The sequence below is a fragment of the Phycicoccus endophyticus genome (genome assembly GCF_011326735.1).
GTDB classification, from domain to species: Bacteria; Actinomycetota; Actinomycetes; order Actinomycetales; family Dermatophilaceae; genus Phycicoccus; species Phycicoccus endophyticus.
The window spans coordinates 55,632-111,658 of the sequence record NZ_JAANCN010000004.1; the positions used below are offsets into that span (position 1 = coordinate 55,632).

Sequence of the window (56,027 nt, forward strand, 5' to 3'; positions counted from 1 at the left end):
CGCGCGGGCGTTCGAAGGTGATGCGTCCGTCGACGACCCACGCCTCGGGCCGCTCCTCCTCGCGGCCGACGAGGACGGGTCCCGTGAGGTGCAGCACCGGTGCCATGCCCCGACCCTAGCGACCCTCGCCCGGCGACCCGGCGCGACGGCTCAGCCAGGGACATCTCGTCCCCGGACCGACGCGGCCTTCATGCGCCCGCCACGAGGCCTCACGGTGGAGGCATGACCGAGAACACCACCCCCAGCACCCCGAAGATCGCGCTCGTCACGGGCGCCAACCGCGGCCTCGGCCGCGAGGAGGCCCTCGCGCTCGCGGCCGACGGCGTCGACCTCGTCATCACCTACCGCAGCCACGAGGACGAGGCCCACGCCGTGGTCGGGAAGATCGAGCAGCTCGGCCGGCGCGCCGTGGCCCTGCGTCTCGACACCTCCGCGCACGGCTCCTTCCCCGCCTTCGTCGACACCCTCCTCGCGACGCTGCGCGCCACGTGGGGACGGGACACCCTCGACGTCCTCGTCAACAACGCCGGCCACAGCGACGACACGGTCCTCGGGTCGATCACGAGGGAGCACGTCCACTCGCTCGTCGACGTCCACTTCACCGGCGTCCTCCTCCTCACCGACGCGCTCGTCCCCCACCTCGCCGACGGCGGCCGCATCGTCAACACCTCGAGCGGGCTCGCCCGGTTCAGCCGGATGTTCCAGTACGCGGTCTACGGGGCGATGAAGGGCGCGGTCGAGGTGTGGACCCGCTACCTCGCGAACGAGCTCGGCCCGCGCGGCATCACCGTCAACGCCGTCGCCCCCGGCGCGACGGCCACCGACTTCGGCGGGGGCTCGCTGCGCGACGACGAGGCGACCCGGGCCGGGCTCGCGCAGGTCATCGCCATGGGCCACGTCGGCCGTCCCGAGGACATCGGTGCCGCCGTCGCCGCGATCGCCTCCGAGCGCATGCGCTGGGTCACCGGCCAGCGGATCGAGGCCTCCGGCGGGATGTTCCTCTGAGCGCCGGCCCTCGGGTGGGGACAATGGCGTCATGACGGGGCACCACGGCGACCGCGCGCAGCTGGCCGACTTCCTGCGCACCCGCCGCGAGGCGCTCCAGCCCGAGGACGTCGGGCTGCCGCGGGGCCCCCGCCGGCGCACCGGTGGGCTACGGCGCGAGGAGGTCGCGGCGCTCGCGGGCATGTCGGCGGACTACCTCGGGCGCATCGAGCAGCAGCGCGGGCCCCACCCCAGCGCGCCGATGCTCGCCGCCCTCGCCCGCGGCCTGCGGCTCAGCCTCGACGAGCGCGACCACCTCTTCCGGCTCGGCGGTCTCCCACCGCCGAGCCGGGCGGGCCGGCACCCGCACGTCGACGCCGGCATCATGCGCATCCTCGACCGGCTCCAGGACACCCCGGCGATGGTCCTCGGCCCGGCCGCGGAGTGCCTGGCCATCACCCCACCGGCAGCCGCCGTCTTCGGCGACCGCAGCGCCCTCGAGGGTCTGGCCCGCAGCAGCGTCTACCGCTGGTTCACCGACCCGGTCTCGCGCGAGGTCTACCCCGCCGAGGACCACGACCGGCGCGAGGCCGAGATGGTGGCCGACCTGCGCTCGTCCTACGCCCGCCACGGCGACGGCTCGTCGGTCGGCGAGGTCGTCGCCGCGCTGACCCGGGAGAGTCCGCGCTTCCGCCGGGTGTGGGCACGGCACGACGTCCGGCACAAGCACTCCCAGCGCAAGCGCCTCGTCCACGAGGTCGGCGAGCTCGACGTGTACTGCACCACGCTCTTCGATGCCGAGCAGAGCCAGTCCCTGCTCGTCTTCACCGCCGCGACGGCGCAGACGGCGCAGCGGCTGCGGCTGCTCGGGGTCGTCGGCGGTACGACGCTGCCCGCGGCTCCCTAGCCCTGGCCTGCGGGCAGACCGCGCACGACCCGGCGGAGGGTCTCGACGACCACCTCGGGGGCGTCGGTGTGCACCCAGTGCGCCGCCCCGTTGACCCGGACCAGGCGGGTCCGCGGGAAGAGCGCGCGCATGTCCGTGACGTCGTCGTCGCCGACGTACCCCGACTCCGACCCGGCGAGCCACACGACCGGGCCGTCCCACGCGCGGCCACCGAGGTCGGGGAAGGCGGCGATCCGCGAGTCGCTCCCCCGTGCGGCGTCGGCGTGGATGAGCTCGAGGTTGGCCTGCCAGGACCACTGTGTGCCGTGCCGCCGCAGGTTCTGCAGGAGGAACGCCTTGACCCCCGGGTCGGGCTCGGCGAAGCGGGCCTCGGCGTCGGCGCGGCTGGTCAGCTCCTCGAGCGGCAGCGAGCGCATCTGCTCGATGTAGCCGGTGAACCGGTCGAGGTCGCCGTAGTCCTTCGGCGCGATGTCGACGACGACGAGGCTCCCGACGAGGTCGGGGTGGGTCAGCGTGAGCACCATGGCCACCTTGCCGCCCAGGCTGTGCCCGACGACGACCCACCGCTCCCCCGGCGCCTCGTCCGCGAGCGTCGCGGCGACGGCGTCGGCGTAACCCTCGTAGGAGAACTCCTCGCTCCACGGCGACCGGCCGTGGTCGGGCAGGTCGACGAGGAGGCAGCGGGCGCCCTCACCCTCGGGGCCGGCGAGCGCCTTGGCCACCTGGGTCCAGTTGCGTCCCTGCCCGAACAGGCCGTGGAGGAACGCGACCCGCGGGCCGGCGCTCCCGACGGCGAGCGTGTGCAGCCGCCCGGTGCTCACTTCCCCAGGAACTTCTCGAAGCCGGCGGGCAGCTGCGAGGGGTCGAAGTCGGCCGGTTCGGTGCCGCCGGAGGAGCCGAAGCTCGACCCGGTCGGCTTCTCGGTCGCGCGCTGGGCCGCCGCCCGCTCCTCGGCGGCGCGCTTGGCCGGGTTGCCCGACTTGGACTTCTTGCGCTTCTGCTGCTGCTTGCCGCCGCGCTTGCCCGGGCCGGCGCCCATCCCGGGCATGCCGGGCATGCCCGGGATCCCGCCGCCCTTGGCCAGCTGCTTCATCATCTTCTGGGCCTCGCCGAAGCGTTCGAGCAGCTGGTTGACCTCGGAGGTCGAGACGCCCGAGCCCTTGGCGATGCGGGCCCGGCGCGAGCCGTTGATCTGCTTGGGGTGGTTGCGCTCGAACGGGGTCATCGAGCGGACCATCGCCTCGACCCGGTCGAACTCGCGCTCGTCGAAGGCGTCGAGCTGGGCCTTCATCTGGCCCATGCCCGGCATCATCCCGAGCACCGACTTCAGCGACCCCATCTTCTTGATGGCGGCCATCTGCTGGAGGAAGTCGTCGAAGGTGAAGTCCTCGGCCGCGAGGAACTTGCGCTCCATCTCGGCGGCCTGCGTGCGGTCGAAGGCGCGCTCGGCCTGCTCGATGAGGGTGAGCACGTCACCCATGTCGAGGATGCGCGAGGCCATCCGGTCGGGGTGGAAGACCTCGAAGTCCTTGGTGTTCTCCCCCGTGGACGCGAACATGATCGGCCGGCCGGTGACCGACGCGACCGAAAGCGCGGCACCACCACGCGCGTCGCCGTCGAGCTTGGAGAGGACCACCCCGCTGAAGTCGACGCCCTCGAGGAAGGCCTCGGCGGTCTCGACGGCGGCCTGGCCGATCATCGCGTCGATGACAAAGAGGACCTCGTCGGGCCGGATCGCCTCCCGGATGTCGGCGGCCTGGCGCATGAGGTTCTCGTCGACCGCCAGACGGCCCGCGGTGTCGACGATGACGACGTCGTGCTGCTTGGCCGCGGCTTCGGCGATGCCGCTGCGCGACACCGCGACCGGGTCGCCGTGCGAGCGCGTGCCCTCGATGTCGCCACCGACGGCGTCGTGACCCGAGACGTTGCCCCGCTCGGGGGCGAAGACGGGCACGCCGGCGCGCTGGCCGACGACCTCGAGCTGGGTGACCGCGTTCGGCCGCTGCAGGTCGGCCGCGACGAGCATCGGGGTGTGCCCCTGCTCCTTGAGCCAGTACGCGAGCTTGCCGGCGAGCGTGGTCTTGCCGGACCCCTGGAGGCCGGCGAGCATGATGACCGTCGGCGGCTGCTTGGCGAAGCGGATGCCGCGGGTCTGCCCGCCGAGGATGCCGACGAGCTCCTCGTTGACGATCTTGACGACCTGCTGGGCGGGGTTGAGCGCCTCGCTGACCTCCGCGCCGAGCGCCCGCTCACGGACGTTGTGGGTGAAGGACCTGACGACCGGCAGGGCGACGTCGGCGTCGAGCAGCGCGAGCCGGATGTCGCGGACCGTCTTGTTGACGTCGGACTCCGACAGGCGTCCCTTGGAGCGCAGGTTCGCGAAGGTCGCGGTCAGGCGGTCGGACAGGCTGGTGAACACCGCACAAGGCTAACGGCTGGCGGTCACCGACCCGTCCCGACCGCCCGGGCGGGGGTCTCAGGCAGCGGTGACGCCGTCGCAGGTGTCGATGACGAGGCTGACCGCCTGGGCCACCCGGGCCGGCGGCAGGGGCTGTCCGTCGGCGCCGGTGAGGTAGAAGGTGTCCAGGGTCTGCCCGGCGTACGTCGCGATGTGCGCCGAGCGCACCGAGATGCCGGCGCGGGCGAGCGCCGCCCCGAGCTCGTGCAGCAGGCCGGGCCGGTCCTGCGCGCGGACCTCGATGACGGTCGCCTCGGTGCTCGCACCGGGGACGACGAGGGCCCGGGCCTGTCCGGGCGAGCCGATCCCGGACTCCCCCGAGGGCCGGGCGAGGTGGGCCCGGCGCCGGTCGAGGGTCTGCAACGGGCCACGGTCCCCGCGGGCGAGGCGCGCCAGCCCCCGGGCGATCCGCTCCGGGTCGGGGACGGCGCCGCTCGGGCTCTCCACGTGCCACTCGTTGATGGCGACGTCGTCGACCGTGCGCAGGATGGCCGTGCGCACGGTGTGGCCCTCGGCCGCGAGCAGGCCCGCGGTGTCGGCGAAGAGGCCGACCCGGTCGACGTCGAGGATGTCCAGCCGGTGCGAGCCGCCGCCGGAGACCACCCGCACCTGGGGCTCGCCCGCGCGCACCGCGGCCGCGGCCTCCGGCGCCAGGACGCCCACCGTCTGGTCCGCCCGAGACACCGCGCTGCCCGGGGCGGGCCGCGGCGCGTCGAGGCGGTCGCGGACGGCGACGGCGAGCTGCTCGAGCAGCGTGGCCCGCCAGTCGGTCCACGCCAGCGGCCCGGCGGCCGAGGCGTCGGCCTCGGTGAGCGCGAGGAGGATCTCGAAGACCTCCCGATCTCCCCCGGCGGCCTCGACCGCCGCGTCGACGGTCGCCGGGTCCTGGTGGTCCCGCCGGGTCGCCAGCTCGATGACCGTGAGGTGCTCGCGCACGAGCCGGACGAGGATCTCGACGTCGGCGGCGCCGAACCCCCACCGGGCGGCGATGCCCCGGGCGAGCTCCGCCCCGGTCACCGAGTGGTCGTGGGCTCCGCGCACCTTGCCGATGTCGTGCAGGAGGGCTGCGGCCAGCAGCAGGTCCGGGCGCGAGGTCCGGCGCACGAGGCCGGCGGCCCGCACGACGGTCTCGACGAGGTGGCGGTCGACGGTGTGCCGGTGCACGGCGCTGCGCTGCGGGCGCGAGCGGACCGCCGCCCACTCGGGCAGCCAGTGCTCGACGATCCCGACCTGGTCCAGCCCCTCCCACACGGTGACCAGCCCGGGGCCGGCGGCGAGCAGGTCACCGAGCAGGTCCCGGGCCGAGGCCGGCCACGGGTCGGGCAGTGACGGCACCGAGGCCGCGAGGTTCTCCAGGGTCGCGGGGGCGAGCGGCAGGCCGGCGCGCGCGGCCACGACACCGGCACGCAGGGCCATCCCCGGGTCGGACTCGGCGAGCCGCGGGGTCCCGAGGACCACCTCGCCGTCGCTGACGAAGAAGCCGTGCCCGAGGGGGGTCATCTGCGGTCGGCGGGGGCCCACCCGCAGCGTCCGGGCCCGCTGGGACTGCCCGGCGCGGCGCATCGTGCCGTCGAGCGAGTAGGCGATGAGCCGCCCGGCGTCGGAGACGGCGGTGAGCAGCTCGTCGGCGTCGGGGTAGCCGAGCAGCGCCGCGACGGCGTCGTGCTCCTCCCGCCCGAGCCGGTCCCGGCCCCGGCCGGTGACGACGTGGACGGCGTCCCGGACGTCGAGGAGCAGCTCGTGGGCGGTGTCGACCGCGCCGTGCGGGCGGTCGGTGAGCCAGGCCTCGGCGAGGGCGGTGAGGACGGTCATGTCCCGCAGCCCTCCGTGGGCCTCCTTCAGCTCCGGTTCGATCGACTGCGCCAGGTCGCCCTGCCGGGCGTGCCGACCCTCGAGTGCCTCGACGAGCTGGGGCAGCCGCTTGCGGGCGTTGCCGCGCCAGTCGTGCGCGACGGTGGAGCGGGCCGCGACGACGAGCTCCTCGTCGCCGGCGATCGCGGTGAGGTCGAGCAGCCCGACGGCGGCGATGAGGTCGGCCGCGGCCACCTGACGGCTCTGGGTGACCGTCCGCACGCTGTGGTCGAGCCGCACCCCGGCGTCCCAGATCGGGTACCAGAGCCGCTCGGCGAAGGCCCCGAGCTCCTTGGCGCCGAGCGAGCGCTCGGAGTGCAGGAGCACGAGGTCGTAGTCCGAGAGCGGCCCGGCGTCACCGCGGCCCAGGCTCCCGACGGCCGCGAGGGCCACCCCCTCGTAGCGCGCTCCCCCGGTCGCGGTCCGCCACACCTGGGCGAGCCAGTCCCGGTTGAAGCTCGACAGGGCCGCCCGGCGCGCCCGGCCGGCACCGGCGACGTGGAAGTCGCGGGTGCCGGCCAGGTCGAGCCTCCGGGAGCCGATGTCGCTCGAGGAGGGGGGCATCGCTCAGATCGCCTCGACCCCGCGCTCCCCGGTGCGGACCCGGGCCACCTCGTCGACGGGGACGACCCAGACCTTGCCGTCGCCGATCCGCCCGGTCTGGGCGGCCTTGAGGATGACGTCGACGACCGAGCTGGAGTCCATGTCGTCGACGAGGACCTCCAGGCGGGTCTTGGGCACGAAGTCCACGGTGTACTCGGCACCCCGGTAGACCTCGCTGTGACCACGCTGGCGGCCGTAGCCCTGGGCCTCGCTCACCGTCATGCCCTGGATGCCGAAGGCCTCCAGGGCCTCCTTCACCTCGTCGAGCTGGTGCGGCTTGATGATGGCGGTGACGAGCTTCATCGCTGGGCTCCTTCGAGGTCGTGGTTCTCCTCGCGTGCCGAGGAGCTGGTCGGTCCGCCGAGACGGCCCGCGCGGGTCCCGAGCTCGTAGGCGGACTCGGCGTGCTCGGCCTGGTCGATGCCCGCGACCTCGACATCCTCGGGGATCCGCCAGCCCATCGTCGCCTTGAGGATGAGGGCGATGACGAGGGTGACGACACCGGAGACGACCACCGACGAGAGCGCGATGAGGATCTGGACGACCGTCTGGTCGATGCCGTCGCCGTAGAACAGGCCGCCCTCGGTGGCCAGCAGCCCGGCACCGATGGTGCCCCACAGGCCGGCGACGAGGTGCACGCCGACGACGTCGAGGGAGTCGTCGTAGCCGAAGCGGTACTTCAGCCCGACCGCGTAGGCCGAGAGGGCACCGGCGACGAGGCCGAGGATGATCGACCCGATGGGCGAGAGGTTCCCACAGGCCGGGGTGATCGCGACGAGACCGGCGACGACACCGGAGGCGGCGCCGACGGAGGTCGGGTGCCCGTCGCGCAGCTTCTCCAGGATGAGCCAGCCGACCATCGCGGCGCACGTCGCGACCGTCGTGTTGACCCACACGAGCGCGGCGGTGCCGTCGGGGGCGAGCTCGGAGCCGGCGTTGAAGCCGAACCAGCCGAACCACAGCAGCCCGGCGCCGATCATGACGACCGGGACGTTGTGCGGGCGCATCGGCACCTTGCCGAAGCCGACCCGCATGCCGACGACGAGGGCGAGGACGAGGCCCGCCATGCCGGCGTTGATGTGGACGACGGTGCCGCCCGCGAAGTCGATCGGGGCGACGTTGGCCCCGTCCTCGGTGGAGCCGAACACGAGAGAGGACAGGCTGGTCTCGGCACCGGACAGGAGCCCGTTGCCCCACACCATGTGGGCGATCGGGAAGTAGGAGAAGGTGACCCACAGCGCGCTGAAGACCATCCACGTCGAGAACTTGACGCGGTCGGCGACAGCACCGCTGATCAGGGCGACGGTGATCACCGCGAAGGTCAGCTGGAAGCCGACGAACGCGAGCTCGGGGACGTTGCCGTAGCCGTCGTAGCCGAAGCCGTTGAAGATGTCCTCCATGTTGTGGAGGCCGAACTTGGCGAACGGGTCACCGATGATGCCGAGGATGTCGTCCGGCGGCGCCGAGCCGAAGCTCATCGAGTAGCCCCACAGGACGTACACGATGCCGACGACGCCCATGGAGCCGAAGGACATCATCATCATGTTGAGAACCGACTTGGACCGGGTCAGGCCACCGTAGAAGAGGGCCAGACCGGGCGTGGTCATCAGGAGGACGAGAGACGCGCAGAGGATGAGGAAGCCGGTCGACGCGTAGTCGAGGGTCTCCGCAGCGTCTGCGAAGGGGAAGAGTGTCGTGCTCATGGCGCAGTACTGTCACGGTCGCGGGTTTCACCGTCTGCCGTGTCGTGTTACGCCCGTGTTGCGAGGTGCGAGCGGGTGTAAGCATCCCGTTTCGCCCCGCAGGGGTCCCGGATCGTGAGACGCCCATTCGCAGATCTGGAGAGAGCCGCCGACCAGGCCCTGCGAGGCATTCCTACGGGTGGGGGGCACCGCTCCGTCTCGTTCTCGACCTCGTCAGGACTCTGTCCCCTCCCCGCTCCTGCCGCCGCGGTTGCCGCCGCCTCGGGTGCCGGGGTCTCGGCGAGCACCCGCCGGTCAGCCATGCCCCGTAGCACCGAGCCCTGCTCCGTGGGCCTCGCAGCTGAGCCCTCCTCAGGAGCAGGGACGCCCGCGAGTTCCCGCAGTCAGCCAGGCGGCGGGCCGGCATCGCCCCGAGAATGTTCGCGGATCCGCCGACCGCGCGGACAGAGGAGGCCCATCATGTCCGGAGCGCGCCGCGCGTCGATCGCCCCCATCCTCGCAGCGCTGCTGGTGGTCGCGACCACCACGGTCGCGTCCGCGACGACGGTCAAGACGACGAAGTACTACCCCTACAGCCAGAACCGCTACTTCAAGTCCACCCACCTCAAGACCTGCTTCACGGCGAATCTCAGCGGGCGGATACAGGTGGTCTTCTCCAAGAACACCGCGTCGCCCGCGACGACTGCCTTCACCAACTACACCCTGGTCAATCCGACGCTCAACGTTCAAGCGCGGAACTGCTCGACAGGGAAACTCAAGACGATGTCGAAGTGGCGTGTGAAGCAGAGCTGGTGGGACTACAAGTGCTCGCTGCATGCGTCCGTATCCGCCGGTTTTCCTTGGGGCATCAGCGTCAGCGCAACACCGAACTGTGGTCGCACGAGAACCGCGAACCGACAGACTGGCTACGGCAGAGTCGCTCAGGTGACCCAGTTCAACTCGGGCGCACCCGTTCATCTGGGGTCGATTGTGCGAGCTCAGTCCGGCCGCTGCTTCTCGGCGGGTACGACAGTCACCGCGTGGTCCGGCGGTAGGTCCGACACGTTCAACTTGAGGAACTACAAGATCTGCTACAGCAAGTAGCGGTGACTTCCTGCGCACCACGGGCATTTGACGTCGTCAGTCGACGATGGCGTCGACGAAGGCCTCCGGGTCGAAGGGCGCGAGGTCGTCGGGCCCCTCGCCGAGCCCGACGAGCTTGACCGGCACACCGAGCGCTCGCTGCACGGCGACGACGATGCCGCCCTTGGCGGTGCCGTCGAGCTTGGTGAGGACGATGCCGGTGATCCCGACGACCTCGGCGAACACCTCGGCCTGACGCAGGCCGTTCTGGCCCGTCGTCGCGTCGAGGACGAGGAGCACCTCGTCGACCGGGGAGCGCTTCTCGATGACCCGCTTGACCTTGCCGAGCTCGTCCATGAGCCCGACCTTGTTCTGCAGCCGGCCGGCGGTGTCGACGACGACGACGTCGGCCTCCATCTCGGCCGCCGCGGCGACGGCGTCGAACGCGACCGAGGCGGGGTCGGCGCCCTCGCGGTCCGAGCGCACGGTCGGCACGCCGACCCGTCCGCCCCACGTCTCGAGCTGGTCGGCCGCCGCGGCACGGAAGGTGTCGGCGGCACCGAGCACGACGTCCTTGTCCTCGGCGACGAGCACCCGGGCCAGCTTGCCGACCGTCGTCGTCTTCCCGGTCCCGTTGACGCCGACGACGAGGATGCACGAGGGCCGCCCGTCGACCCGCTCGTCGGCGAGGGAGCGGTCCATCGAGGGGTCCACGAGCCGCAGCAGCTCCTCGCGCAGCATCCCGCGCACGGCCGCCTCGTCGGTGCTCCCCTCGACGGCGACCCGCGTGCGCAGGGCCTCGACGAGCTCGGTGCTCGCCTGCACCCCGAGGTCGGCGGCGAGCAGGGTGTCCTCGACCTCCTCCCAGGCGGCCTCGTCGAGCCGGCCGCCGGCGAGCAGGGCCAGCAGCCCCCGCCCGAGGGAGGAGTTGGAGCGGGCGAGCCTCGCGCGCAGCCGGCGCAGCCGCCCGGCGGGCGCCTCGGGCGCCTCGACCCCCGGGGCCGCCTCGGGCGCGCTCGGCGGCGCGGTGGTGTCGGGCTCGGTGTCGACGACCTCGCCCGGATGCTCGATGGTGCCGATCGCGCCGTCCGGCGCCAGGTCGGCGTCGGCGGGTCCCGGGGTGCCGGGCACCTGCGGTGCCTCCGGTCCCGGCTCGGGGCCCTGGGCCCGGCCCCGGAGCAGGCCGAGGACGACGCCCCCGACGACGAGGAGGACGGCGACCGCGATGCCGACGTAGGCCCAGAAGGAGTCAGTCACCGGGTCATCCTGTCAAGGCGCGGGTCCCGGCCCAAACCGGAGGGCGGGTGCAGGTCAGAAGACCCGCACGCGCTCCTCCTCCGACAGCCACATGCCGTCGCCGGGGCGGGTGCCGAAGGCCTCGTGGAACTCGGTGAGGTTGCGCGGGGCGTTGGCGCGCAGGTCGGTCGGGCTGTGCGGGTCGATCGCGAGCAGCCGCTCGGCCTCCGCGGTGCGGGCCTTGCCGCGCCAGATCTGCGCCCATCCGAGGAAGAACCGCTGCGGCCCGGTCAGGCCGTCGAGCTGCGGCGCCGGGTCCTGCCCGAGCGAGATCCGGTAGGCCGAGTAGCCGATCGTCAGCCCGCCGAGGTCGCCGATGTTCTCCCCGACGGTCAGCGCACCGTTGACCTTCCGGCCGGGGGCGTCGCGGGTCTCCAGCCGGTCGAACTGGGCCACGAGCGCGTCGGCGAGGGCCTGGAAGCGTGCCCGGTCCTGCGCGGTCCACCAGTCGCGCAGCTCACCGCGGCCGTCGAACTGCGAGCCCTGGTCGTCGAAGCCGTGGCCGATCTCGTGGCCGATGACCGCGCCGATGCCCCCGTAGTTGGCCGCGTCGTCGGCCTCGGCGTCGAAGAACGGCGGCTGGAGGATCGCCGCGGGGAAGACGATCTCGTTCATCCCCGGGTTGTAGTAGGCGTTGACGGTCTGCGGCGTCATGAACCACTCGCCCCGGTCGACCGGTCCGCCGAGCTTGCCCAGGTTGCGGTCGAGCTCGACCGCGGCGGCCCTGCGGACGGTGCCGAGCAGGTCGTCCCGGTCGACGACGAGCGCGGAGTAGTCCCGCCACCGGTCCGGGTAGCCGATCTTCGGTGTGAAGGCCTCGAGCTTGGCCAGTGCCTCGGCCCGGGTGGTCTCCCCCATCCACGGCACCGAGGACAGGCTCCGGCGGAAGGCCTCGACGATGTTGCCGACGAGCTCGAGCATCGCCTCCTTCGCCGCCGGCGGGAAGTGCCGCTCGACGTAGAGCTGCCCCACGGCCTCGCCGAGGGCCTCCTCGACGAGCGAGACCCCGCGCTTCCACCGGGCGCGGATGCGCGGCACCCCCGAGAGCGTGCGCCCGTAGAAGTCGAAGTTCTCCTCGACGAACGCCGAGGAGAGGTAGGGGGCGTGGGCGTGCACGACGTGCCAGGCGAGCCAGTCCCGCCACACCTCGACCGGCTCCTCCTCGAGGGCGGCGCCGAGGGCACGCAGGTAGTCCGGCTGGCGGACGACGACGTGTGCGAAGGCCGCCTCGGGGGCGTGCATCCCGGCGAGGAAGGCCGACCAGTCCACCTGCGGGGCGAGGGCGTCGAGCTCGGCGCGCTCGAGGAGGGTGTAGGTGCGCACCGGGTCGCGGTTGGTCACCTTGTCCCAGTGGCCGGCGGCGAGCCGGGTCTCCAGGGCGAGGACCCGCTCGGCCGCGGCCTGCGCGCCGGGGTGGCCGACGAGCTCGAGCATGCGGGCCACGTGGGGTGCGTAGGCCGCGAGGGTCGCGGCGTGCTCCGGGGCCCGGTAGTAGGACTCGTCGGGCAGCCCGAGGCCGGCCTGCTCGAGGTAGACGACGTAGCGGTCGGGGTCGCGGTCGTCGGTGTTGACGAAGGGCAGGACCGGGCCCGGGACGCCGTCGCGGGCGAGCTCGCCGAGCAGGCCCAGGAGGCCGGAGGCGTCCTGGACGTGCGCGACCCGCTCGAGGTCGGCCAGGACCGGGCCCGCCCCGAGCGCCTCGACGGTCTGCTCGTCGAGGAAGGCGGCGTAGAGGTCGCCCACCTTGGCCGCCACGCTGCCCGGCGCCGGTGACCCGGCGGCGACCTCCTCGACGATCGTGCGGACGTGCTCCTCGGCCGCCTCGCGCAGCAGGTCGAACGTGCCGTAACGGCCGCGGTCGTCGGGGATCTCGGTGCGAGCGACCCAGGCGCCGTTGGCGTGGGCGAACAGGTCGTCCTGGGGGCGGACCGTCGCGTCGACGGCGTCCTGGTCGATGCCGGACCTCATCCGGGTGGCTCCTTCGCGCTGGGGAGGACTCATTCGACCACACGCGCAGCGGCCCACGGCCCGCGACGTGCGTCGACACGTGCGACGTCGCCGGTCTAGGGTGACGCGGGTGACCGATGCCGGTGCCGCGTCGGACCAGCCGGCCCCCCCGCGTCGGCGCCGCGTGCCGTGGTTCACCGAGGTCGTCGTGGCCCTCGTGGCGGTCGCCCTCGTCCAGGCCTTCCTCGTCAAGCCCTTCGGTGTGCCCTCCCAGTCGATGGAGCAGACCCTGCACGTCGGGGACCGCATCCTCGTCAACCGGCTCGACCACAGCGTCGAGCGGGGCGACGTCGTCGTCTTCGGACACGGGGACACCTGGCAGGAGAGCCGCCTCCCGACGGCGGGCAACCCCCTCGTCCGGCTCGCGCGCTGGGTCGGCGACCTCACCGGCTTCGGGCCGAGCAACACCTCCTACACGGTCAAGCGGGTCATCGGGCTGCCCGGTGAGCGGGTGTCGTGCTGCACCGCGGCGGGCGCGGTCATCGTGGACGGCCGCGCGCTCGAGGAGCCCTACCTCTTCGAGGACCTGCCCTTCACCCCCGGCGAGCTGGACTGCTCGAGCACCCCGCGATCCACGCGCTGCTTCCCGCAGGTCACGGTGCCGCAGGAGAACCTGCTCGTGCTCGGTGACCACCGGTCCGAGTCCGCCGACAGCGTCCTCGGCTGCCGGGGTGCCGCCGAGGGGGACGGGTGTGCGCGCTTCGTGCCCGAGAACCGGGTCGTCGGCCCGGTGGTCCTGCGCTTCTGGCCGCTGGGCGACCTCGGCGGCCTCTCCCGCTGACGCATCGCGCCTCCTGGCCGCATCCGCCCTCGGCGAACGGCCTTGGCCCCGAACGGGTCGCCGTGATGGGCTGCCGCCATGAGGCTCCTCCTGCTCGGCGGCACCGCCTTCCTCGGCCGTGCGGTCGCCCGGGTCGCTCTCGAGGACGGCCACGACGTCACCTGCGTGGCCCGCGGAGTGTCCGGCGGCGTGGCCCCGGGCGCGCGGCTCGTCCGCCACGACCGCGACCACGAGGGGCTCGGGGGTGTCGAGGACGAGCACTGGGACGCCGTCGTCGACCTCGCCCGGGACCCCGGCCAGGTGCGCCGCGCGGTCACGGCGCTCGCCGGCCGCGCCGCGCACTGGGTGTTCGTCTCGACGGTCAACGTCTACGCCGACCACTCCCGGGCCGGAGCCGACGAGTCCACACCGCTGCTCGCGGCCCGCGAGGACGACGACGGGCCGGACGCCTACGGGGCGGGCAAGGTCGCCTGTGAGGGGTACGTCCTCGAGGCCGCGGGCCCGCAGCACGCGCTCGTGGCCCGGCCGGGGCTCATCGGCGGGCCCGGCGACGGGTCGGGGCGTACCGGCTACTGGCCGTGGCGGTTCGCCCACCCCGCGGGCGACGGTGAGGTGCTCGTGCCGGACGCGCTCCAGGGCGCCACCCAGGTGCTCGACGTCCGCGACCTCGCGGCCTGGCTCGTCACCGCCGCCGAGCAGCGCATCGCGGGGGTCGCCGACGCCGTCGGCCCACGGACGACCCTGGGGGCGGCCCTGGCCGCCGCGGCGGCCGCTGCCCGCTCGCACGCGGTGTGGACCGCGGCCGACCCCGGCTGGCTGACCGAGCACGGGGTCGACGCCTGGATGGGGCCGCGCTCGCTGCCGCTGTGGCTGCCCTTCCCCGACCATGCGGGCTTCGCCGACCGCGGCGGCGCCGCCGCCCGCGCGCTCGGACTGACCACCCGTGCCCTCGAGGACACCCTGGTCGACACCCTCGCGTGGGAGGAGCGGCGCCCCGCCGACCGTCCACGGCGGGCGGGCCTCACCGACGACGAGGAGCGCGAGCTGCTCGCCGCGTGGCACGCGCGCGGCTGAGTGCGGACCGCCTCAGGCGGTGGCGGCGACGTCCCGGAGACGCTGGCTGACGACGGTCGTCACGCCGTCGCCGCGCATGGAGACGCCGTAGAGCGCGTCCGCGACCTCCATCGTGCGCTTCTGGTGGGTGATGACGATGAGCTGGCTGGAGTCGCGCAGCTCCTCGAAGAGGGTGATGAGCCGCCCGAGGTTGGTGTCGTCGAGCGCCGCCTCGACCTCGTCCATGATGTAGAAGGGGCTCGGTCGGGCCTTGAAGATCGCCACGAGCAGGGCAACCGCGACGAGCGAGCGCTCCCCGCCGGAGAGCAGCGAGAGCCGCTTGACCTTCTTCCCCGGAGGCCGGGCCTCGACCTCGATGCCCGTCGTGAGCATCTCGTCGGGGTCGGTGAGCACCAGGCGCCCCTCGCCGCCGGGGAAGAGCCGTTCGAAGACCCGCTCGAACTGCTCCTTGGTGTCGTGGAAGGCCTCCCGGAAGACCTGCTCGACCCGCTCGTCGACCTCCTTGACGATGTCGAGCAGGTCGCGCTTGGAGCGCTTGAGGTCCTCGAGCTGGGTGGTGAGGAAGGTGTGCCGCTCCTCGAGGGCGGCGTACTCCTCGAGGGCGAGCGGGTTGACCTTGCCGAGGGCGCCGAGGGCCCGCTCGGCACGGCGCAGCCGCTTCTCCTGCTCGGCACGCACGAAGGGCACCGGGTCCGGGAGCGCGTCCGGGTCGTCGTCCGGGCCCGGGACGTGCGGGACGGGCTGGTGCGGGCCGAACTCCTCGGCGAGCACGTCCGGGTCGATGCCGAGCTCCTCGACCGCCTTGGCCTGCAGCTGCTCGATCCGGGCCAGCTGCCGGGCCCGGGCCATCTCGTCGCGGTGGGCGGCGTCGGTGAGGTCACGCAGCTCGTCCTGGACCCGCCCGAGCTCCTCGCGCAGGGTGGCAGCGGCCCGGTCGCGCTCGGCACGCTCGGTCTCGGCCGCCTCCCGCAGCGCTCCGGCCCGGGCCAGCGCGGTGGCCACCCGCCGGCCGGCCCAGTCCGCCGCCTCGTGGACGGCCGCGGCCACGGCAGCCTCGCGCCGGCGGGTCTCCCGGCGCTCGCGCAGCCGCTCGCGGGCGGCGATCTCGTTGCGTGCGGCACCCTCGAGGGAGTCGGCCCGTCCGGCGAGGGCGCGGGCACGCTCCTCGGTGGTGCGCAGGGCCAGCCGCACCTCGGTCTCGCCCGTGCGGGCGCGGCTCGCCTCGAGCTCGAGCCGGTCACGCTCGTCGGTCGAGGGGTCGGAGTCCTCGGGCGCCGGCTCGGCCTCGGCCTGCTCGAGACGCTCGGCGAGGGCTGCGAGCTCGGTCCGGTCGGCCTCGAGGGTCTCCTCGGCGGCGGCGATGGCACGCTCGGCGCGCTCGGCCTCGGCGCCGGAGGTGCGCACCGACGCCCCGAGGGTGCCGAGCCGCTCGGCGACCGCGGCCATCCGGGCGTCGGACTCGTGGAGGGCCTCGAGCGCGGTGTCCACCTCGGTCCGCACGGCCGCCGCCTGCTCCCGGGCGGCGGCGAGGGCGAAGCGGCTGCGCTCGAGGCGGGCCGAGGCGTCCTGCAGGTCCGCGCGGGTCTCCTCGAGCGCGGCCTGGACCTCCAGGAGGCTCTCCCCCGCCGCGCTGCCGCCACGGGCCCACCCCGGGCCGAAGACGTCGCCCTCCCGGGTCACCGCGGTGACCCCGGCGTACCGGGCGACGAGCGCGACGGCGTGCGCGCTCGTCGGGACGAGGGCGACCCGCTCGAGCACCTGGTGGACCGCGGGCAGCACGGTGTCCGGTGCCGAGACGACGTCGCGGGCCCAGACCGCGTCGCCCTCGAGCGCCGGCCACGAGGCGGGGTCGCTCGGGGTGGCGGTGGCTCCGACGAGCAGCGCCGCGCGGCCACCGTCGGCGGAGCGCAGCGCGGCGAGCGCGGCGGCGGCCTCGTCGGCCGAGCCCACCGCCAGCGCCTCCGAGGCCCAGCCGAGGGCGGCGGCCACCGCGGCCTCGTGCCCCCCGGAGACGTGCACGAGCGCGGACACCGCGCCGAGGATGCCGTGGGCCTCCTCACCGGCCTCGAGCAGGGTCGCCGCACCGTCCTTGCGGCGCAGGCTGAGCTCGAGCGCCTCGAGCCGGGCCTGGGCCGAGGCGCGGTCGCGTTCGGCCGCGCGCTCGTCGGCCTCGTGCCGCTCGATCTCGGCCTCGGCGGCCGCCAGCCGCTGCGCGGACGCCTCGTAGGAGGTGTCGAGCCCCTCCTCGCCCTCCTCGTCGTGCGCGATCGAGCCCTCGAGGCTGGCGAACTCGGCCTCGGCCTCGCTCGCCCGCTCGCGCGCCTGGACCGCGAGCTCGCGCAGCCGCCCGATCTCGGCCTCCCCGGCCTCGATCCGGCTGCGCCGGGCGCCGACCTGGCCGGCGAGCTTGGCCAGGCCCTCGCGCCGGTCGGCGGCGGCGCGCGCCAGCCGCGCCAGCCGCTGCTGCTCGGCGGCGAACGCCTGCTCGGCCTCCTCCCGGGCGGTGACGGCCGCCTGGAGGGCCTCGGTGGTCTCGGCGATCTCGGCCTGGAGCAGGGCCTCGGCCTCGCGGGCCTGCGCGGCCTGGGCGCGCAGCTCCTCCGGGTCGCGCCCGCTCGTCGTCTCGTGCTCCTCGTCCTGGGAGAGCAGGCGGACCCGCTCGGCGGCGACGGAGGCGGTCGACTCGAGCCGGTCGCGCAGGCTCTGCAGCCGCACGACCCGCTCCTGGGCACGCCCGAGCTCGGGCGCGGCCTCGGCCGCCTGTCGTTCGACCTCACCGAGCCGGGAGCGCACCGCGGCCACCGCCTCCTCCACGGCGGTCCGGCGCTCGAGCAGGGCTGTCTCGTCGGCCACCTCCTGCTGGAGGATGCTCGTCACCTGGACGAGGTCGTCGGCGAGCAGGCGCAGGCGGGCGTCGCGCACCTCGGCCTGGACGACGGCGGCCCGGCGGGCGGCCTCGGCCTGGCGCCCGAGCGGGCCGAGCTGGCGGCGGATCTCGCCGGTGAGGTCCTGGACGCGGGTGAGGTTGCCCTCCATCTGCTCGAGCTTGCGCAGCGTGCGCTCCTTGCGCCGGCGGTGCTTGAGCACCCCGGCGGCCTCCTCGATGAAGCCGCGGCGCTCCTCGGGCGTCGCCCGCAGGACGGTGTCGAGCTGGCCCTGCCCGACGATGACGTGCATCTCGCGGCCGAGCCCGGAGTCCGAGAGCAGCTCCTGGACGTCGAGCAGCCGGCACGCGGTGCCGTTGATGGCGTACTCCGAGCCGCCGCCGCGGAACATCGTGCGGGTGATCGTCACCTCGGTGTAGTCGATCGGCAGCGCCCCGTCGGCGTTGTCGATGGTCAGGCTCACCTCGGCCCGCCCGAGCGGAGGCCGCCCGGCGGTACCGGCGAAGATGACGTCCTCCATCTTGCCGCCGCGCAGCGACTTGGCCCCCTGCTCGCCCATGACCCAGGCGAGCGCGTCGACGACGTTGGACTTGCCCGAGCCGTTGGGACCGACGACACAGGTGATGCCGGGCTCCAGGCGCATCGTCGTCGCCGAGGCGAAGGACTTGAAACCCCGCAGGGTCAGCGTCTTGAGGTACATGCGGCGGGTCGTCGTCTCTCGGTGGTCGTCGGGTCCGGCCGGGCCGGGTCGCGGGCGATGCTACCGGGGCGGGCGGGCGGCGCCGGGACGTGCGGCGGCGCCGGTGGCGCGTGGGACCGATGGGGCCGGTGATGCGGGTGGTGCGGCGGTGTCAGCCCTCGCGGCCCGCGATCCGCTCGTGGTGGTGGATCACCTCGGCGATGACGAAGCCGAGGAAGGCCTCGGCGAACTGCGGGTCCAGGCCCGCCTCGTCGGCGAGCGCCCGGAGCCGGGTGACCTGGGCCTCCTCGCGGGCGGGGTCGGCCGGGGGCAGCCCGGCGTCGGCCTTGAGCCGGCCGACGGCCTGGGTGCACTTGAACCGCTCGGCGAGCAGGTGGACCAGGGCGGCGTCGATGTTGTCGATGCTCGCCCGCAGCCGCCCCAGCTCCGGCGGGATGCCGCTCTCGTCCTCGCTCACCCGGACATCGTAGGAACTGCGCGGCGCCGGCTCGCTCACCCGTCCATCCGCCGGTCCCGTGCGGCACCGGCCCGCCGGCCCGGCCCGGCCTCCCGGGCCGGTCAGGGGGCGGGCGGCGCCACGGCGCGACGCCGCGGGCGGGGCTGGCAGCGCGGGCAGGAGAACGAGCTGCGGTTCATGAACTGCTCGCGCCGGATGGGCGTGCCACACCGGCGGCAGGGCCGCCCCTGCTGCCCGTAGACCGCGAGCGAGCGGTCGAAGTAGCCGGAGGCGCCGTTGACGTTGACGTAGAGCGCGTCGAAGCTCGTGCCGCCCTGGCCCAGCGCCTCGCGCATCACCTCGGCCGCGTGCGCGAGCAGGGCGGTGGCCCGTGGCCGGGTGAGCGCCGACGCCGGCCGCTCGCCGTGCACCCGGGCCCGCCACAGGGCCTCGTCGGCGTAGATGTTGCCGATGCCGCTGACGACCCGCTGGTCGAGCAGCACCCGCTTGACGGCGCTGTCCTTGCCGCGCAGCCGGCGCACGACGGCCGCCTCGTCGAACGCCGGCTCGAGCGGGTCGGGCGCGATGTGCGCGATGGTCCGCGGGACGCCGTCGCCGTCGAGCTCGGCCAGGGCGAGGCCGCCGAAGGTGCGCTGGTCGACGAAGCGCAGCTCGGGACCGGGGTCGGTGAAGCCGAACCGGGCGTGCAGGTGGCGCTCGTCGGGTGCGCCGGGGTCCTCGACGAGCAGCTGGCCGCTCATCCCGAGGTGCAGCACGAGCCCGACGGAGTCCTCCAGGTCCCACCACAGGTACTTCCCCCGGCGCCGGACGGCGGCCACCCGGCGCCCGGTGAGCCGCGCGGCGAGGTCCTGCGGCCCCGGGAGGTGCCGGCGCGCGACCCGGTGGCCGCGCAGCTCGACGGCGGCGATCCGCCGACCCTCGACGTGGGTGGCCAGGCCGCGGCGGACGACCTCGACCTCGGGCAGCTCAGGCACCGGCGGACGCGGCCTCGGGGCGCTCGTGGGCGTCGCGGACCGCGGCCCAGGCGAGCGCGGCGGCCTCCTGCTCGGCGACCTTCTTGGTCCGGCCGCTCCCGCGCCCGAGGACGGCACCGCCGACGGCGACCTGCGCCTCGAAGGTCTTGGCGTGCTCGGGCCCGTCCTCGGTGACGACGTAGTCGGGCGAGCCGAGGCCGTGTCGGGAGCAGATCTCCTGCAGGCTCGTCTTCCAGTCCAGGCCGGCGCCCAGCGTCGCCGACTGCGCGAGCAGCGGGTCGACGAGGGCGTGGACGAGCTCGGTGGCCGCCGCCATGCCCGCGCTCGAGTAGACGGCCCCGATGACGGCCTCGACGGTGTCGGCGAGGATGGAGTCCTTGTCGCGTCCCCCGGTGCTCTCCTCACCGCGGCCGAGGTAGACGAAGTCGCCGAGGCCGAGGGTGCGCCCGACGTCGGCGAGCGCCCGCATGTTGACGACGGCCGCCCGCAGCTTGGCGAGCTGGCCCTCGGTGTCCTCGGGGTTGGTCTCGTAGAGGGTCGTCGTGACGACGAGCCCGAGGACGGAGTCCCCGAGGAACTCCAGCCGCTCGTTGTGCGGCAGGCCGCCCATCTCGTAGGCGTACGAGCGGTGCGTCAGGGCACGCCGCAGCAGCGCCTCGTCCACCCGGTCGCCGGTGACCTGCGCGAGGTGCTCGGCGAGCTCGGTGACGGGGCGCAGGGGTCGAAGATCGTCGGCTGCGGCCGACCCCTTGCCCATCCGGCTGCTGGTGTCAGCCCTGGTGCTCGGTGCGCTCGGCGGCGCCGTAGTGCCGGCCCTTGTAGGCGCCGCACGAGGGGCACGCCGTGTGCGGCTGGGTCGGCGCCTTGCACTGCGGGCAGGTCGTCGTCGCGACCGCGGCGGCCTTCCAGTTGGCGCGGCGCGAGCGGGTGTTGGAGCGCGACATCTTCCGCTTCGGAACGGCCACGTCAGGTCCTCTTCTCTGTCGTCGTCGGGGGCTCCTCGGCCAGGGCCGAGAGCGCCGCCCATCGGGGGTCGATCTCGTCGTGCTGGTGCTCCGGGTCCTCCGCGAGCGGCTGGCCGCACACGGAGCACAGCCCGGGGCAGTCCGGCCGGCACACCGGCTGGAACGGCAGTGCAGGCACCACCGTGTCCCGGACCACCGGGTCGAGGTCGACCAAACCGTCCTCGACCAGGTGCTCCTCGTCGGCGTCCTCGTCCCCCACCTCGTGGTGGTGGTCGTGACGATCGGCGTGAACGAACAGCTCCTGGAACCTCCCGTCGACCGCAACGGTCACCGGGTCCAGGCACCGCACGCAGGCGCCGGTCGCCGTGCCGCGCACCGACCCGGTGACCAGGACGCCCTCGAGCACCGACTCCATCCGGACCGTGAGGCGCAGCGGGCTGCCCTCCTCGACGCGGACGACGTCGGTCCCGAGGTCGCTCGGGGCCCCGACCTCACGCTCCAGCTCGTGCATCGCCCCCGGCCGACGGCCCACGAGCTTGGCGTCGAGCACCAACGGGGACCGGGGGTCGAGACGGGACATGGCCTTCGGTGAGGGTCGGGACGGGTCGGGTCACGCCGCACGGACGCAGACCGAGGGTCAAGGCTACCGGCAGGTCGCCCACCGGCCCAAACCGGCGTGCTCCGCTCAGCGCCCGCGGGCCTGTCGCAGGGCCGCGGTCACCGCCCGTCCGACCCGGGGCGCGAGCGTGCGGGCGTAGGTGGCCGTGACCCGGTCGCCGGGCCGGTGGACGGCGACGTGACCGACGACCACCGGGCAGCGGCCCCCCGGGCACACCCACGGGGTGAGGTCGAGCAGGCGCACCCGCGGGCCGGTTCGCTCCGCTGCCGCCCGCTGCACCGGCAGCCCGCTCGCCGCGACGGCGGGAGCGGCCGGGAAGGTGCACTCCTCCAGGGCGCCGGCGTGCCACGCGGCGCAGACGTCGAGGTCGTCGGGGGCGGCCGGGGTGTCGCCGATGACGACGACGGGGACGCCGGAGCGGCCGAGGGCCGTCCAGCGCTGCGCGTAGCCACGCACGAGACGGGCGTCGAGGTCGGTGGCGGCACCGGCGCCGGGCGTGGCCCCGGAGGTGACGACGACGTCCGGTGGGTCGCTCTCGAGGGCGCGGCTCACGGCCGCGTTCCACGCGTCACACCCCGGGTCCGGGCCACCGGCGAGGGCGGCGGGCGCCCGGGTGAACCGGCACTGCGCGGTGGCGTAGGTGACGATGCGCCAGTGCCGGTCGGTGGCGCGGGCCCGCAGCGCGGGGAGCCACTGCATCGCGGTCGCGTCCCCGACGAGGGCGAGCGTCGTGCGGGCGTCGTCGTCGCCGAAGGTGCACGTGGTCGCCTCGCCCGTGGCGGGGTCGGCCAGGCAGCCGTCGCGGTCGGCCGCCGCCCGGTCCTCCGCGGCGGCGAGCGGGTCCGGGACCACCCAGTCGGGCTGCACGCCGTCGGCCACGGCCCGTCCCGGCACGACGGTCGCCGCGCCGAGCCGGCTCTCGGGTGGCAGCTGCCCGCCCGGCGGCTCGGTGACGAACGGCGTCCGCAGGGGCAGCAGCGGCAGCGCGACGGCGACCCCGACCACCGTGAGGGCCAGGCCGGCCGCGACGGAGGCACGTGGGCGTCCCCGCAGCCCGGGCCCGTAGCGCACCGGCTGCTCGAGGAAGCGCCAGGACACCCAGGCCGGCCACAGCGCGGCCGCGGCGAGTGCGAGGCGGGCCCACTGCGGGAGCGGGTCACCGGTGAGGTACTCGGCGGTCCAGCCCGAGAGCACGATGACCGGCCAGTGCCACAGGTACGCGGAGTAGGAGAGCCCCCCGAGCCACACGAGAGGCCGCAGCCCGAGAAGGCGCACCGGGCCCGAGCCCGACCCTGCCCACCCCGACCAGAGGACCAGGGCGGTCGGCACGGTCGGGAGCAGCGCCCACGCGCTCGGCCACTCGACATCGGTGGGCATCCGCAGCACCACGACGACGAGGAGGGCCAGGCCGGCCCAGCCGAGCGCCACGGAGGCCGCCGACGGGGTACGCGGGCGCTCGCGGCCGGCGAGCCGGACCGCGAGCAGGGCGCCGATGCCGAGCTCCCAGCCGCGGGAGGTCGTCGTGTAGAAGGCCGCCTCGGGTGCGGTGTGCGGGGCCCACAGCGACCAGGCGAGCGAGGCCGCCGTCAGGGTGCCGAGGACGCCGGTGAGCGCCGCACGCGTCCCGAGCCCGCCGCGCCGGCGGGCCACGACGGCGACGACGACGAACAGCACGAGGACCCCGAGGGCCAGCTGCGCCCCGGCCGCCAGCGGCCAGTAGTGCTCGAGCGGCGAGGGCCCGGCGAGCTCCGGCGGGTCGGCCGCGCGCCCGGCGAGCAGCCAGTTGAGGGTGTACGTCGCGGCCGCGACGACGTCGGTCCCCACAGAGCGCAGCCGCAGGCCGGGCACGACGAGGTAGGACCACGCGGCGACGACCGCCAGCACGAGGACCGCGCCGGGCACCAGCCGGCGGACCCGCCGGCCGAGGAAACCCACCCAGGAGACCCGCCCCGTCCCCTCGAGCTCGGTGAGCAGCGTGCCGGCGAGGAGGAACCCGGAGACGACGAACAGGACGTCGACCCCGACGAACCCGGCCTCCAGCGGCAGGCCGGCGTGGTGGACGACGACGGCCAGGACCGCGAGCGCGCGCAGCCCCTCGACGTCCCGCCGGAAGCCGGGCGCCCGGACCGCGCCCCGCCAGGCGCGGACCGCGGCCTCAGTGCTCGCCACGCAGCCGGGCGACGAGCGCGTCGCGGACCTCGTCGGGCACGAGACCCCGCACCTCGCCGCCGTGGCGGGCGACCTCCTTGACCAGCGAGCTCGACACGTGCTCGAGCGCGGGGTCCCCGGGCAGGAACACCGTCTCGATGCCCGTGAGGTGCCGGTTCATCAGCGCCATCGGCAGCTCGTAGGCGAAGTCGGTGCCACCGCGCAGGCCCTTGACGACGACCTCGGCCCCCAGCTCGCCACAGACGTCCACGAGCAGCCGGTCCGCGAAGGCCTCGACCCGCACCCGCGAGCGCAGCCCGGCCGCGGCGACCGCGTGCTCGAGGAAGGCGACGCGCTCCGGGACGGAGAAGGCCCCGGCCTTGGCCGGGTTGTGCAGGACCGCCACGACGACCTCGTCGTAGAGGTCGGCGGCGCGCCCGACGACGTCGAGGTGCCCGGCCGTCACCGGGTCGTAGGAGCCGGGGCAGACGGCCCGGCGGACGCGATCGCTCATCCGCGCCAACCTAGCAAGCGCACGGTCCTCAGCCGTCGCGCTTGGCCGCCTCCTCGATCTCCTCGGCCCGCTCCTTGGCCTCGGCCTTGACCTGCTCGGCCTCCTCGCGGGCCTCCGCGGGGGCCAGCGTGCCCTCGGCCACGGCCTCGTCGATGAGCGCAGCCACCTGCTCCTCGGAGGCGCACCCCTGCTCGAGCAGCGCGTTGCGCCGGGTCAGCCAGTCCACCCCGAGCCGCTCGCGGGTCTCGAGGGCGACCTCCTCGCGGGCCGGGTTGAGGATGGTCTGCTCCTCCTCGTTCGTGTGGTGGTTGACCACCGTCGCGAGATCCTCCAGGGCGTCGTCGTACTTCTGGGTGTCGGTGCCGCGGGCGCGCAGGAAGGCCAGGAGCGCCTCGTTGATCTCGGCGTGCTCCTCCTCGCCGTGCTCGGCCTCGTGCTCGGTGATGTCCTCCGCGCGGCGCTTGAGCGTCGGGTAGACCTTCTCCTCCTCGGCGACCTCGTGGGCGATGAGGACCTCGGCCAGCGCGGTGCGCGCGTCGGCCCGGTCGGCGTCGGTGCGCCGGCACTCGCGCAGCAGGTGCTCGAAGAGCTGGTGGTCCTGCAGGATGAGCTCGACGACGTCGCCGCTCACCGGTCGGGGGATCTCGTAGTCGCTCATGCCGCCATCCTCGCAGACCACGGCCCTGACCTGCACCGACGACGCGCGTCGTCACTCACGCACGGCGAGCCAGAGCGTCGTCTCCCCGTAGCGACGCGGCCGGCCCAGGGGCTCCAGGCCCGCCGGCCAGCGCGGCTGCGGCGAACGCGAGGAGCGCTCGAGCACGAGCGTGCCGCCCGGCGCGAGCCACCCGGCGGCGAGCCGGCCGAGGACCTCCTCGAGCGCCGGCTCGCCGACGTCGTAGGGCGGGTCGGCGAGGACGAGGTCGGCGGCCTCGCCCTCGGTCGGGTCGGGGGACAGCGCCGCGGCGACGGTGGAGGTCAGCACGCGCACCGTGCCCATGCCGAGGGCCCGCGCATTGGCGACCGCCGTGGCGGCGGCGCGCCGGTCGGACTCGACGAGGACGCACTCCCGGGCCCCCCGGCTGACCGCCTCGAGCCCCAGGGCGCCCGAGCCGGCGTAGAGGTCGAGGACCCGCGCCCCCCGGACGAGGCCGCGGGCGTCCAGGGCGGAGAAGAGCGCCTCGCGCACCCGCTCGCTCGTCGGCCGGGTACCCGACCCGGCCGGGGTGCGCAGCCTGCGCCCCCCGTGGGTCCCCGCGACGATCCGGGTCATCAGCCACGCTCCAGGTAGGCCGCCTGCTCGGCGTCGACGCGGGCCTGGACGGCCTGGGCGAGCAGGGGGTGGGCGGACAGGTCCGGGTCGGCCTCGACGAGGGCGAAGGCGTCCTCACGGGCCTCCTCGATGACGTCCTCGTGCTCGAGGATGTGGAGGAACTCCAGCTGGGTGTGCCGCCCGTGCTGCGCGGCGCCGAGGATGTCGCCCTCGCGCCGCTGGGTGAGGTCGAGGCGGGCCAGCTCGAAGCCGTCGCCCGTGCTCGCGACCGCGTCGAGCCGGGCGCGGGCCGGCTCGGCGTCCGAGCCGGTGACGAGCAGGCACAGGCCGGGGTGGCCGCCGCGGCCGATCCGCCCACGCAGCTGGTGCAGCTGGGAGACGCCGAAGCGGTCGGCGTCCATGACGACCATGACGCTGGCGTTCGGCACGTCGACCCCGACCTCGATGACGGTGGTCGCGACGAGGACGTCGGTCTCACCCCGCTGGACGCGGCCCATGACGGCGTCCTTCTCCTCCGGCGGCATCCGGCCGTGGAGCGTCTCCACCGTGAGGCCGGCGAGCGCCGGCTCCTGCTCGAGGGCCGCGTACACCGCGGTGACGCTGCGCAGGGGCCGCGCGGTGGCGCCGTCCTCGTCCTCCGGGTCGGCGAGCACCGCACCGTCGCCCGCCTCGTCCTCGTCGCCGATCCGTGGGCAGACGACGTACGCCTGCCGGCCGGCGCGCACCTCCTCCCCGACGCGCTCCCATGCCCGCGCCAGCCAGCCGGGCCGGCCCTCCGGGACGACGTGCGTCGTGACCCCCGCCCGCCCGGCGGGCAGCTCGCGCAGGGTGGAGGTCTCGAGGTCGCCGAAGACCGTCATCGCGACGGTCCGCGGGATCGGCGTCGCGGTCATGACGAGCACGTGCGGCGGGGTCTCGCCCTTGCCGCGCAGCGCGTCGCGCTGCTCGACACCGAAGCGGTGCTGCTCGTCGACGACGACGAGCGCGAGGTCGTAGAACTCGACGTTCTTCTCGAGGAGCGCATGGGTGCCGATGACGATCCCCGCGTCACCCGACACCGCGTCGGCCATGGCCTTGGCCCGCTCGGCGGTCGACTGGCTGCCGGTGAGGAGCGCGACGCGCGTGCCGTGCTCGGCCCCGCCCAGCATGCCGCCCTCGGCGAGGTCGCCGAGCATCCGGGTGATCGTCCGGTGGTGCTGGGCCGCGAGGACCTCGGTCGGGGCGAGCAGGGCCGCCTGGCCGCCGGAGTCGACGGCCTGGAGCATCGCCCGCAGCGCGACGACGGTCTTGCCGGAGCCGACCTCGCCCTGAAGCAGCCGGTGCATCGGGGTCGCCCGGCCGAGCTCGTCCGCGACCGTCCGGCCGACCTCGCGCTGGCCGTCGGTGAGCGCGAACGGCAGCCGCTCGTCGAAGGCCGCGAGCAGCCCGTCCTCGCGGCCGGGCCGGGGCCGGGTGGCCTGCCCGGACACGGCTCGGCGCCGCAGGGCGAGGGTCGTCTGCAGGACGAACGCCTCCTCGTAGCGCAGCCGCCGGCGGGCCCGCTCGACCTCGTCCATCGTGTCGGGGGTGTGGATGCCGCGCAGGGCCTCGATCCGCGAGACGAGCCGGCGGCGCTCGCGGACCTCGTCGGGCAGGGCGTCGGGGACGTCGTCGAGGACGTCGAGCACCCGGCGGACGCTCTCGGTGACCGTCCAGGTGTGCAGGTTGCCCACGGGGCGGTAGAAGGGGATGAGGTCCTTGCGGTCCCCGGCGTCGAAGTCGGAGAGCATCGTGTAGCCGGGATGCGCCAGCTGGTTGCGTCCGCCGTACCGGCTCACCGTCCCCGCGAAGATGCCGCGGGCGCCGGGGACGAGGACGTGCGCGTGCGGGTAGGGGCGGAAGAACGTCACGTCGAGGTCGTGGCGCCCGTCGGTGATGACGACCTCGAGCATCGTGCCGCGACGCTTCTGCATCCGGCGGGTGTGCGCGGACTTGACCTCCGCGACGCCGACGAGCAGCTCGCCCGGGGTGACCGACCCGAGGTCGGCCTCGCGGGAGCGGTAGCGCCGCGGCCAGAACGCCAGCAGGTCGCCGACGGTCCGGATGCCGCGGTGGGTGGCGAACTTCTCGGCGGCCTGGGCGATGATCGGCCGCAGCGGGCTGGACTCGGTCGCCACTCACTCCACCCCGAGCGCGAGCAGGGGGTCGGGCTGTCCGCCGTCGACGACGACGACCTCGACCTCGGGACGCTCGTGGCCGAGCCAGGCCGCCGTCCGCTCGGCGAGCAGCGGGTCGGCCCCGGCGCCGGTGAGCAGGGTCACGAGCTCGCCGCCGGCGGACAGCAGCCGGTCGAGCACACCGCGGGCGGCCTGCTCGAGGTCGTCCCCGACGAGGGCGACGTCGTCCTCGACGAGGCCGAGGACGTCCCCCGGCCGGCAGACGCCGGCCCAGGTGAGCGCCTGCGCGCTGGCGACCGTCACCGCCCCGTGCCGGGTGGCGGCCGCCGCCTGGGTCATCGCGACGACGTTGGCGTGGACCGGGCGTGCGGGGTCGAGCACGGCGAGCGCCGCGAGCGTCTGGACGGCCGCCCGGGCCGGGACGACGTGGACCTCGAGCCCCTCCTCGGGTGCCGCCTGGGCGGCCACCTCGGCGGCATGGAGGGCCTCGGGGTCCCCCGGCACGAGGACGACGGACCGGGCGCCGGTGCGCCGCGCCGCGTCGAGCAGCCCGCTGGCCGAGGGCCCGCCCCCGGCCCCGACCTCGACGGCCAGGGCCCCGGCGTCCGCCACGAGGCCGGCCACCCCGGGCCCGGCGACCCCGGCGACGACACCGAGGGGTGCCGGCTCCTCCCGCGGTCCGTGCCGGCGGGCGAGATGGGTGATCCGCAGCCGCTGCGGGGCGCCGGCCGCCAGGCCGGCCTCCACCGCGGCACCCGCGTCGTCGACGTGGACGTGGACGTTCCACAGGTCCGGGCCGCCGACGACGAGCAGGGAGTCACCGAGCCGGTCGAGGTCCTCGGTGAGCGCCTGCACCCGCTCGGGCGTGGAGTCGGCAAGGAGGAACATCACCTCGTAGGCCGGGCCGTCGGGGTCCTCGTCGGCCGGCGCCGAGGACGACCCGGCGTCCGGGCTCCAGCGCGGAGGGCCGCCGGGGCCGGCCGCCGTCAGCAGCCCCTCGTCCTGCGGCGTCCACGTGCCGCCGACGACGCGGTGCAGGGCCTCGAGGAGCAGGACGCACCCGGCGCCGCCGGCGTCGACGACGCCCGCCCGCGCCAGCGCGGGCAGCTGCTCGGGAGTGCGCGCCAGGGCCTCGGTCGCGGCCTGGACCGCCGCGGCGACGACCTCGAGCATCGACGCGCCGTGCTCGCACGCCGCCCGTGCGGCCGCTGCGGCGGCGTCGGCGACGGTGAGCATCGTGCCCTCCCGAGGCCGGGCGACGCTGGCCCGGGCGGTGGCGGCGCCGCGCTCGAGACACGCGACGAGCGTGGTGGTGTCGAGCACCTCGGCCCCGCGCTCGACGACGACGTCGCACAGGCCGCCGACCACCTGGCCGAGGATGACGCCCGAGTTCCCCCGCGCGGACGTCAGCAGCGCGCGGCGCAGGGTCCGGCACTCCGCGACGAGGCCGGCGCCGTCCCCGTCGCCGCGGGGCCCGCGGCGCGCGAGGACCTCGTCGATCGCCCCGTCGAGGGTGAGGAAGAGGTTCGTGCCGGTGTCGCGGTCGGGCACGGGGAAGACGTTGAGCGCGTCGATCTCGGTGCGCCGGGCCGCGAGCGCGGCACGGGTGAGGAGAGCCCAGTGCCGGGCGTCGTCGGCGGTGAACACGTCGGGCACGCGCCTCAGGGTAGCCCGGGGCGAGGGCGTGGCCGTCGGGCCGTTTTGGTGGGCTGGGTCGGGCTCGGCTACGCTGGTCCGGTTGCGCGTGCGCCGAGCGCCGCGCCCCGCGAAGACCAACACGACCGTACTGCACAGGAGATCACCCGTGGCTGCCACCTGCGACGTCTGCGGCAAGGGCCCCGGTTTCGGGCACAACATCTCGCACTCGCACCGCCGCACCAAGCGCCGCTGGAACCCGAACATCCAGCGGGTGCGGGCCATGGTGGGCGACGCCGGTGCCACCCCGAAGCGGCTCAACGTCTGCACCTCGTGCCTCAAGGCCGGCAAGGTCACCCGCTGACCACCGCCTGACGCGCACCGGAACGGGCGGCCTCCTGCGGGAGGCCGCCCGTTCCCGCTGTCCGGGGGGCGCTCACGGCGGCGTGAAGTGGTCCCATCCCCGCGCGTGCGTCACGGCGCCGTCGACGGTGACCACCGGCCCGTCCGGGCCCGCCTCGGCCACCCGGCCGATGACCCTCCAGCGCTCACCGGGGAGGGCGCGCACGTCGGTGCCGGCGGGGAAGCAGGCGACCAGCGAGTGCTCCTCGCCCCCGGTGAGCACCTGATTCCACGCCTCCTGCGCCCCCAGCGCCTCGGTCAGCGGGCCGGCCGCGAGCTCCTCGCGCAGCACCGTGCCGTCGAGGTCGACGCGCACCCCGCTGGCCCGGGCGATGTGCCCGAGGTCGGTGGCCAGCCCGTCGGAGACGTCGACGAGCGCGCTGGCCCCGGCCGCGGCGGCGAGCGGGCCGGACTCCCAGGGGGGGCGCGGCGCGAGGTGGTAGCGCACCAGACCGGCACCGGCCCACTCGAGCGCCGACGGGCCCGAGCGCAGCAGCAGCGCCAGCCCCCCGCCGGAGTGGCCGAGCGACCCGCAGACCGCGACGACGTCGCCGGGGCGGGCACCCGAGCGCAGCACGGGCTCGCGCCCCTGCAGGTCGCCGAGGGCGGTGACGGTGACGACGACGACGCCCGGCGGCCCGGAGGACAGGTCGCCCCCGACGACCGCCGCCCCGGCGTCCCGGGCGGCCTCGGCGATGCCCGCGGCGAGGTCGCGCGCCCAGGCCACCTCGAGGGCCGGGTCGGCGACCAGCGCGACGAGCAGCCCCGTGGGCACCGCCCCGACGGCCGCGACGTCCGCGATGTTCTGGACCGCGACCTTGACGCCCACGTCGTGCCCGCTGGACCACTCGTCGCGCCAGTCGCGCCCTCGGACCATCCCGTCGGTCGTCGCCACGACGCTCCCCGAGGGTGTCGCGATCACCGCGGCGTCGTCGCCGGGACCCACGGCGACTGCGGGCCCTGCGGCGCCGTACAGCGGCAGGACGCGCTGCAGGACGCCGGCCTCGTCGAGGTCGCGCAGCCGTTCCACGGGGCCTCCTCCCCTCGGTGACGTGCCGACCACCGGCACGGTAGCGTCTGGAGCGGGCCTGCCGACCGGTGGGCCGACCGGGCGGGGCCGCCCCAGCCCCACCGGCCCGACGACCGAAGCGGAGCGCACGTGGTCCAGGCCTACATCCTCATCCAGACCGACGTCGGCCGGGCGGCCGCGGTGGCCGCGACCATCGCCGCCATCGACGGCGTCGTCCTCGCCGAGGACGTCACCGGCCCCTACGACGTCATCGCGCGGGTCGAGGCCCCCACCGTGGACGAGCTGGGCCGGCTGGTCATCTCCCGCATCCAGGACACCGACGGCATCACCCGCACCCTGACGTGCACGGTGGTCCACGTCTGAACGGCGGTCCACGGCCGAGAGGCGGCCGGCTCGCTCGCCCGACGGCGGCGCTCGGCCTCGCCGTCCTCGCGCTGTCCGGGTGCTCCTCCGCGGTCGAGGTGTCGCTCCCCGGGGGCCACACCGTCTCCGCCTGCACCGAGGCCCCCTGGCCGGCGACGGTCAGCGGGATGGCCCGCCGCGAGACCTCACCGCAGGACCCCGCGGTCGCCGCGTGGGGCGACCCGGCCGTCGTCGCCCGCTGCGGGGTCGCCGCGCTCGCGCCGACCGAGACCCAGTGCGTCGAGGTCGACGGCGTCGGCTGGGTCCCCGAGACCCTCTCCGACGGCACCCGGTTCACGTCCTTCGGCACCGACCCCGCCGTCGAGGTGCTCGTCCCCGCCGACTACGACCCGGCGCCGTTGCTCCTGCCCGCCTTCGACGAGGTGGCCGAGGGTCTGCCGGCCAACGGCCTGCAGTGCCGGTGACCGCCCGGGTCAGCGCAGCCCGGTGCGGCGCTCCATCGCGAGCGCGACGAGCTCGTCGATGAGCTCGGAGTAGCCGATACCGCTCGCCGCCCACATCCGCGGGTACATCGAGCTCGGGGTGAAACCGGGCATGGTGTTGACCTCGTTGACGAGCACCTCGCCACCGTCGGTGAGGAAGAAGTCGACCCGGGCCAGCCCCTCGCAGCCGGCGGCCTCGAAGGCCGTGACCGCCATCGCCCGGATCCGCTCGGCGACCTGCGAGGGCACCTCGGCGGGCGTCTCGAGCCGGACGTCCTCGGCCGCGAGGTACTTGGCCTCGAAGTCGTAGAAGTCGTGGTTGGCGACGACGACGCACTCCCCGAGCTCGCTCGTGCGCGGGTCGTCGGTTCCGCGCCCCTCGAGGACACCGCACTCGATCTCCCGCCCGAGGACACCTTGCTCGACGACCACCTTGGGGTCGTGCTCGCGGGCGGACTCGACGGCCGCCTCGAGGTCGTCCATCGAGCCCACCTTGACGATGCCGAGGCTCGAGCCCGCCCGGGCCGGCTTGACGAAGACCGGCAGGGTGAGCGCACCGACCGCCTCCATCGCGGCCGCCCGGTCGCGGCGCCACTCCCGGTCGGTGATGACGACGTACGGGCCCACGGGCAGCCCGGCGGCGGCGAGGACGGTCTTCATCATCGCCTTGTCCATCATCACCGCGGAGGCTGCGACGCCGGAGCCCACGTAGCGGACGTCGGCGAGGTCGAGCAGGCCCTGGATGGTGCCGTCCTCCCCGAACGGCCCGTGGAGCAGCGGGAAGACGACGTCGACCTCGCCGAGGGTGCGTGGCGGCTGCCCGGGCTCGTGAACGACGAGGGTGCGGTCGGTCGCCGACGTCGGGACGATGACGCTCGCCGAGCCACCGTCGACCTCCGGCTCGTGGCCCGGCGCGAGCCGCAGCGGCTCGGGGTCGTCGGCCGCGAGCACCCAGTGCCCGTCCTTGGCGATCCCGACGGGCACGACCTCGTAGCGGTCGCGGTCGAGCGCCTCGAGGACGCTGGCGGCCGTGGCGCAGGAGACGGCGTGCTCGGAGGAACGGCCCCCGAAGACGAGGGCGACCCGGATCTTGTCGGCGCGGCTGTGGTCGGTCATCGCCCGCGACTCTAGCCGCCCCTACGCTGGGCCCTCGTGACCGACGGCCCCTCCCCCCGCCCCGACGACCTCTCCCCGGCGACCCGGCTCGTCGCCCTCGGTCGCGAGCCCGCGGCGCCGGGCGCCCAGGTGGGCGCACCGCTCGTGCTCACCTCGACCTACCACGCCGACGGCGAGGTCGCCTACGGTCGGGGAGGCAACCCGACGTGGTCGGCGCTCGAGGAGGCCGTGGGCTCGCTCGAGGGCGGTGACGCACTCGTCCTCGCCTCCGGGATGGCGGCGGTCAGCGCCGCCTTCGCGCTGCTCCCCCACGGCGGGACGGTCGTCGTCCCGTCGGCGGCCTACAACGGCGTGATGGCGACCGTCGCCGACCTCGAGGCGAGCGGCGGTGCCACGGTGCGCCGGGTCGACGTCGCCGACACCGCCGCGGTGACCGCCGCCCTGGACGGCGCGGACCTGCTGTGGCTGGAGTCCCCCACCAACCCCCTGCTCGAGGTCGCGGACCTGCCGGCGGTGTGCGCCGCGGCCCGCGCACGGGGGGTGCTGAGCGTCGTCGACAACACCTTCGCCACGCCGCTGCTCCAGCGCCCGCTCGAGGTCGGGGCCGACGTCGTGGTGCACTCGGCGACGAAGTACCTCGCCGGGCACAGCGACGTCCTGCTCGGCGTCGTCGTCACCGCGCCGACCGCCGCGGGCCGCGCGCTGCGGGCACGGCTGCAGCGGCACCGGCTGCTCCACGGCGGGGTGGCCGGTCCGATGGAGGCGTGGCTCGCCCTGCGGGGGCTGCGGACGCTGCACCTGCGGCTCGAGCGCGCCTGCGCCAACGCCGCCGAGCTCGCGCGGCGGCTCGCCGGGCACGGGGCGGTCACCCGGGTCCGCTACCCGGGCCTCGGGGCGGTCGTCAGCATCGAGGTGGTCGGCGGCGCGCCGGGGGCCGAGCGGGTGGCCGCCGCGACCCGGCTGTGGGTGCACGCGACGAGCCTGGGCGGGGTCGAGAGCCTCCTGGAGCGACGTCGCCGGCAGCCGAACGAGCCGGCCGAGGTGCCGGAGGAGCTGCTGCGGCTGTCGGTCGGCGTCGAGGACGTCGAGGACCTGTGGGCCGACCTCGCCGCCGCCCTGGAGCGCGCGGCCGGCTGAGCGCGCCGCCTCAGCCGGTCTCGGCCTTGCGCGGCCGGGAGAGCAGGGCGGCCGCGACCTGCGCGGCGGTGCGGTCGTGCCGGATCATCGCGTCGACCTGCTCGATGATCGGGACGTCGACGCCGTGGTGGCGGGCGAGGTCGAGGATCGCGGTGCTCGACTTGACCCCCTCCGCGGTCTGCCGGGTGTGTGCCACGACCTGCTCGACCGACATCCCCTGCCCGAGCCGCACCCCGAAGGAGTGGTTGCGCGAGAGCGGGGACATGCACGTCGCGATGAGGTCACCCACGCCCGCCAGGCCGGCGAAGGTCACCTCCTCGCCGCCGAGGGCGCTGCCGAGGCGCATCGTCTCGGCCAGCCCCCGGGTGATGATCGAGGCCTTGGAGTTGTCACCCATCCCGAGCCCCTCGGCGACGCCCACCGCGAGGGCGATGACGTTCTTCACCGCGCCGGCGATCTCCGTGCCGACGACGTCGGTGCCGGTGTAGGGCCTGAAGTACGGTGCGGCGCAGGCGGCGGCGACCCGTTCGGCCATCGTGGCGCTGCGGGAGGCGACGACCGACGCGGCGGGCTGCTTGGCGGCGATCTCCCGGGCCAGGTTCGGGCCGGAGAGCACGACGACCCGCTCGGCCTCGACACCCCCGACCTCGGTGATGATCTGCGACATCCGCTGCGTCGTCCCGAGCTCGACACCCTTCATCAGCGACACCACGGCGGCCTCGGCGGGGATCACGTGCCCCCAGGCCTCGAGGTTGGTGCGCAGCGTCTGGGCGGGCAGGGCCAGCACGACGACGTCGGCACCGGCGGCGGCCTCCGCGGGGTCGGTGGTCGCTCGCACCGCACCCGGCAGCCGCAGCTCGGGCAGGTACTCCTCGTTGACGCCCGCGTTGAGCTGCGCGACGACCTCGGCCCGCCGGCCCCACATCGTCACCGGGGTGCCCGCGTCGGTGAGGACCGCCGCGAAGGCGGTGCCCCAGCTCCCGGTGCCGAAGACGGCGGCGCGGCTCACGAGGCGTCACCGAGCGGCTTGGGGCGGCCGGTCGGCGTGACCCGCGCCGTGCGGGGGTCGTACCGCTCGGGCGGCGCCTGCTCACCGCGCAGCACCTCGAGCTCGGCGGTGATGGCGTCCATGATCCGGCGGGTGGCCTCGGTGAGGACCGCGGTGGTCACCGGCCCGTCGTAGAGGTCCTCCAGGGGGACCGGGGCGCCCGCCCGCACCTGCATCCTCGGCCGGGGCCGCAGGTGGGGGCGCCGGCCGTAGGGGGGCAGCAGCTGCTGGGGCCCCCACTGGGCCACCGGGATGACCGGGCAGCGGGTCTCGAGCGCGACCCGGGCGGCTCCGGTCTTGCCGCGCATCGGCCACAGGTCGGGGTCGCGGGTCAGGGTCCCCTCGGGGTAGATCGCGACGCACTTGCCGGCCCGGACCGCGGCGACCGCTGCCCGGTAGGCGTCGGTCGCCCGGCCGGAGCCGCGGTAGACGGGGATCTGGTCGGCCGAGCGCAGGACGGCCCCGACGACCGGCACGTCGAAGACCTCGTACTTGCCGAGGAAGCGGGGGGCGTGCCCGTTGTCGACGAGGAAGTGCGCGAAGACGAGGGGGTCGATGTGCGAGACGTGGTTCGGGCACACGACCCACCCGCCCTGCGAGGGCAGGTTCTCGGCACCGGACCAGTCCCGCGTCGTCGAGGCCATGAGCAGTGGTCGGAGGGCCCGGATCGCGAACCGGTAGCCGAACGGTCGCGAGGTGTCGGTCGGGTTGGTCACCTGGGGCCTTCCATGGTCGGGTCACCGCATTGTGGTCCGCAGCCGGGTCGATGTCCACGGTGCCACGGACGCCTGTCAGGATCGTGGACGTGGCAGCTGCACCCCGGCGCGCGGTCGTCGTCCCCGTCAAGGGCGGACCCCTCGCGAAGTCCCGGCTCGAGCTCGCCCGCAGCGTGCGCCTCGCGCTCGCGGAGGCCTTCGCCCGCGACACGCTCGAGGCCGCCGCCGCCGCCCTGCCGGACGCGCTGCTCCTCGTCGTCACCGACGACCCGCACGTCGGGCTCTGGGCCGGCGAGAGCGGGTACCGCGTCGTCGGCGACCCGGGGGAAGGGCTGGACGCCGCGGTGGCCGAGGGGCTGCGCGCGGCGTGCACCGACGGCGCCGCGCGCGCGAGCGTGCTGCTCGGCGACCATCCGGCCCTGCGGCCGGCCGAGCTGGCAGCGGCCACGGGGCGGGCCGGCGACCGGCCCCGGGTCCTCGTGCCCGACGCCGAAGGCTCCGGGACCGCGATGCTCGAGATGTCGCTGGACGGCGCCGAGGTGCCACCGACCCGGTTCGGCGCCGGGAGTGCCCGGGCGCACGTGGCCCTCGGCTACTCCCCGCTGCGGCTCGCGGCACCGGGGCTGCGCACCGACGTCGACGACGCCGAGTCGCTCGCCGCCGCGATCGCGCTCGGGACCGGCCGGCACACCCGCAGCGTCCTCGCCCGCGCTACCCTGCCCGGCGTGCAGGCCACCATCCATCGACCGCCCGTCGGGGGCGAGGGCAGCGCCCTCCTCGACGACGGGCGGGTGGTCGCGGTCCCTGTTGCCGCCGTGGCCGACAGCGGGCTGCTGCACCTGCGGGCCGGGCAGCGGGTCAGCCTCGAGCTCACCGCGGACGAGCGCGCCGCGAGCAGGGTGTGGATCGTCGGGATCGGCCCCGGCGAGACGATCCGCTAGCCGAGCCGGCTCAGCGACCGGAGGACCTCGCCGTCTTCTTCGCGGTGCCCGTCTTCTTGGCGGTGCTCGTCTTCTTGGCGGTGCTCGTCTTCTTCGCCGCGGCGGCCGTGCGCGCCGGCGTCTTCTTCGCCGTGCTGGCCGCCTTCGACGCCGCGGACTTCGTCGTCGCACGGGTCGTGCGCGCGGCGCCCGTCGTCTTCGCCGCGGCAGCCTTGGTCGCCGTGGCCTTCCTCGCGGCGCTGCTCGTCGTCGTCGCGGCGCTGGCCTTCTTCGCCGTGGACCTCGTCGCGGTGCTCCCGGTCTTCTTCGCCGCGCTCGACCTCGTGGCGGTGCCGGTCTTCTTCGCGGTGCTGGCCTTCTTGGCGGTGCTGGCCTTCTTGGCGGTGCTGGCCTTCTTCGCCGTCGCGGCGCCGACCGTCCCTGCCGCCGCGCGTCCGGTGGCGGGCGCGGACTTCGGCAGGCTGCTCGGCTTGCGCACGTAGTCCTTGAAGGCGGTCCCGGGACGGAAGCGGGGAGCCTTGCCCTTGGGGATGCGCACGGAGGTCCCGGTGTGCGGGTTGCGACCGGTGCGGGCGGCCCGTTCGGCGCGGTCGAAGGTACCGAAGCCGGTGATCGCCACCTTCCCGCCCCGGGCGACCTCACGGACGATCGTGTCGAGCACGGAGTCGAGGGCGTCGAGGGCCGCCTTGCGGCTGCCGAGGGCCTTCTCCAGCTCCTTGACGATGTCTGCCTTGTTCACGGGAACCTCCATCGGTCGGCGTCGAGCAGGGCCCGACGCTCGGGTCGTGAGGGGTCGTTGCCGACCTTGGGACCGACGGTATGCCTGTGTGAGAGGGACGTCCACCACTCCCCCGGCGTGTTCCGGTTGCGCCGCACAGGGTTTGGCGACCCGCTTCGCGGTCACACCGGTCTCATGCGTCCCACGGGACGCGGGTTGCCGGACCGCCGGCGGGTCCGGGTTGAGGCGTCAGTGCACGACCCTCAGGCGGTCACCGTGGGCTTCCACGACGGCCGGGTCGCCTCGTAGGTCGCAATGTCGTCCGCGTGCCGCAGCGAGAGGCTGATGTCGTCGAGCCCCTCGAGCAGCCGCCAGCGGGTGTAGTCGTCGACCTCGAAGGGCGCGACGATGTCGCCGGCGGTCACCGTGCGGGAGACGAGGTCGACGGTGACCGACATGCCGGGCTCGTTCTCGAGCAGCTTCCACAGCAGCTCGACGTCGTCCTGGCTGCACTGCGCGGTGAGCAGGCCCTGCTTGCCGCTGTTGCCCCGGAAGATGTCGGCGAACCGGGAGGAGATGACGACCCGGAAGCCGTAGTCCATGAGGGCCCACACGGCGTGCTCGCGCGAGGAGCCGGTGCCGAAGTCCGGCCCGGCCACGAGCACGGAGCCCGCGGCGAACTGGGGGTCGTTGAGGACGAAGGTCTCGTCGCCCCTCCAGGCCGCGAAGAGACCGTCCTCGAAGCCGGTCCTCGTGACCCGCTTGAGGTAGACCGCCGGGATGATCTGGTCGGTGTCGACGTTGCTGCGCCGCAGCGGCACGCCGATGCCCGTGTGCGTCGTGAACTGCTCCATCAGACGCTCGCCTCCTCGGCGTCGAGGTCGGCCGGGCTGGACAGCGTGCCACGCACGGCCGTCGCCGCCGCGACGAGCGGGCTCACGAGATGGGTGCGTCCTCCCCGACCCTGGCGGCCCTCGAAGTTGCGGTTGGACGTCGAGGCGCTGCGCTCCCCCGGCGCGAGCTGGTCGGGGTTCATCCCGAGGCACATCGAGCATCCGGGCAGGCGCCACTCCGCACCGGCGGCGGTGAAGACCGCGTCGAGGCCCTCGCTCTCGGCCTGCTCGCGCACCCGTGCCGAGCCGGGGACGACGAGCATCCGCACCCCGTCGGCGACCTGTCGGCCCTTGATGACCTCGGCGGCGGCCCGCAGGTCCTCGATCCGACCGTTCGTGCACGAGCCGAGGAAGACGGTGTCGACGTGGATGTCGCGCAGCGGTGTCCCCGCGCTCAGGCCCATGTACTCCAGCGCCCGGCGGCCGGCCACGCGGTCGTTCTCGTCGGCCATGTGCTCCGGGTCGGGGACGGCCTCGCCGAGGGGGCTGCCCTGGCCGGGGTTCGTCCCCCAGGTGACGAAGGGGGTCAGGCTCGCGGCGTCGAGGACGACCTCCGCGTCGAACCGTGCGTCGTCGTCGCTGCGCAGCTCGCGCCAGGCCTGCACCGCGGCGTCCCAGTCGGCGCCGCTCGGCGCGTGGTCGCGGCCGCGCAGGTAGTCGAAGGTCGTCTCGTCCGGCGCGATCATCCCGGCCCGCGCTCCGGCCTCGATCGACATGTTGCACACCGTCATCCGCGCCTCCATCGACAGCGCCCGGATGGCGCTGCCCCGGTACTCGATGACGTACCCCTGCCCGCCACCGGTGCCGATCTTCGCGATGACCGCGAGGACGATGTCCTTGGCGGTGACGCCGGGCGCGAGCTCGCCCTCGACCGTGACCGCCATCGTGCGGAACGGCTTCAGGGGCAGGGTCTGGGTGGCGAGGACGTGCTCGACCTCGGAGGTGCCGATGCCGAAGGCGAGGGCCCCGAAGGCGCCGTGGGTCGAGGTGTGGCTGTCGCCGCAGACGATCGTCATCCCCGGCTGGGTGAGCCCGAGCTGGGGCCCGACGACGTGGACGATGCCCTGCTCGGCGTCGCCCATCGGGTAGATCGTGACGCCGAACTCCTCGCAGTTGCGCCGGAGGGTCTCGACCTGCGTCCGGCTCACCGGGTCGGTGATCGGGCCCGGGGTCGTCGGCACGTTGTGGTCCTCGGTCGCCACCGTGAGCTCGGGGCGCCGGACCGGCCGGTCGGCCAGCCGCAGGCCGTCGAAGGCCTGGGGGCTGGTCACCTCGTGCAGGAGGTGGAGGTCGATGTACAGCAGGTCGGGCTCGCCGTCACCGCGATGGACGACGTGCGCTTCCCACACCTTCTCGGCCAGTGTGGTGGCCATGGACGACACCTCCGGGAGGCGGGCCGCTTCGGCCCGGACGACGGGGACGCGGCGAGTGACCGGGGTGCGCCCTCGCCGCCATGTCGAGATTCGCACGGGTCCCCGACGTGCGGACTTGCGTCTCAGGCAATGAGACGGCAATATCAAGACATGGACAACAGCAGTGGGGTCGGCGTGCTCGACAAGGCGGCCATCGTCCTGTCCGCGCTCGAGGCCGGCCCGTCGACGCTCGCCCAGCTCGTCACGGCCACCGGCCTGGCCCGCCCGACGGCCCACCGGCTCGCCGTCGCGCTCGAGCACCACCGGCTGGTCACCCGCGACCTCCAGGGGCGCTTCGTCCTCGGCCCCCGGCTCGGCGAGCTCGCCGCCGCCGCCGGCGAGGACCGCCTGCTCGCGGCCGCCGGGCCGGTCCTCGGGGCGCTGCGCGACCACACGAACGAGTCCGCACAGCTCTTCCGCCGCCAGGGCGACTACCGGGTGTGCGTCTCGGCCGCCGAGCGTCCGGTCGGGCTGCGCGACTCGATCCCCGTGGGAGCGACCCTGTCGATGCGGGCCGGCTCCGCGGCCCAGGTGCTCCTCGCCTGGGAGGAGCCGGACCGGCTGCACCGGGGGCTGCAGGGCGCCGCGTTCTCGGCGACCACCCTCTCCGGTGTGCGTCGTCGCGGCTGGTCCCAGAGCATCGGCGAGCGCGAGCCGGGCGTGGCGTCGGTCTCGGCGCCGGTGCGCTCGCCGTCGGGGCGGGTCATCGCCGCCGTGTCGATCTCCGGCCCCATCGAGCGGCTCTCCCGCCAGCCCGGACGGCTGCACGCCGCGACGGTGATGGCCGGGGCCAACAAGCTCACCGAGGTCCTCGCGCGGCACGCCGCCCAGCAGGAGGCCCAGAACACGGTCTGAGCGACCGCCGCGCCGGGGCCTCGCGCGACGCGCCCCCGGGTCGCCGCTCCGGTGTCGGCCGAGGCGTGCCGGGCCCGGCAGCAACACGGATGTCACACGGCGCGCCTGCGGCGGCAACATCGCGGGTCCACCCTGAGCCCACCGACGAGGAGCAGGAGGGCCCGTGACACCGACGACCGCCCGGCGGATCGCCCGGGACCGCACCCGCCTGCTCGCCTTCCCCCGCCCGGACCGCTGCGCGCTCGTCGTGGGGGGCGGAGCGGTCGCGGCGCGGCGGGCCGCCGCGCTGACCCGGGCGCGAACCCCGGTCATCGTCTTCGCGCCCACGCTGTGCGACGACGTCTTCGACCTGCTCGCCGAGCATCTCGTGACCTGGGAGAACCGGTGGCCGACGCTCGAGGACCTGCGCACGGCGTGGCTCGTGCACGCCGCGACCGGCGACGCCCAGCGCGACGCCCACGTCTGCGCTCTCGCCGCCGCCGTCCGCCCGTCGGTCGCCTGAGCGTCCCTCAGGAGAGCCGCGACCCCAGCCGCTCGCGGGCACTCTCGCCGCGCCGGCGCACGGGCACGCTCCCGGCGACCGCGGCCAGGCCGAAGGGCTTGGGCCCGACGTAGACGCTCTCGGGACCGCGGGTGGAGACCTCGTAGGTCTCGTGCCAGATCGTCACCGCGCCCGGTGAGCGAGCCGCCAGCCGGTAGAACTCGGTCCATGCCGGGCGGTGGGCGTGTTCGCCGGAGGCGGCGTAGGCGTAGAGCTCCTCGGTGCTGCGCCACCACTGGATCGTCGTCGCGCCCATGAGGTGGACGGTCGTACGGCTTCCGAGGTAGCCCAGGTGCTCGGCCTGCCCCCGCCCGGCCGCCGCCCGGTTGCGCTCGAGCTCGGTGAGCATCCGGGTCATCGCCCCGCCCGCCTGCCGGACGAGGCGCAGGTGCCACGGCCGGTGGACGCGCAGCCCGATGAGGAAGACGGTGAGGGGCCCGTCGTACGCGTGGGTGACGCGGTCCATGGGCGGGCTCCCGACTGGATAGTTTGGCTACCTGGTGCCACTATCGTGGAGAGTTGGACTATCCGGTGTCAAGACCCTGACCGAGGAGCCCTGTGCGCATCTCCGAGCTCGCGACCCGGACCGGCGTCCCGGTCCCCACCCTGAAGTTCTACCTGCGCGAACGGGTCCTACACCCCGGCCGGGCGACGAGCCGTACGTCTGCCGAGTACGACGAGGGCCACGTCGAGCGCGTCCGGCTGCTGCGGGTGCTCGCCGAGCACGGCGGCATCAGCGTGGCCGACCTGCGGGTGATCGTCGCCGCCCTCGAGGCCCCGCCGCCCTCGCGCCACGAGCTGCTCGGCGCGGCACACGACGTCCTTCCCGGGGCGCGCACGGGGACCCCGGCGGGCGAGGAGGTGACCGGGCTCTTCGCAGACCTCGGCTGGCCGGTCCCCGCCGACGCGGCGTTCGCCGCGGGTCTCGGCGAGGCCGTCGACGCGGCGCGGGCGGCCGGTGTGCCCATCACCCCCACCACCCTGCGGCGGTACGCGGCGGCCATGCGCCACGTGGCCGAGGTCGACGTGGGCCTCGCGCTGGCAGCCGCGTCGCCGGCGGACGCGCTGCGGACCGTCGTCGTCGGCACCGTCCTCGTCGACCCCGTCCTGGCCGCGCTGCGGCGGGTGGCCCAACAGGTGGTGAGCACCGAACGCGCCTGAGCCACAGGCGGAGATGACGAAGGCCCGGTCCTGGTGGACCGGGCCTTCGGCCGGGTAGCCCCGACGGGATTCGAACCCGCGCTACCGCCTTGAGAGGGCGGCGTGCTAGGCCACTACACAACGGGGCCGGGTGCCGACCGGGCCGCCGTGGCAGGCCCGGACAACGAGAGAGAACCTTACCGAACGGACGGGATTCTCCGAAATCGCACCGGTGAGGACCGGGGCGATGGCTGGGGTACCAGGACTCGAACCTAGAACGGGTGAACCAGAATCACCTGTGTTGCCAATTACACCATACCCCATGGGGTATACCGTGCGACCTCTCCCCGAGGGGCCGGCGCGCGGCGAACCGAGTGGCGATACTACCGGCCGCCCTCCCCGGGCCCAAATCGCCCGTCGCTCCTCTCGAGCAGCCCGGCGATCGCGTCCAAGCCCGCGATGACCGGCACGGACCGCGACTCCACGAGGCGCCGGGAGCGTTCGTCGGGCACGCCCGCGCGCACGAGCCAGGCCGCGCGCAGACCCGCGTCGTCGGCCGCCAGCGGGTCGGTGGCCAGCTGGTCGCCGACGTAGAGCGTCGCCGCGGGCTCGGTACCGAGCCGGCGGCAGGCCTCGTGGAACGCCCTCGGGTCGGGCTTGCCGAAGCCGAGCGTATCCCGGCTGCACACGACGTCGAAGAGCCCCTCGAGCCCGCTCGCTTCCATCTTCACCCGGGTGTAGTCACCCGAGGAGTTCGTGAGGACACCCACGGCGAGACCGGCCGAGCGCAGGCCGACGACCGTCGCGCGGACGTCGTCGAAGGCCGCCAGCCCCTCGACGAAGGCCGGTTCGTAGACCTCCTCGAAGGCGTCCCACCAGTCCTCCCCCGCCTGGTCGAGCCAGGCCGCGAGCTCGGCCACCCGCGCTCGGCGCATCTCCTCGAACTCGATCTCCCCACGGGCGTAGGCGGTGAAGTGACCCTCGGGATCGGAGCGGAAGTGCTCCCCGGCGTGGGCGAGCCGCTCGGGGTCGGCCTGCGGCCAGAGCCGGGACGCGGCGGCCGCACCCGCGGCGTGCATCGCGGCCCGGGTGTCGTAGAGGGTGTCGTCGGCGTCGAGGAGGACGGCGGCCACGCCCGGGTCGCCGCTCACAGCGTCGCGCGCAGCGTGGCGAGCCGCGTCAGGGTCGAGGCCTTGCCGAGGATCTCCATCGACTCGAACAGCGGCGGGCTGACCCGTCGCCCGGACAGCGCCGTGCGCACCGGGCCGAAGGCGAGCCGCGGCTTGAGGCCGAGGCCGTCGACGAGCGCGGCGCGCAGTGCCGCCTCCAGCTCGGGAGCCCGGAAGGTCGCCTCCGACCCGAGGACGCCGCCGTGCTCGTCGGGGACCGCCTCGAGGGCGGCGTACGCTGCGTCGAGCACGCGCGCCGCGTCGTCGGTGAGCTGGGCGCGGGCGTCCTCGGCCACCTCGACGGCGTCGTCGGCGACGTAGAACGGCGCGACGAGGTCGCTCGCCTCGGTGAGGTGGGCGATCCGCGTCTGGATGAGGGCCGTGACCTGCTCGAGGCGCGCGAGCTCGCCGAGCGAGGGGTCGGCGCCGAGGACGCCGTCGCGCTGCAGGTAGGGCAGCAGGCGTGCGGTCAGGTCGGGCAGGTCGAGACCGCGGATGTGCACGCCGTTGAGCCAGTCGAGCTTCTTGAGGTCGAAGATCGGCCCCACGGGGTTGACCTCGCGCCAGTCGAACCGGTCGACGAAGTCGGCGAAGGAGAAGACCTCGACGTCGTTGCCCTCGGCGTCCTGGGCCGGCGGGTAGGCCAGCAGCCCGAGGAAGTTCACGAGCGCCTCCGGCAGGTAGCCCTCCTCCTCGAACCACGTGAGGCGGGCCTCGGGGTTCTTGCGCTTGCTGATCTTGGACTTGTTCTCGTTGCGCAGCAGGGGCATGTGGGCGAACGCCGGGGGCTCCAGCCCGAGCCACCGGTAGAGCAGGACGTGCTTGGGGGTGGAGCTGATCCACTCCTCACCGCGCACGACGTGGGTGATGCCCATCTCGTGGTCGTCGACGACGACGGCGAGGTGGTAGGTCGGGAAGCCGTCGGCCTTGAGGATGACCTGGTCGTCGGGGCGCGGCGCGGTGAGGTGGCCCCGGATGAGGTCCTCGAAGCCGAGCTCGACGTCGTCGGGCACGAGCATCCGCACGACGGGGTGCTCGGAGAAACCCGGCAGCGCGCGACGCTCCTCCTCGGTCCGGCCGAGGCACATCCGGTCGTAGCCGGTGGGCTGCTTGAGCCGCTGCTGCTCGGCGCGCATCTCGGCCAGCCGCTCCGGGGTGCACCAGCAGCGGTAGGCGTGGCCCTCGGCGAGCAGGCGCTCGACGTAGGGGCGGTAGGTGGTCAGCCGCTCGCTCTGGCGGTAGGGGGCGCACGGCCCCCCGACGTCCGGGCCCTCGTCCCACGTCAGGCCCAGCCAGCGCAGGGTGTCGAACACCTGCTGTTCGGAGTCCTCCCGGAAGCGGGCGCGGTCGGTGTCCTCGATCCGCAGGATGAACCGGCCCCCCTGCTGACGGGCGAAGGCGAGGTTGAACAGGGACATGTAGGCCGTGCCGACGTGCGGGTCGCCGGTCGGCGACGGGGCGACGCGCAGGCGGACCGGCCCGGGGAGGTCGGCGGCCGGGGTGGGTGCGGGGGTCTGCTCGCTCATGATGGGGCCAGCGTAGTGAGGTGGAGCGCACGGACCGGTGCCCGACCACCGCCTAGCATGGAGCCGTGCCCGGGTCGCGGGCGGCGCGCACCGCCGACGAGACGGGGGTCGCCCCGGCCCCCGCCGCCGCGCAGCGCTGGGCGGCGGTCGGCGCAGGAGCGGTGTCGGCATCGGCCCTCGCCGGGGCGGTCGGGCTCGCCACGGGCACCGACCCCTACCTCGCCCACCTCACCGAGCGGCTGCCGCTGCACAGCCCCGTGCTCGGTGCCGCGGCGCTGACGGCGGTCGTCGGCGTGCCCTACGGCCTGCTCGCGTGGGACACGTGGACCGGGCGACGCCGCGCGGCCTCGATCGCGGTGGCCGCCGGGTCGCTGCTCGTGGCGTGGATCGGGGTCGAGGCGGCCGTGCTGCGCGAGACGAGCGTCCTCGACCCGCTCTACGCCGGGATCGGCCTCGCGACGCTGGTGCTCGGGCGGCGCCACCGGCCGCGGCGGGTCACGGACTGACGAACGGGTTGGCCAGGGTGCCGATCCCCTCGACCTCGACCTCGACCCGCTGCCCGGCGACGACCGGGCCGACGCCGGCCGGCGTCCCGGTGAGGATGACGTCCCCCGGCAGCAGCGTGAACGCCCTCGAGGCGTACGCGACGAGCGCGGCGACGCCGTGGACCATGTCGGCCGTCGTGCCGTCCTGGACGAGCTCACCGTCGAGGCGGGTGCGCACCGCGAGCGCGGAGGCGTCGAGGTCGGTCTCGACCCACGGCCCCAGCGGGCAGAAGGTGTCGAACCCCTTGGCCCGGGCCCACTGGCCGTCCGAGCGCTGCAGGTCACGGGCGGTCACGTCGTTCGCGCACGTGTACCCGAAGACCACGCCGAGGGCGTCCTCGGGCTCGAGGTCCTTGCACATCCGCCCGATGACGACGGCCAGCTCTCCCTCGTAGTGCACCTCGGCGCTCTGCGGAGGCAGCACGACCGGGTCGCCCGGACCGACGACGGCGGTGTTCGGCACGAGGAACATCAACGGCTCCGCCGGCACGTCACCGCCCATCTCGGCGGCGTGGTCGGCGTAGTTCTTCCCGATGCCGATGACCTTGCTGCGCGGGATGACCGGCGCGAGGAGGCGGACGTCCTCGATCCGGTGGGTCGCGCCCGTCAGCTCGATCCGCTGGTAGAGCGGGTCGCCGCTCACCTCGGCGAGCTTCTCCCCCGCTCCGTCGACCAACCCGTACGCCGGGTCGTCCCCGGTGGTGAACCTCGCGATACGCATGCCCCGAGCCTACGGTCCCCCCACCCCACCGCCGGAAGACCTCTCCGAGCCCTGCCGATGTCGCTGACCCCTGCTGACCTCGCTGCCCCCTGGCTCTATGACGCCAGGGATGGGCGAAATCGGCATGGCTCAGCGGAACAGCCGCGGGAGGGAGAGGTCTTCCGGCGGCGGGGGTACGGGGTGGCGCGCGACGGTCCTCACGCCCCTGACCTGCGGCGCTGGGCAGCGGGGCCCCTTGCGGCGGCCGGGCCTCGGGGCTAGCGTCACGGGCGACGGCGTGGCCTGGCCGGGCCGTCGGGACTTCCAACGGAGGGAGTGGCGCATGCGGCTGAGGCAGCTCACCGGGCTGGGGGTGGCCGCTGTCTCGGTGGCCGCGCTCGCGGCCTGCGGCAGCGACGACGGCGGGGTCCCGGTCGTCAACCTCTACGGTGGGGCCTCGGACGTCGGCTTCGACAAGATCATCGCCGCGTGCAACAAGGAGGCCGACGGCCGCTACCGCATCGTCGGCAACCTCCTCCCGAGCGACGCCGACGGCCAGCGCGAGCAGTTCGTGCGCCGGCTCGCCGCCCACGACGACAGCCTGGACCTGCTCGGGATGGACGTCACGTGGACCGCCGAGTTCGCCGAGGCCGGCTGGATCCGCGAGATCACCGGTGAGCAGGCGACCGCCGCCACCGAGGACACCCTCGACCCGCCGATCCAGACGGCGATGTGGGACGACAAGCTCTACGGCATCCCCAAGCACACCAACGTCCAGCTCCTCTGGTACCGCAAGTCGCTCGTCCCGGACCCGCCGACCACCTGGGACGGCGTCATCGAGCGCGCCAAGCAGCTGAAGTCCGAGGGCAAGCCCTACGTCGTCGCGTTCACCGGCGCGCAGTACGAGGGGTACGTCGTCGGGTTCAACACCGTGCTGTCCTCCCTCGGCGGCACGCTCGTCAACGACGACAGCACCCAGGTCACCGTCGACGACGCCACGGTCCAGGCGCTGACGATCCTCGAGCAGCTCGCCGACAGCGGGGTCGCCTCGGCGTCGCTGTCCAACAGCCAGGAGCCGGAGGTCTTCGCCCAGCTGCAGAACGGCGAGGCCGCCTTCGCGATCAACTGGCCCTACGTGCTGTCCTCGATGCGTGAGGCCGATCCCGAGATCGCCAAGGACCTCGGCTTCGCCCGGCTGCCGGAGTTCGCCGACGGCAAGGAGTCCCGGGCGACGCTCGGCGGGATGAACTACGCCATCAGCAGCTACAGCAAGCACCCCGACGAGGCCTACGACGCCGCGATGTGCCTGCGCTCCCCCGAGCACCAGCTGCAGACCGCGCTCGAGGCCGGCAACCCACCGGTCGCCCGCAGCGTCTACGAGGACGGCGAGTTCCAGAAGGCCTACCCGATGTACCAGGTGATGCTCGACGAGCTCGAGACCGCCGTCCCGCGACCGGTGACCCCGCTGTACCAGAACATCTCGACGATCGTCTCGACGACGCTCTCACCCCCCTCCGGCATCCGGCCCGAACAGACCGCCGAGAAGCTCGAGAGCTCCATCCAGGACGCGATCGACGGAAAGGGGATCCTGCCGTGAGCACCGTCGCCCCACCTCCCACCGACGCCGTCGACCCGCTCGAGCAGGACGACGAGGCCGTCGCGATCGCGCGCCAGCGCGCCAGCGAGGGGCGCCGCGCGGAGCGTCGACTCGGCCTGATGCTGTGCGCGCCGGCCGTGGTCGTCATGCTCGCCGTCGCGGCCTACCCCATCCTCTACGCGCTGTGGCTCTCGCTGTTCAGGGCCGACCTGCGCACCCCGGACGAGAACGAGTTCGTCGGGCTGTCCAACTACGTCACCGTCCTCAGCAGCCCGATCTGGTGGCAGGCCTTCGGCATCACGATGTTCATCACGGTCATCGGGGCGGCGGCCGAGCTCGTGCTCGGCATGCTGCTGGCCCTCGTCATGCACCGCACGCTGATCGGCCGCGGCCTCGTGCGCACCTCGGCCCTCGTGCCGTACGCCATCGTCACCGTCGTCGCCGCGTTCTCCTGGCGGTTCGCGTGGACCCAGGGCATCGGCTGGCTCGCCGGCGACTCGGCACCGCTCACCGACCGCTGGCCCTCGATCTGGATCATCATCCTCGCCGAGGTGTGGAAGACGGTGCCGTTCATGGCCCTGCTGCTCATGGCCGGGCTCGCCCTCGTCCCCGAGGACCTGCTCAAGGCGGCCTCGATGGACGGAGCCTCGGCCTGGCAGCGCTTCTGGCGGGTGACCGTCCCGCTGATCAAGCCCTCGATCCTCGTCGCGCTGCTCTTCCGCACCCTGGACGCGTTCCGGATCTTCGACAACATCTTCGTCCTGACCAACGGGGCCAACGGCACCTCCTCGGTCTCGATGCTGGCCTACAACAACCTCATCAAGGGCCTCAGCCTCGGCATCGGCTCGACGATGGCCGTCCTCATCTTCATCACGACCGCGATCATCGCGTTCGTGTTCGTGCGGTTGTTCGGGGCCGCGGCCCCCGGAGGGAGCGAGAAGCGATGAGCGCCGTCACCGTCACCCCGCAGCGCCGCATCGGGTGGGGCGTGGTCAACGCCGTCGTCCTGCTCTACGCCTTCGTCCCCGTCGTGTGGATCATCTCGCTCTCGCTCAAGGGCGACGACACCCTCAACGACGGCAGCTACCTGCCGATGAACCCGACGGGCGAGGCCTACTCGCAGATCTTCGGCAACAGCGACTTCCTGCGGGCCCTGGTCAACTCCATCGGTATCTGCGTCATCGCCACGGCCGTCGCCCTCGTGCTCGCGACGATGGCGGCCTACGCGATCGCCCGTCTGGAGTTCCCGGGCAAGCGGGCCATCGTCGCGACCTCGCTGCTCATCTCGATGTTCCCCCAGATCGCCCTGGTGACACCGCTGTTCAAGATCGAGACGGCGATCGGGATCTTCGACACCTGGCCGGGGCTGATCCTGCCGTACATCACCTTCGCGCTGCCGCTGGGCATCTACACCCTCTCGGCGTTCTTCCGCGAGATCCCCTGGGAGCTGGAGAAGGCGGCCCAGATGGACGGCGCGACCCCGTACCAGGCCTTCCGCCGGGTCATCGCCCCGCTGGCCCTGCCCGGCGTGTTCACGACGGCCATCCTCGTGTTCATCGCCTGCTGGAACGACTTCCTCTTCGCGATCTCGCTCACCTCGACCAACGCCGCCCGCACGGTGCCCGCGGCGATGTCCTACTTCACCGGGGCGACGACCTTCGAGAAGCCGACGGCGGCCATCGCCGCGGCGGCGGTCGTCATCACCATCCCCATCGTGCTGTTCGTGCTGTTCTTCCAGCGACGCATCGTCGCCGGGCTGACCTCGGGAGCGGTCAAGGGCTGACGGCCCCGGACCCGGACAAGGAGCGGAACCCCCATGGCAGAGATCGTCCTCGACCACGTGGTCAAGCGCTACCCCGACGGCTCGCTCGCCGTCGACGACTTCAGCCTGGAGATCGCCGACGGCGAGTTCATCATCCTCGTCGGGCCCTCCGGCTGCGGGAAGTCGACCACCCTCAACATGATCGCCGGGCTCGAGGACATCACCCGCGGGGAGCTGCGCATCGACGGCGAGGTCGTCAACGACAAGGCGCCCAAGGACCGCGACATCGCCATGGTGTTCCAGTCCTACGCGCTCTACCCCCACATGACGGTGTTCGAGAACATGGCCTTCCCGCTCGTCCTGGCGCGGGTGGACAAGGAGACGATCAAGACCAAGGTCGACGAGGCCGCCGAGATGCTCGAGCTGACCCAGCACCTGGAGCGCAAGCCGGCGAACCTCTCCGGCGGGCAGCGTCAGCGGGTGGCCATGGGGCGGGCCATCGTCCGCAGCCCGAAGGCCTTCCTCATGGACGAGCCGCTGTCCAACCTCGACGCCAAGCTGCGGGTGCAGATGCGCACCCAGGTGGCGCGCATCCAGAAGTCGCTCGGGACGACGACCGTCTACGTCACCCACGACCAGACCGAGGCGATGACCCTCGGGGACCGCGTCGTCGTCATGCGCGGTGGCGTCGTGCAGCAGGTCGGCACGCCCACCGAGCTGTACGAGCACCCACGCAACCTCTTCGTCGGCGGCTTCATCGGCAGCCCGTCGATGAACTTCCTGCCGGCGACGATCGAGGGCGACCGTCTCGAGAGCGGCCTCGGCACGCTGACCATGCCGGACGCGGTGCGAGCCGCCGTCGCGGAGTCCTCCGAGAAGCAGGTGATCATCGGGCTGCGGCCCGAGCACTTCGAGGACGCCTCGATCGCCGGCGACAAGCCCGGCGCGACCGTGCAGGTCCCCCTCGACATCGTCGAGTCGATGGGCTCGGACGTCTACGCCTACTTCACGGTGACCGGCGACCAGGCCCGCTCCGGCGACCTCGAGGACCTGGCCAAGGACACCGGCCAGGACATGCACGGCGACGGGACGACGGTCACCGCGCGGCTGGACGCCGCCGCCCGGGTGCGCCCCGGCCAGGAGGCCACGCTGTGGGTCGACACCGCCAAGATGCACGTCTTCGACATCGGCACCGGGCGCAACCTCACCGCCGAGACCGCCGAGACCACGCAGGCCGTCGAGGCCTGAGCAGGTCCTTCGCGAGGCGCGGCGTCCTGCGGGGCCGCGCCGCCAACGACCGCGCACCGCTGGCCCCGCTGAGGGGCCGGTGGTGACAGGGTCGGGGGATGTCATCGAGCGACCCCACGACCGCCGGCGCCGCGCGCGTCGACCCCACGGCCGCCGCTCCCTCGCCGCAGGCGCTGCGGCAGGCGCGCAAGGCCGTCATCGCCTCCTCGGTGGGCAACGCCCTCGAGTGGTTCGACATCATCGTGTACTCGAGCTTCGCCGTCGTCATCAGCGAGCTGTTCTTCCCCGACGTCTCGGGGTTCGCGGCGCTGATGTTCACCTTCTTGACCTTCGCCGTGTCCTACCTCGTGCGCCCGGTGGGCGCCATGGTCCTCGGCAGCTGGGCCGACCGGGTGGGCCGCCGACGGGCGCTGTCGCTGACGATCCTGCTCATGATGGCCGGCACGGGCCTCATGGCGCTCGCGCCCACCGCGGCCGTGGTCGGTCCGGTGGCGGCCGGGACGTGGCTGCTCGTCTCACGCCTGGTCCAGGGATTCTCGGCGGGAGGCGAGTTCGGTTCGGCGACAACCTTCCTCGTCGAGACAGCACCGCACCGCAAGGCCTTCTACGGCAGCTGGCAGGTCGCCACCCAGGGGGGTGCGCTCCTGCTCGCCTCGGGCTTCGGCTTCGCCCTGACCACGCTGCTCTCCCACGACGCCCTGTACTCGTGGGGGTGGCGGGTGCCCTTCGTCGTCGGGATGCTCATCGGCCCGGTCGGCTTCTACATCCGGCGCCGGATGGACGAGACCGAGGAGTTCCGGGCCGCCGAGAAGGAGTCCTCGCCGCTCGGCGCGGCCGTGACGACGCACCTGACGCGGCTGCTCACCGCCGCCGGGGCGGTGGCCCTGGCCTCCCTGTCGGTCTACCTCATCCTCTACATGCCGACCTTCGCGGTGAAGAGCCTCGGCCTTCCGGACTACGCCGGGTTCCTCGGCGGGTTCATCGCCGGGGTGGTCACCCTGGCCGGCACCCCCTTCATCGGGCGGCTCGCCGACCACGTCGGGCCCGGCCGGGTCATGCTCGTCGCCGCCGCGGCCGCCGCCGTCGCGGCCTGGCCGCTGTTCCAGCTCGTCGTGGCCGTGCCGAGCGTCGCCGTGCTGACCGTCGTCCAGGTCGTCTTCGGGGCGCTCATGGCGGCCTACTTCGGCCCCCTGCCCGGCCTGTACGCGGAGCTGTTCCCGACCAACGTCCGCGGCACGGGGATGAGTGTCGGCTACAACCTCGGCGTGCTCGTCTTCGGGGGGTTCACCGGCGCCATCTTCACCTTCCTCATCGAGACGACCGGCTCGAAGACCTCACCGAGCATCTACTTCGTCGTCATCGCGGCGCTCTCGTTCACGACCGTCGCCGTGGCGCGGCGGACCTTCGGGGTCCGGTGAGGGCGCCGGCGCCGGCTCAACGCGGCGTGACGCCGGCGCGGACGAGGCCGTAGGTCACCGACTCCACGAGGGCGTCCCAGCTCGCCTCGAGGATGTTCGGGGCCACGCCGATCGTCGTCCACGACGTCGTGCCGTCGGAGGTCTCGATGAGGACCCGGGTCACGGCGTCGGTGCCGTGCGCGGCATCGAGGATGCGCACCTTGTAGTCGATGAGCTCGAGGCCGGCGATCTCCGGGTAGGTGGCCGCGATGGCTGTGCGCAGGGCATGGTCGAGGGCGTTGACCGGGCCGTTGCCCTCGCCGGTCTCGACCCGCCGCTCCCCCGCCGTGCGCACCTTGACCGTGGCCTCGGACAGCGCCTCGCCCGCCCCCCGCGCGTCGGTGATGACCCGCCAGGACTCGACGGCGAAGAAGTCCGGCAGGGAGCCCTCGAGCTCGCGGCGCAGGAGCAGCTCGAAGCTGGCGTCGGCCGCGTCGAAGGTGTACCCCCGCAGCTCCTTCTCCTTGACGGTGGCGAGCACCCGCCGCAAGGTGGCCGCGTCGGTCTCGTCGCTCGCATCGAGGGGGAAGCCGAGCTCGCGCGACTTCAGCTCGATCGACGCCCGGCCGGCCATGTCCGAGACGAGCATCCGCATGTCGTTGCCGACGTGCTTGGGGTCCAGGTGCTGGTAGAGGTCGGGGTCGACCTTGATGGCGCTCGCGTGCAGCCCCGCCTTGTGCGCGAACGCGCTCGAGCCGACGTACGGCTGACGGGAGTAGGCGGGCACGTTGGTGACCTCGGCGATGGCGTGCGCGATCCGCGTCGCGTCCTGGAGCCGGTGCGGCTCGAGCAGCTCGCGGCCCTGCTTGAGCTGGAGGTTGGCGACGAGGGTGAGCAGGTCGGCGTTGCCGGTCCGCTCGCCGTAGCCGTTGACGGTTCCCTGGACGTGCGTGGCGCCGGCGTCGACGGCGGCCATCGAGTTGGCCACCGCACAGCCGGTGTCGTTGTGGCAGTGGATGCCCACCCGAGCCCCCGTGGTGCGCACGACGTCGTCGACGACCTCGCCCACCTCGCCGGGGAGGAACCCCCCGTTGGTGTCGCACAGGGCGACGACCTCGGCCCCGGACTCCACAGCCGCCCGGACGACCTCGAGGGCGTAGGCGCGGTCGCTGCGGTAGCCGTCGAAGAAGTGCTCGGCGTCGAGGAAGACGCGCCGGCCCTCGCCGGTGAGGAAGGAGACGGTGTCCCGGACCATCTCGAGGTTCTCGGCGAGGGTCGTGCGCAGCGCTCGCTCGACGTGGCCGGTGTGCGACTTCGCGACGAGGGTGACGACCTGCGCCTGGCTGTCCAGGAGCGCCTGGACGAGCGGGTCGGTGGCCGCCCGACCGCCGGCGCGCCGGGTGGCGCCGAACGCGGCGAGCGTGGCGTGCCGCAGGTCCAGCTCGCGCGCCGCCCGGGCGAAGAACTCGGTGTCCTTGGGGTTGGCCCCGGGCCAGCCGCCCTCGATGTAGCCGACCCCCAGCTCGTCGAGATGCCCGGCGATCGCGAGCTTGTCGGCCACGGAGAGGTTGAGCCCCTCCTGCTGGGCGCCGTCGCGCAGCGTCGTGTCGTACACGTGCAGGTCGCTCATCTGCTCCATCCGCAGGTCGTGCCGGCGAGCCGGCGTGCCGTGCCGGCGGCCGCCGGGCTCCCGGCGGGCCGACGTCGCGGCGTTCGTGCCCCGGCCCGGGTGGGCCGGGGCGTCGACGCGTGCCGTCCGTCGCCATCGTCGTCCAGCGCCTCGCCGGGCCGCCCACGGGGGGTGGGTGGGGCGACCCGTGCCGCCGGGCCGGCCGTCACCATCCGGCGGTGACGCCCCGTCCCAACAAAAAGACCCCCCGGGTGTGGGAGGTCTGCGCGGCGAGGAGGGTCCTCGTCGCGCTACACGATGATGATCGCGGTCGTCGCCGCGTCACGGAACGTCACGCGCGAAGCATCCCACGCGCCCGCCTCCGGCTCCAGCCGCCGTCCACATCGTGACCCCCGGCCGCCGGAAGACCTCTCCCGTCCATGCCGACATCGACAGCCCACGGCCGACTCGCTCGACCATGGCGCCACAGCACCATGAACCAGCGACCTCGCCTCCCCCCAGCGAGCTCGCCGCCCACGGACGATCCACGCTCCACCGGGAGACCTCTGCCACCCATGCCGACATCGACAGGTCCAGGCACGACCGCCGGGCCGCGCCGAGCTCGACGGGCGGCCTACCCTGGGGCGAGCGCACCGACCCCGGGAGCACGATGGACGACCACGGCGGCGACCTCAGCCGCGCACCGCTCGCCTACCCCGGGACGCCCGTGCCGGGGCCGCGGCTCCTGGTCGGCGACTGCGACCACACCGTGCGTCCGCGCCACACCCGCTCGCTCGCGGCGGCCCGCTCGGGCGGCTGCGTGCGGTGCGAGCTACCTCTCGGCCCGGGAGCCGAGACCGTGGAACGCACCCTGCGCCGGCTCGGCGCCGCACCGCTCGCGGACCGCACCCCGGTGCTCGCCGTCGGCTCCAACGCCGCCGTGGCCGTTCTGCGGCACAAACTCACCGGACGCGGCGTCGGCTGCGTCGTCCCGCTGCTCACCGGAGTCGTGCGCCATCTCGGTGTCGGGCACACCGCCTACGTCTCGCGCGGTGGCTACCTCCCGGCGGCACCGGTGCACCGCGCCCGGGCCCGGACCCCGGTCGTGCTCCAGCTGCTCGACGACGACCAGCTCGCGGCGGTCGACGCGACCGAGCCGGGCTACGTGCGCGTCGAGCTGTCGGCGACGGACTACCCTCTCCTGCTCGGCGGCGGGCTGCGCCCCACCCGCTACCACGTCTACGCCGCGCGGGCCGGCGTGCTCGGGCTGCCCGGAACCGGCCGTCGCCTCCTCCCCCAGCGCGAGGTCCTCGGCGCGCTGGCCGCGGCCGGGCTCCCGCACACCGGCTCCGACGACCCCCGCCGGGTCTCCGGCGAGCTCGCCCGGTCCGCACGCCGGCGCGACGAGCTGCGGGCCGCCCTCGAGGAGCGGGGGATGTCGTGGAGCTCCGGCCTGCGCCACCGCCCCGCTGGCCGCCTGCGCTGGCCCGAGGTCGCCCGCACGGGCTCGGCCGGTGCCCGCCGCCCCCGCGTCAGAGCCGCACGGCAGAGGCCGCGGCGGCGGTGACCAGCGCCGCGAACAGCTCGGCGCCCTCGGCCTCCTCCGCGTGCCACTGGACGGCGAGCCGGAAGCGCCCCGACGGCGACTCCATCGCCTCGAGGGTCCCGTCCTCGTGCCACGCGGCCGCACGCCAGCCGGTCCCCGCGAGCGACTCCGGCACGACGGCCTGGTGGTGGTAGGTCGGCACGTCGAGCGCTCCAGCGCCGACGATGCCGGCCAGCACGGTGCCCGGGGCCGGCTCGACGGCGTGTACCGCGTACCGGCCCGGCGTCGGGGAGTGCCCCTCGTGCCCGACCCGGTCCGGGACGTGCTGCTCGAGCCGCCCACCGGCGGCCACCGCCATGACCTGCATGCCCCGGCAGATCCCGAGCATCGGCAGGTCGCCCTCCTCCGCGGCCCGCACGAGCGCGCTCTCCCAGCGGTCCCTGTCCGGGCGCGCGTCCTGAGAGCTCGGATGGGGGTCGGCCCCGTACAGCGCGGGCGCGACGTCGGCGCCGCCACCGACGACGAGGGCGTCGACCCGCTCCAGGACGGCACGGGCCATCGCCTCGTCGACGTCCGGGCGCGGCGGCAGCACGACGGCCACGCCCCCGGCCGCCTCGACCTGGGCCACGTACCGGTAGGGCAGCACGACGCTGCGCTGGCCGACCCAGGGGGCGCGGTCGACCTCCTCGACGTAGCTCGTGATGCCGACCAGCGGCCTCGGGCGGCTCACCGCGGCATCACACCGGCGTGACGTAGGCGCCGGAGATGCCGCCGTCGACGAGGAAGGTCGAGGCGGTCATGAAGCTCGACTCGTCGGAGGCGAGGAAGAGGACCGCGTTGGCCATCTCCTCCGGCTCGCCGAAGCGCCCCATGGGGACGTGCACGAGCCGGCGGGCGGCGCGCTCTGGGTCGGAGGCGAACAGCTCCTGCAGCAGCGGAGTGTTGACCGGCCCGGGGCACAGGGCGTTGACCCGGATGCCCTGGCGGGCGAACTGCACGCCGAGCTCGCGGGTCATCGACAGCACCCCGCCCTTGGAGGCGGAGTAGGCGATCTGCGAGGTGGCAGCGCCCATGACGGCGAC

Annotated in this window: 54 protein-coding genes and 2 tRNA genes (2 of these 56 cut by a window edge); 20 read left to right on the forward strand and 36 right to left on the reverse strand. The window is 74.3% G+C overall.

Annotation, left to right across the window (positions count from 1 at the left end):
• On the reverse strand, positions 1-106 hold the beginning of the coding sequence (locus G8D98_RS06180) for an amidohydrolase family protein (RefSeq protein WP_166100465.1). The gene continues 977 nt to the left of window position 1, outside the view; 106 of the gene's 1,083 nt are visible here — the first part of the coding sequence; its start codon is at positions 104-106; its stop codon lies off the left edge, out of view.
• A 116-nt stretch (positions 107-222) separates the two neighbouring features.
• Here G8D98_RS06180 and G8D98_RS06185 point away from each other — a divergent pair, with 116 nt between their 5' ends.
• Positions 223-1,005 (forward strand): SDR family NAD(P)-dependent oxidoreductase, encoded by a 783-nt coding sequence (locus G8D98_RS06185; RefSeq protein ID WP_166100468.1) that lies wholly within the window; start codon positions 223-225, stop codon positions 1,003-1,005.
• 31 nt (positions 1,006-1,036) lie between these two features.
• A complete protein-coding gene (locus tag G8D98_RS06190; protein WP_166100471.1) occupies positions 1,037-1,891 on the forward strand; it encodes a helix-turn-helix transcriptional regulator in 855 nt (284 codons plus the stop codon).
• On the opposite strand, the gene G8D98_RS06195 is transcribed toward G8D98_RS06190, so the two are convergent.
• Genes G8D98_RS06195 through G8D98_RS06215 form a run of 5 tightly spaced genes read right to left on the reverse strand, consistent with a single transcriptional unit; the run spans position 1,888 to position 8,506 of the window.
• A complete protein-coding gene (locus G8D98_RS06195) occupies positions 1,888-2,712 on the reverse strand; it encodes an alpha/beta fold hydrolase (RefSeq protein WP_166100473.1) in 825 nt (274 codons plus the stop codon). The genes G8D98_RS06190 and G8D98_RS06195 overlap by 4 nt on opposite strands.
• Entirely contained in the window at positions 2,709-4,310 is a 1,602-nt protein-coding gene (gene ffh, locus G8D98_RS06200; protein ID WP_166100476.1) for a signal recognition particle protein, read from the reverse strand. The genes G8D98_RS06195 and ffh overlap by 4 nt, the downstream gene beginning before the upstream one ends.
• A gap of 57 nt (positions 4,311-4,367) precedes the next feature.
• Positions 4,368-6,764, reverse strand: coding sequence for a [protein-PII] uridylyltransferase (locus G8D98_RS06205; RefSeq protein WP_166100478.1), 2,397 nt, complete (start codon positions 6,762-6,764; stop codon positions 4,368-4,370).
• A 3-nt stretch (positions 6,765-6,767) separates the two neighbouring features.
• Positions 6,768-7,106, reverse strand: coding sequence for a P-II family nitrogen regulator (locus G8D98_RS06210; protein WP_166100481.1), 339 nt, complete (start codon positions 7,104-7,106; stop codon positions 6,768-6,770).
• Positions 7,103-8,506, reverse strand: coding sequence for an ammonium transporter (locus tag G8D98_RS06215; protein WP_166100484.1), 1,404 nt, complete (start codon positions 8,504-8,506; stop codon positions 7,103-7,105). Before G8D98_RS06215 ends, G8D98_RS06210 begins: the two co-directional genes overlap by 4 nt.
• Before the next feature lie 459 nt (positions 8,507-8,965).
• Between G8D98_RS06215 and G8D98_RS06220 the strand changes: the two genes are divergently transcribed.
• Entirely contained in the window at positions 8,966-9,589 is a 624-nt protein-coding gene (locus G8D98_RS06220) for a hypothetical protein (RefSeq protein ID WP_166100487.1), read from the forward strand.
• Positions 9,590-9,625: 36 nt separating this feature from the next.
• Here G8D98_RS06220 and ftsY read toward each other — a convergent pair whose 3' ends face one another.
• Both ftsY and G8D98_RS06230 read right to left on the reverse strand, forming a co-directional pair.
• Positions 9,626-10,825, reverse strand: a complete 1,200-nt coding sequence (gene ftsY, locus G8D98_RS06225) for a signal recognition particle-docking protein FtsY (RefSeq protein WP_166100490.1) — start codon at positions 10,823-10,825, stop codon at positions 9,626-9,628.
• A gap of 54 nt (positions 10,826-10,879) precedes the next feature.
• Positions 10,880-12,832 carry a M13 family metallopeptidase gene (locus tag G8D98_RS06230; RefSeq protein ID WP_166100492.1) on the reverse strand — a complete coding sequence of 651 codons (1,953 nt, stop codon included), beginning with the start codon at positions 12,830-12,832 and terminating at the stop codon, positions 10,880-10,882.
• Positions 12,833-12,941: 109 nt separating this feature from the next.
• Between G8D98_RS06230 and lepB the strand changes: the two genes are divergently transcribed.
• Positions 12,942-13,652 carry a signal peptidase I gene (gene lepB / locus G8D98_RS06235; protein WP_229661917.1) on the forward strand — a complete coding sequence of 237 codons (711 nt, stop codon included), beginning with the start codon at positions 12,942-12,944 and terminating at the stop codon, positions 13,650-13,652.
• A gap of 78 nt (positions 13,653-13,730) precedes the next feature.
• Positions 13,731-14,726: an NAD-dependent epimerase/dehydratase family protein gene (locus G8D98_RS06240; protein ID WP_166100498.1), complete on the forward strand. Its 996-nt coding sequence runs from the start codon at positions 13,731-13,733 to the stop codon at positions 14,724-14,726.
• Positions 14,727-14,738: 12 nt separating this feature from the next.
• Here the strand turns inward: G8D98_RS06240 and smc are convergent, their stop codons facing one another.
• The 12 genes from smc to G8D98_RS06300 form a co-directional block, all read right to left on the reverse strand.
• The gene (gene smc, locus G8D98_RS06245) at positions 14,739-18,311 is read right to left on the reverse strand and encodes a chromosome segregation protein SMC (RefSeq protein ID WP_166100500.1); all 3,573 of its coding nucleotides are present in this window, start codon (positions 18,309-18,311) and stop codon (positions 14,739-14,741) included.
• Positions 18,312-18,462: 151 nt separating this feature from the next.
• Positions 18,463-18,768, reverse strand: a complete 306-nt coding sequence (locus G8D98_RS06250) for a chorismate mutase (protein ID WP_166100503.1) — start codon at positions 18,766-18,768, stop codon at positions 18,463-18,465.
• Between the two features lie 101 nt (positions 18,769-18,869).
• Positions 18,870-19,742, reverse strand: coding sequence for a bifunctional DNA-formamidopyrimidine glycosylase/DNA-(apurinic or apyrimidinic site) lyase (gene mutM, locus G8D98_RS06255; RefSeq protein WP_166100506.1), 873 nt, complete (start codon positions 19,740-19,742; stop codon positions 18,870-18,872).
• Positions 19,735-20,499 (reverse strand): ribonuclease III, encoded by a 765-nt coding sequence (gene rnc, locus G8D98_RS06260; RefSeq protein ID WP_166100508.1) that lies wholly within the window; start codon positions 20,497-20,499, stop codon positions 19,735-19,737. Before rnc ends, mutM begins: the two co-directional genes overlap by 8 nt.
• A 13-nt stretch (positions 20,500-20,512) precedes the next feature.
• The gene (gene rpmF, locus G8D98_RS06265; RefSeq protein WP_166100511.1) at positions 20,513-20,707 is read right to left on the reverse strand and encodes a 50S ribosomal protein L32; all 195 of its coding nucleotides are present in this window, start codon (positions 20,705-20,707) and stop codon (positions 20,513-20,515) included.
• A gap of 1 nt (position 20,708) precedes the next feature.
• Positions 20,709-21,287 (reverse strand): YceD family protein, encoded by a 579-nt coding sequence (locus tag G8D98_RS06270; RefSeq protein ID WP_166100513.1) that lies wholly within the window; start codon positions 21,285-21,287, stop codon positions 20,709-20,711.
• A gap of 105 nt (positions 21,288-21,392) precedes the next feature.
• Positions 21,393-23,495 carry an acyltransferase family protein gene (locus G8D98_RS06275; RefSeq protein WP_166100515.1) on the reverse strand — a complete coding sequence of 701 codons (2,103 nt, stop codon included), beginning with the start codon at positions 23,493-23,495 and terminating at the stop codon, positions 21,393-21,395.
• Positions 23,482-23,988: a pantetheine-phosphate adenylyltransferase gene (gene coaD / locus G8D98_RS06280; protein WP_166100517.1), complete on the reverse strand. Its 507-nt coding sequence runs from the start codon at positions 23,986-23,988 to the stop codon at positions 23,482-23,484. Before coaD ends, G8D98_RS06275 begins: the two co-directional genes overlap by 14 nt.
• Positions 23,989-24,016: 28 nt before the next feature.
• Positions 24,017-24,646: a hemerythrin domain-containing protein gene (locus G8D98_RS06285; RefSeq protein ID WP_166100520.1), complete on the reverse strand. Its 630-nt coding sequence runs from the start codon at positions 24,644-24,646 to the stop codon at positions 24,017-24,019.
• Between the two features lie 51 nt (positions 24,647-24,697).
• Complete coding sequence (gene rsmD / locus G8D98_RS06290) at positions 24,698-25,261, reverse strand: 16S rRNA (guanine(966)-N(2))-methyltransferase RsmD (RefSeq protein WP_166100522.1); 564 nt, start codon at positions 25,259-25,261, stop codon at positions 24,698-24,700.
• Positions 25,261-27,417 carry an ATP-dependent DNA helicase RecG gene (locus G8D98_RS06295; RefSeq protein ID WP_166100525.1) on the reverse strand — a complete coding sequence of 719 codons (2,157 nt, stop codon included), beginning with the start codon at positions 27,415-27,417 and terminating at the stop codon, positions 25,261-25,263. Before G8D98_RS06295 ends, rsmD begins: the two co-directional genes overlap by 1 nt.
• Positions 27,418-29,073, reverse strand: coding sequence for a DAK2 domain-containing protein (locus G8D98_RS06300; protein WP_229661918.1), 1,656 nt, complete (start codon positions 29,071-29,073; stop codon positions 27,418-27,420). It abuts the gene before it with no gap.
• Between the two features lie 148 nt (positions 29,074-29,221).
• Between G8D98_RS06300 and rpmB the strand changes: the two genes are divergently transcribed.
• The gene (gene rpmB / locus G8D98_RS06305; RefSeq protein WP_166100529.1) at positions 29,222-29,416 is read left to right on the forward strand and encodes a 50S ribosomal protein L28; all 195 of its coding nucleotides are present in this window, start codon (positions 29,222-29,224) and stop codon (positions 29,414-29,416) included.
• A 72-nt stretch (positions 29,417-29,488) separates the two neighbouring features.
• Here rpmB and thiL read toward each other — a convergent pair whose 3' ends face one another.
• On the reverse strand, positions 29,489-30,484 hold the full coding sequence (gene thiL, locus G8D98_RS06310) for a thiamine-phosphate kinase (protein WP_166100532.1): 996 nt from the start codon (positions 30,482-30,484) through the stop codon (positions 29,489-29,491).
• Between the two features lie 129 nt (positions 30,485-30,613).
• Between thiL and G8D98_RS06315 the strand changes: the two genes are divergently transcribed.
• Positions 30,614-30,847, forward strand: a complete 234-nt coding sequence (locus G8D98_RS06315) for an Lrp/AsnC ligand binding domain-containing protein (RefSeq protein WP_166100534.1) — start codon at positions 30,614-30,616, stop codon at positions 30,845-30,847.
• A gap of 98 nt (positions 30,848-30,945) precedes the next feature.
• Positions 30,946-31,311, forward strand: coding sequence for a DUF3515 family protein (locus tag G8D98_RS06320; RefSeq protein WP_229661919.1), 366 nt, complete (start codon positions 30,946-30,948; stop codon positions 31,309-31,311).
• A 9-nt stretch (positions 31,312-31,320) separates the two neighbouring features.
• On the opposite strand, the gene G8D98_RS06325 is transcribed toward G8D98_RS06320, so the two are convergent.
• Positions 31,321-32,445: a D-alanine--D-alanine ligase family protein gene (locus tag G8D98_RS06325; protein ID WP_166100537.1), complete on the reverse strand. Its 1,125-nt coding sequence runs from the start codon at positions 32,443-32,445 to the stop codon at positions 31,321-31,323.
• Positions 32,446-32,481: 36 nt separating this feature from the next.
• Here G8D98_RS06325 and G8D98_RS06330 point away from each other — a divergent pair, with 36 nt between their 5' ends.
• Positions 32,482-33,582: a trans-sulfuration enzyme family protein gene (locus G8D98_RS06330; protein ID WP_166100540.1), complete on the forward strand. Its 1,101-nt coding sequence runs from the start codon at positions 32,482-32,484 to the stop codon at positions 33,580-33,582.
• Positions 33,583-33,592: 10 nt separating this feature from the next.
• Here the strand turns inward: G8D98_RS06330 and G8D98_RS06335 are convergent, their stop codons facing one another.
• The gene (locus G8D98_RS06335) at positions 33,593-34,591 is read right to left on the reverse strand and encodes an NAD(P)H-dependent glycerol-3-phosphate dehydrogenase (RefSeq protein WP_166100542.1); all 999 of its coding nucleotides are present in this window, start codon (positions 34,589-34,591) and stop codon (positions 33,593-33,595) included.
• The gene (locus G8D98_RS06340) at positions 34,588-35,346 is read right to left on the reverse strand and encodes a lysophospholipid acyltransferase family protein (RefSeq protein ID WP_229661920.1); all 759 of its coding nucleotides are present in this window, start codon (positions 35,344-35,346) and stop codon (positions 34,588-34,590) included. Before G8D98_RS06340 ends, G8D98_RS06335 begins: the two co-directional genes overlap by 4 nt.
• 89 nt (positions 35,347-35,435) lie before the next feature.
• Between G8D98_RS06340 and cofC the strand changes: the two genes are divergently transcribed.
• A complete protein-coding gene (gene cofC, locus G8D98_RS06345; RefSeq protein ID WP_205859717.1) occupies positions 35,436-36,287 on the forward strand; it encodes a 2-phospho-L-lactate guanylyltransferase in 852 nt (283 codons plus the stop codon).
• Between the two features lie 10 nt (positions 36,288-36,297).
• Here cofC and G8D98_RS06350 read toward each other — a convergent pair whose 3' ends face one another.
• The 3 genes from G8D98_RS06350 to leuC form a co-directional block, all read right to left on the reverse strand.
• Positions 36,298-37,026 carry an HU family DNA-binding protein gene (locus tag G8D98_RS06350; protein ID WP_187566481.1) on the reverse strand — a complete coding sequence of 243 codons (729 nt, stop codon included), beginning with the start codon at positions 37,024-37,026 and terminating at the stop codon, positions 36,298-36,300.
• A 242-nt stretch (positions 37,027-37,268) separates the two neighbouring features.
• Positions 37,269-37,859: a 3-isopropylmalate dehydratase small subunit gene (gene leuD / locus G8D98_RS06355; RefSeq protein ID WP_166100588.1), complete on the reverse strand. Its 591-nt coding sequence runs from the start codon at positions 37,857-37,859 to the stop codon at positions 37,269-37,271.
• Positions 37,859-39,271 carry a 3-isopropylmalate dehydratase large subunit gene (gene leuC, locus G8D98_RS06360; RefSeq protein WP_166100620.1) on the reverse strand — a complete coding sequence of 471 codons (1,413 nt, stop codon included), beginning with the start codon at positions 39,269-39,271 and terminating at the stop codon, positions 37,859-37,861. The genes leuD and leuC overlap by 1 nt, the downstream gene beginning before the upstream one ends.
• Positions 39,272-39,421: 150 nt before the next feature.
• On the opposite strand from leuC, the gene G8D98_RS06365 reads away from it, so the two are divergent.
• Together G8D98_RS06365 and G8D98_RS06370 are read left to right on the forward strand one after the other, a co-directional pair.
• Positions 39,422-40,165 (forward strand): IclR family transcriptional regulator, encoded by a 744-nt coding sequence (locus G8D98_RS06365; protein ID WP_166100622.1) that lies wholly within the window; start codon positions 39,422-39,424, stop codon positions 40,163-40,165.
• 163 nt (positions 40,166-40,328) lie between these two features.
• Positions 40,329-40,667 carry an NAD(P)-dependent oxidoreductase gene (locus G8D98_RS06370; protein WP_166100624.1) on the forward strand — a complete coding sequence of 113 codons (339 nt, stop codon included), beginning with the start codon at positions 40,329-40,331 and terminating at the stop codon, positions 40,665-40,667.
• A gap of 7 nt (positions 40,668-40,674) precedes the next feature.
• Here the strand turns inward: G8D98_RS06370 and G8D98_RS06375 are convergent, their stop codons facing one another.
• A complete protein-coding gene (locus G8D98_RS06375) occupies positions 40,675-41,172 on the reverse strand; it encodes a monooxygenase family protein (protein ID WP_166100627.1) in 498 nt (165 codons plus the stop codon).
• A gap of 92 nt (positions 41,173-41,264) precedes the next feature.
• Between G8D98_RS06375 and G8D98_RS06380 the strand changes: the two genes are divergently transcribed.
• Positions 41,265-41,867 carry a MerR family transcriptional regulator gene (locus G8D98_RS06380; protein ID WP_166100629.1) on the forward strand — a complete coding sequence of 201 codons (603 nt, stop codon included), beginning with the start codon at positions 41,265-41,267 and terminating at the stop codon, positions 41,865-41,867.
• Between the two features lie 55 nt (positions 41,868-41,922).
• On the opposite strand, the gene G8D98_RS06385 is transcribed toward G8D98_RS06380, so the two are convergent.
• The 4 genes from G8D98_RS06385 to gltX all read right to left on the reverse strand — a co-directional run bounded on the left by G8D98_RS06385 (position 41,923) and on the right by gltX (position 44,541).
• Positions 41,923-41,995, reverse strand: a tRNA-Glu gene (locus tag G8D98_RS06385).
• A gap of 99 nt (positions 41,996-42,094) precedes the next feature.
• Positions 42,095-42,169 (reverse strand) — tRNA-Gln (locus G8D98_RS06390).
• 60 nt (positions 42,170-42,229) lie between these two features.
• The gene (locus G8D98_RS06395) at positions 42,230-42,997 is read right to left on the reverse strand and encodes an HAD family hydrolase (protein WP_166100632.1); all 768 of its coding nucleotides are present in this window, start codon (positions 42,995-42,997) and stop codon (positions 42,230-42,232) included.
• The gene (gene gltX / locus G8D98_RS06400; RefSeq protein ID WP_166100635.1) at positions 42,994-44,541 is read right to left on the reverse strand and encodes a glutamate--tRNA ligase; all 1,548 of its coding nucleotides are present in this window, start codon (positions 44,539-44,541) and stop codon (positions 42,994-42,996) included. The genes G8D98_RS06395 and gltX overlap by 4 nt, the downstream gene beginning before the upstream one ends.
• 65 nt (positions 44,542-44,606) lie before the next feature.
• Here gltX and G8D98_RS06405 point away from each other — a divergent pair, with 65 nt between their 5' ends.
• Complete coding sequence (locus G8D98_RS06405) at positions 44,607-45,047, forward strand: hypothetical protein (protein WP_166100637.1); 441 nt, start codon at positions 44,607-44,609, stop codon at positions 45,045-45,047.
• On the opposite strand, the gene G8D98_RS06410 is transcribed toward G8D98_RS06405, so the two are convergent.
• Positions 45,037-45,807 carry a fumarylacetoacetate hydrolase family protein gene (locus G8D98_RS06410; protein WP_166100640.1) on the reverse strand — a complete coding sequence of 257 codons (771 nt, stop codon included), beginning with the start codon at positions 45,805-45,807 and terminating at the stop codon, positions 45,037-45,039. The two genes, G8D98_RS06405 and G8D98_RS06410, sit on opposite strands and share 11 nt — an antisense overlap.
• A gap of 322 nt (positions 45,808-46,129) precedes the next feature.
• On the opposite strand from G8D98_RS06410, the gene G8D98_RS06415 reads away from it, so the two are divergent.
• The 5 genes from G8D98_RS06415 to G8D98_RS06435 all read left to right on the forward strand — a co-directional run bounded on the left by G8D98_RS06415 (position 46,130) and on the right by G8D98_RS06435 (position 51,811).
• Positions 46,130-47,383 (forward strand): ABC transporter substrate-binding protein, encoded by a 1,254-nt coding sequence (locus tag G8D98_RS06415; protein ID WP_166100642.1) that lies wholly within the window; start codon positions 46,130-46,132, stop codon positions 47,381-47,383.
• Positions 47,380-48,330, forward strand: a complete 951-nt coding sequence (locus G8D98_RS06420) for a carbohydrate ABC transporter permease (protein WP_275944340.1) — start codon at positions 47,380-47,382, stop codon at positions 48,328-48,330. The genes G8D98_RS06415 and G8D98_RS06420 overlap by 4 nt, the downstream gene beginning before the upstream one ends.
• Positions 48,327-49,166, forward strand: a complete 840-nt coding sequence (locus G8D98_RS06425; protein WP_166100645.1) for a carbohydrate ABC transporter permease — start codon at positions 48,327-48,329, stop codon at positions 49,164-49,166. The genes G8D98_RS06420 and G8D98_RS06425 overlap by 4 nt, the downstream gene beginning before the upstream one ends.
• A gap of 33 nt (positions 49,167-49,199) precedes the next feature.
• Complete coding sequence (locus G8D98_RS06430) at positions 49,200-50,393, forward strand: ABC transporter ATP-binding protein (protein ID WP_166100647.1); 1,194 nt, start codon at positions 49,200-49,202, stop codon at positions 50,391-50,393.
• A 98-nt stretch (positions 50,394-50,491) separates the two neighbouring features.
• Positions 50,492-51,811, forward strand: coding sequence for an MFS transporter (locus tag G8D98_RS06435; RefSeq protein WP_166100650.1), 1,320 nt, complete (start codon positions 50,492-50,494; stop codon positions 51,809-51,811).
• Positions 51,812-51,827: 16 nt separating this feature from the next.
• Here the strand turns inward: G8D98_RS06435 and cimA are convergent, their stop codons facing one another.
• A complete protein-coding gene (cimA, locus tag G8D98_RS06440) occupies positions 51,828-53,420 on the reverse strand; it encodes a citramalate synthase (protein WP_166100653.1) in 1,593 nt (530 codons plus the stop codon).
• 649 nt (positions 53,421-54,069) lie between these two features.
• Between cimA and G8D98_RS06445 the strand changes: the two genes are divergently transcribed.
• Entirely contained in the window at positions 54,070-54,966 is an 897-nt protein-coding gene (locus G8D98_RS06445; RefSeq protein ID WP_166100656.1) for a hypothetical protein, read from the forward strand.
• Here the strand turns inward: G8D98_RS06445 and G8D98_RS06450 are convergent.
• Positions 54,932-55,675, reverse strand: coding sequence for a gamma-glutamyl-gamma-aminobutyrate hydrolase family protein (locus G8D98_RS06450; protein WP_166100658.1), 744 nt, complete (start codon positions 55,673-55,675; stop codon positions 54,932-54,934). The two genes, G8D98_RS06445 and G8D98_RS06450, sit on opposite strands and share 35 nt — an antisense overlap.
• A gap of 7 nt (positions 55,676-55,682) precedes the next feature.
• A protein-coding gene (locus G8D98_RS06455) for a 3-oxoacyl-ACP reductase (protein ID WP_166100660.1) crosses the window boundary here: on the reverse strand, positions 55,683-56,027 show its 3' end. The gene runs 423 nt beyond the window's last position; only the last 345 of its 768 coding nucleotides appear in the window; its start codon lies off the right edge, out of view; its stop codon occupies positions 55,683-55,685.

Coding starts and splice junctions, on each gene's coding strand:
- coaD (WP_166100517.1), bottom strand. CDS start 23,988: ATGAGCGATCGCGTCCGCCGGGCCGTCTGCCCCGGCTCCTACGACCCG.
- smc (WP_166100500.1), bottom strand. CDS start 18,311: ATGTACCTCAAGACGCTGACCCTGCGGGGTTTCAAGTCCTTCGCCTCG.
- G8D98_RS06230 (WP_166100492.1), bottom strand. CDS start 12,832: ATGAGGTCCGGCATCGACCAGGACGCCGTCGACGCGACGGTCCGCCCC.
- G8D98_RS06425 (WP_166100645.1), top strand. CDS start 48,327: ATGAGCGCCGTCACCGTCACCCCGCAGCGCCGCATCGGGTGGGGCGTG.
- G8D98_RS06190 (WP_166100471.1), top strand. CDS start 1,037: ATGACGGGGCACCACGGCGACCGCGCGCAGCTGGCCGACTTCCTGCGC.
- G8D98_RS06410 (WP_166100640.1), bottom strand. CDS start 45,807: ATGCGTATCGCGAGGTTCACCACCGGGGACGACCCGGCGTACGGGTTG.
- leuC (WP_166100620.1), bottom strand. CDS start 39,271: ATGGCCACCACACTGGCCGAGAAGGTGTGGGAAGCGCACGTCGTCCAT.
- G8D98_RS06285 (WP_166100520.1), bottom strand. CDS start 24,646: ATGAGCGACTACGAGATCCCCCGACCGGTGAGCGGCGACGTCGTCGAG.
- G8D98_RS06185 (WP_166100468.1), top strand. CDS start 223: ATGACCGAGAACACCACCCCCAGCACCCCGAAGATCGCGCTCGTCACG.
- G8D98_RS06375 (WP_166100627.1), bottom strand. CDS start 41,172: ATGGACCGCGTCACCCACGCGTACGACGGGCCCCTCACCGTCTTCCTC.
- G8D98_RS06415 (WP_166100642.1), top strand. CDS start 46,130: ATGCGGCTGAGGCAGCTCACCGGGCTGGGGGTGGCCGCTGTCTCGGTG.
- G8D98_RS06325 (WP_166100537.1), bottom strand. CDS start 32,445: ATGACCGACCACAGCCGCGCCGACAAGATCCGGGTCGCCCTCGTCTTC.
- leuD (WP_166100588.1), bottom strand. CDS start 37,859: ATGGAGCAGTTCACGACGCACACGGGCATCGGCGTGCCGCTGCGGCGC.
- cimA (WP_166100653.1), bottom strand. CDS start 53,420: ATGAGCGACCTGCACGTGTACGACACGACGCTGCGCGACGGCGCCCAG.
- G8D98_RS06445 (WP_166100656.1), top strand. CDS start 54,070: ATGGACGACCACGGCGGCGACCTCAGCCGCGCACCGCTCGCCTACCCC.
- gltX (WP_166100635.1), bottom strand. CDS start 44,541: ATGAGCGAGCAGACCCCCGCACCCACCCCGGCCGCCGACCTCCCCGGG.
- G8D98_RS06365 (WP_166100622.1), top strand. CDS start 39,422: ATGGACAACAGCAGTGGGGTCGGCGTGCTCGACAAGGCGGCCATCGTC.
- rsmD (WP_166100522.1), bottom strand. CDS start 25,261: ATGACCCGGATCGTCGCGGGGACCCACGGGGGGCGCAGGCTGCGCACC.
- G8D98_RS06205 (WP_166100478.1), bottom strand. CDS start 6,764: ATGCCCCCCTCCTCGAGCGACATCGGCTCCCGGAGGCTCGACCTGGCC.
- G8D98_RS06430 (WP_166100647.1), top strand. CDS start 49,200: ATGGCAGAGATCGTCCTCGACCACGTGGTCAAGCGCTACCCCGACGGC.
- G8D98_RS06220 (WP_166100487.1), top strand. CDS start 8,966: ATGTCCGGAGCGCGCCGCGCGTCGATCGCCCCCATCCTCGCAGCGCTG.
- G8D98_RS06210 (WP_166100481.1), bottom strand. CDS start 7,106: ATGAAGCTCGTCACCGCCATCATCAAGCCGCACCAGCTCGACGAGGTG.
- G8D98_RS06240 (WP_166100498.1), top strand. CDS start 13,731: ATGAGGCTCCTCCTGCTCGGCGGCACCGCCTTCCTCGGCCGTGCGGTC.
- G8D98_RS06215 (WP_166100484.1), bottom strand. CDS start 8,506: ATGAGCACGACACTCTTCCCCTTCGCAGACGCTGCGGAGACCCTCGAC.
- G8D98_RS06435 (WP_166100650.1), top strand. CDS start 50,492: ATGTCATCGAGCGACCCCACGACCGCCGGCGCCGCGCGCGTCGACCCC.
- rnc (WP_166100508.1), bottom strand. CDS start 20,499: ATGGGCAAGGGGTCGGCCGCAGCCGACGATCTTCGACCCCTGCGCCCC.
- G8D98_RS06270 (WP_166100513.1), bottom strand. CDS start 21,287: ATGTCCCGTCTCGACCCCCGGTCCCCGTTGGTGCTCGACGCCAAGCTC.